We start from the raw sequence: 57,671 nt of genomic DNA, 5'->3' as shown, positions 1-57,671 counted from the left end.
ATCTCGACTACCCGATGGCGGGGCAGAGCGAGCCGGCCTGTTCCTAGCCACCGCAAGCCCCACCCTGGTGCGGTCCAAAAATAAGTTTCGGTGCCAGGCAAAGCCTGACACCGAAACCTAGGGAGATGAAAGGGAGTTTTCCCTAAAAGACTCAGTACTGTCCGAAGTTCTGAACCGTGTACACCCACTGGCGGCCGGTGGCCGTACCAATGCCGGTGCGGTTGAAGCGCCGATCCATCAGGTTGCGGTAGTGACCGGGAGAGGCCACCCAAGCCTTCGTGGAGCCCGCACCGTAAGCGGCTGGGTCAACATTGTAGTAGCCCACCATGTTCTCGCCAGCGAACTTCCAGCCCGCCGGGAACAGATCCGCGTACTTCAAAGCGCCGTTGGAGTGTACAAACACATCCGTGCGGGCGACTTGCTGAGCCCAGGCGCGAGCCGCGTCATCCATCACCGGGTCACGCGTCAAGGACGGAATACCCGCACTGTTGCGCGCCGCGTTGATGGCGTTGAACACCGCTTCTTCACGAGCCTGGTCAGCCGGGGAGGGCTGCATCGAGTACTTGGTGTAAACCTGGGACACACCGGCAACTGGAGCGGAAGAGGGAGTCTTAGCCTGAGTGGGCTGGGATAAACCAGCAGCTACGTTCAACACGCTATCCGGTACCGTGCTGGCGTCCCCGATGGCGGTCACCGCCGGGTTACCGAAAGCTGTCACCAGGCTACGAGTGTTGCCCTGAGGGTTGGCGGGAACCAGCAGCACCGGGCCATCGCTCAACGAGCCGGAAATCAGCGGGTAAACCAGGTCAGAGCCGGAAGCCAAGTAAACGTGGCTGGCGTTGGGGAACACTGTCCGGTTGATAGCCTGAGCGGTCAGGTAACGATCCGCTCCGGCAATACGACCGGTCGCAGCCCCACCTGCCACCTGGCTGAGCCGAGAACTGGGAACCACGCCTTCGCCACCCAAAGCTACGACCTGAGAAGCACCCAGAGCCTTCACCGTGCTGGCAGCGGTGGCAATATCGGCACCATTACCGCTGACGGTGATAATCGGGCCGTCACGCAACACACCCGCCGCAGCCGCGTCTGGGGAGCCTAAACCATTAGAACCAATCGCGTCGGCGACGTAAACCTTGGCGTTGCCGTTGGGGTAAGCATACTTGGCGATGGCGGCCGCGGTAGCCACGCGGTTAGCACCAGCCAGACGGGTCACGTTGGCGACTCCGGTGTAGGTGCTGAGCTGACCGGCCACATCGGCACTAATTGCACCTTCTCCGCCAAGAACTACAACCTTGGAGGGGTGCAAACGCTTAATTTCGTTAAAGACATCGGCCGGGACATTACCCGAAGACGGAACCAGCAAAATCGGGCCGTTGGGTAGGACGGAGGCCGCCAGCGCGTCAACCGGATTATCGTTACGCGCCACATAAACTTCTGAGGCACCGCCGGGGAAAGCCGTGCGGGCAATCGCAATCGCGGTCGCGGTGGGACCGCCACCACCAATACGATTCGGCTGCGTGGGCGCACCAGGAGCCAAAGGCTCGGCTACAGAGGAGTTTCCGGCTTCGGCGTTCGTGGTCTGTTGAGGCTGACCCAAGACGGGGGAACGACTCAAATCGGGGCTACCAGCCAACATGGCGACAGCAACCATCGCCACCAGCGCAGTTCCGCCGACCAGAAAGCGCCCAAAACGCACGCGGCCATGCACCATCGGACGCATCGCTGCGCCGATTTGCGAATCCTCGTTCGCCTTTACATCCATGTTTGGGGTCTTCGGTTTCATAATCCTTATTCACCTGTCCCTGTACGTTATTTGGTATCTCCAAGACACCACTTCTTCCCTCTAATAATAACGTTTTAACCCCCTCGTACGGAAGAGTGTTTGCCCTGGATATCAATGAGAAATGCCTGAAAAACCGCAATTTGTTTGCTGTAGAATTAACTTTCCAAACGAGTTAACCTGCAATTCTTCTAAGATTTAATTACGGGTCATTTCGAACCGCTGAGAGTCGGCAAACACGATTTTGTGATTAAGATTCATGTCATTGTTACGACAATTCAGGAAATAATCACCTTGCGAATAGTGTGCGTTCAGGAAATCGTCCGCCATTTGGGCATAAACCGAGTCCCGATTGTGCGCCTGGGGAATGTTGAACAGACTGCCTCGGTTGCCCCACACGGTGACGTGGTTCGCCGAACCCGGGTTCAGCCCCGCCTCCAGCTTAGGCACCAGGTCGTTGCTGTTTTCAAACGAAATCATGTGAATGTTTTCGGGCACTCGCCCCATCGCCCCCGCCACCGGTGAACCGGCCGTAATCACCGAACGCACGTTATAGCGGCTGGTGAAGGACGGATCGGCCGCTAGGTTCGCCGCCACAATCCCCGCTTGAGAGTGTCCCACCAGTTCCATCGGGGTCGCGGCGTCTACCTGCATACTGTCCAGCGCTGCCACGACCGCCCGCGCCGGACCGGTTTTCATTCCCGCCACCGCTTCCGTGTTCGTCAACATATCTTGGGGCATCCCCGAACCGGCATCCCAGCTCTCGGTACCGCGCAGGATGACCCGCACGCCTTCCTGACCCGCGGCGTTGCGCCACCGTTGAATCTCAAAAGCGCCGTTGTCTCCGTATGGGTCAATCGTGTTGGAGTAGCGGAACACGTCACCAGGGTTTTTCGGAAAAGTTCGAGTAGCCCCAGCCGGACTTCCCTCCAGCGTCCACCCCTGGCCCGCACCTCCGCCTTGTACGCGGGGGTTGTAATCTTGAGTCGCCAACAGTTTGCGTTCCAAACGTTGGGCTCGATCCGTCCCGATGAGCTTGCCGGTAGGAGTGTTGGAAAAGTTCGCCCGGCGGATGTCACGAGTCTCTTGCTGGCTGGCGGCAAACTTGGCATACGCTCTCTGGTCGTAGGTTCGCAGCCACAGCGCGGGAAGCTGTTCGCCGAAAGGCACAGTTTTTCGCGTCACGACACCGGTTTTTTCCAATATGCCCCGGTAGATAAAGAACTGTATCGGTCCAAAAATCAACATCCCGGCCACGGTGAGGGGGTCGTCCCACTCATAGGCATGAATCAACTCTTGGGGGGTGACTTTGTCGAACCAGCCGTCAAAAGCGGTGTTCAGTTCCGGGGAATCCTCAAAGCCGGGGGTGTGCAGGATGACGTTGCTGCCGTTGCCGCTGACCTGCAGCGAGTTCGATGCCCCGTAATACTGAGCTCCCAACTTTGCCTGCATCCACGACAGGAACACCGCGGCCAGCTCCGTATCGCTCATCTGTTTCGTGTGATACACCCGACCATCCACCGTAAAACTGGCCGGGAAGTATTCCCGTAAAGCCAGGTGTTGAGCTACCAGGTGCATCATCATCGTTTCGAAATCAAAAGATGCGAACAGGTTTCTCAGGTCGTCCTCGGTCAGCTTATACATTCCCGTGGCCCGTTCGAGCTGGTGGGACAGCGACTCGATTTTCTGGCTCAGAGCCACGGTACCGCAGCTGCCTTGACACGCCAGCGCCGCCGCGTTCTCAAACCGAACCCACGCCGATTCCAGGGCCTCCAGTTGCGGGCCGTATTCGGCGGCGCCTTCCGGGGTTTCACACAACCTCACCAACCGGGCGTGCACCACATAATATCGGTGCGCCAGGCGGGACTGCTCGGCCGGTATCCAGTGGCTCAACACATCCAGGGCTTGCGCACTGTGCTGCAGGCTCGCCCCCATGCGTTCCATCTCATCGGTGTCCACGCACAGACCAGGCCCTCCGCCTACCAAAAAATCTTGGGGGTGTCCCACCATCGGACTGCGGTCATCCCCGATGGACACATCGTCGAGCCAGCTCACAGCAGTGCCTCCAGACTGGCTTTCGCGTCCTCCAACTCGTTTATATAGTCGCCCAAAATTTCTAAGTCTCGCAGCCGCTCTCGCCACCGCTCGTTATAGCTTTCTGCCGCCAAACCCAGCCACGTTCGGTTTTCGGCTCTGGAAAAATAAGCTACCGCCTGAGCATGTTGCCGACTGAACAATCCCCAGTAACACATCTGGGCCATCATCTTCCCCCTTTTTTCACCGTCACCAGTGAGGCTCCGCACACCCAAGGTAACTGGAGAAACTGCCCTACCGTACTTGTGACAGATTTAAAAGTGGATAACCCCATCTCGCCGCGCCTGTGGAAAACCCGCAACACCCGGACTTTTGCGCGAAAAACCACTAAAAACTCGCCGGCTCGGCCAAGTTTTTACAAAACCTTGACCGAGCCGGGACCCGCAAAACGGGTCTAAATATTTTCGGGAACCATCGAAATCGCCCCGCACGGGCATTCTTCGGCGCAGATGCCGCAGCCCTTGCAGTAGTCGTATTTGAATACGTAATCGGTGGGTCGAATCTTGGTGATGGCGTTGTCCGGACAGACCCCGAAACAGTTGTCGCACCCGAAACAGTTTCCGCAGCTCATGCAGCGGCGAGCCTCGAATACGGCCGATTCTTCGTCCAGGCCCTGCACGACTTCGTCGAAAGTCGAGGCGCGGCGCGGCCCCTCAATCTTGTCGCGAATCCGGCGGGGAGCATCCGCATAGTACCAGGTGTTCATATTTTTGATGGAGGCATCGGGGGCTTTGTCCCCCGCCCGGTATTCCTCGCCGTGGAGATAGGCGTCGATACAGCGGGCGGCCTTCTTGCCGTGGCCAATGGCGATGGTGACGGTACGCTCGGAGGGCACCATGTCGCCCCCGGCGAACACGCCTTTCATCCCGGTCATCATGCGGGAATCGACCTTTACCACGCCTTTTTCAATCTCGATACCGGGAGCGTTCTCGACGATACCCAAATCGGTTTCCTGACCCAGTGCCATAATGACGGAATCGGCGCCCAGCTCCTCATACTCGCCGGTGCCGACCGGGAAACCGTCCTCGTTCAACACCATTTTCTCAATCTTGATAGCCCCGCCGTCCACGTGCTTAATCGTGGACAGCCACTTCATCATGACGCCTTCTTCCTCGGCCTCCATGATTTCCGAATCGTGGGCGGGGGCGCGGTCGCGAGTCCGGCGATACACAATGATCGCTTCCTCGGCGCCCAGGCGTTTCGCGGTACGAGCCGCATCCACGGCCGTGTTTCCGCCGCCGTAAATGACGACCCGGCGTCCCAACATCGGTTTCTCGTCGTTTTCCATGTCCGCCAACATATCCACCGCGTCCATGACCTTCGCGGAATCCCCGGCGGGAATGTCGGCGTGACGCCCCATCTGGGCACCGATAGCCAGGAACACGGCATCAAAATCGCCGGCGACTTCGGCCACGTTCTCCACCTTCGAGTTGAACTCGAAAGTGACCCCCATGTCCGCGATGCGCTTCACTTCCTGGTCCAGGATGCCGCGCGGCAGCCGGTAGGAGGGAATCCCGAACCGCATCATGCCTCCCGCCATCGGACCGGCGTCTCGCACCGTGACGGTGTGACCGATCCGACGCAGATGGTAGGCGGCGGACAGCCCGGAGGGACCCGCCCCCACCACCAGCACTTTCTTGCCGCTTTCCGGGGCGAGCAGGCCGACCGTCCACCCCTCCAGCAGGGCTTTGTCCCCCACGAAGCGTTCAATCGCGTTGATACCCACCGCTTCGTCCACCATGCCGCGGTTGCAGGCGGTCTGACAAGGGTGGTAGCACACGCGTCCCATCACCGCCGGCAGCGGGTTGTCGGCCATCATCTGTTCCCAGGCCTGGCGATACTTGCCTTCTTCGGCATAAAACAGCCACCGTTGGCAGTTTTCGCCGGCCGGGCAAGCCTTGTTGCACGGCGGCAGGTTGCTCACATAGACGGGCCGTTCGGTGCGCCACGAACCGGTTTCGTTCTCAAGGGAAGAACCGACCTCGAGGGTAATCGCAAAAGGAATGGTCTCGTCTTTCTTCAGTTCAGCTTTGGCTTGTGTCATCTTCGTTTTCCTCTAACTTCTTCAATAGGTTCCGGGCGCCCGTTAGTCGGTTTCGGGTTCGTTGCTCACGTCCATTGCCTGCCGTCCGGGCAGCGCCGCGGCAAAACGACCGGCCGGATCGTCGGGGGCGCTCAAGATGCGTTCCCGCACGTCCTCGTCCAGCGAATCCATCTCAATCAAGCCGTACCGTTTAATATTGCGGTCCGCGATGGCTTGAATCCGCGCCAACACTTCGCGCGAATCCGGCCCTTTGAACACGTGAGCAAAACGGCGCTGCGGCTTTAAGTACGCCTCGACCGGGGCGGGACGGCGAATCTTGGTGACGGAAGTAATCTCTCCGTTCTCCGCTTCATACACCGGGAATAACCCGGTCTGAATGGCCAGACGGGCCAAGGTGACCGTCAGGTTCGAGTTGGAGCCCCACCCCAACGGACAGGGCACCAAAACATGCAGGTAGCGCGCCCCACGGTAGGTCATGGCCTTTTGCACCTTGTATTCCAGGTCACGCAAATCCGCGACGGTCGCGGTGGCGACGTAAGGAATCTCGTGGGCCATCGCAATCCGCGGCATGTCTTTACCTTGGGTAAACACGTTACCGGGATGTTCACCGACCGGCTGGGTCGTCGCAGTACGCGCCGCCGGGGGGGTCGCGCCGGAACGCTGTACCCCGGTGTTCATATAGGCTTCGTTGTCGTAACAGACAAACAGGACATCATCGTTACGTTCAAACATCCCGGACAGGCAAGCCATGCCAATATCAACAGTACCGCCGTCCCCGCCTTGGGCGACGACGCGAATATCGTCCTTACCCATCGCTTTCAAACCCGCGGCCGCTCCGGCCGCCACGGCGGCAGCGTTGCCGAACAGGGAGTGCATCCACGGAATCGTCCACGCGGTTTCCGGGTACGGGGTGGAAAACACTTCCAAGCACCCGGTCGCGTTGATAGCCACCATCTTGCCTTTGGCAGCGGTCGAAGCGGTATCGATAGCGTAGCGGGCTCCCAGCGCTTCGCCGCAGCCCTGGCAGGCGCGGTGTCCGGAGGTCAGGGAGTTTTTCCGGTTCGGGTCGGATTGCAGGGAACGCCACTGCAGGTCCGCCAAACGGTTGCCCACCGCGAACGAGCCGACTTGATAGAACTTGACCTGTTCGCGAGCCGGAATTTCGGTCTGTGCAGATTGAGTGATTTCAGTCATTTTTTCTCCTCTGTTCCAGATTATTCAGCCTGATCGGGATCTACCGACACGGCGTTTTGCTTGATGGACGGGGAAGCCACGCGCGGGTTGCCGACCTTGTCCGCCTTGGGTTTCGGCCCGGACTCGGCAATTTTGGCGTTGGCGCGCAGCACCCGTTCGCGTTGCACGTTGGTGGCAAAAGCGCCGGAGCGCCGGGTCGCGGCCTCCCGCTCCAGTTCCCCTCGCACCAGTTCCATATCCAGGTCCATGAAGGTCAGGGGCTCGAGGGTATCCGCTACGGCCTGATCCAGCATGGCGTGCAGTGAATTCTTGGTGATGTTGCGGCCACCCAGCCCGGCGATGACTTCATAACAGGTAAACGGCAGGCCGCGCATCGCCGCGCGCAGCTCGGAGGAAACAATCCCGCCAATCCCCAGCTGGAAAGCCTTTTCGACACACACCACGCGCTTCGCGTTCTGCAACACCTCGCGGATAGCTGCAAACGGGAAGGGCCGGAAGGACACGAGGGACATAATGCCAATCTTTTCGCCGTTCTCGCGCCGCTGGTCCACCACGTCCTTTAGCGTGCCGACCACGGAGCCCAACGCCACGATAATGGTTTCGGCGTCCTCACAACGGTAAGTGTGCAGCAGACCGCCGGAGTCTCGCCCGAAAATACTCTTAAAATCGGACTGGACCTGGGGGATGAGGTCGAGGGCCTGGAGCATCTTGTGGTGGGCGATGTAGCGCACCTCGGTGAAGGCTTCGGGGCCGACCATCGCCCCGATAGACAGCGGGTCGTCGGGATCCAGTACCTGACGCGGTTCGTAGGGCGGCAGGAACTGTTTGACCTGTTCCGGTTCCGGCAGGTCGACCTGTTCGACCGCGTGGGTCAAAATAAAGCCATCCATGCACACCATCACCGGAACGCTGAGTTCCTCCGCGATGCGGAACGCCTGTACGTGCAGGTCCGCGGCCTCCTGATTGTTTTCGGCGAACAGTTGTATCCACCCCGAATCGCGCTGGCTCATCGAGTCGCTGTGATCATTCCAAATGTTGATGGGCGCGCCAATGGCCCGGTTCGCCACGGTCATGACGATGGGAAAACCCAGACCGGCAGCGTTATATACGGCCTCGACCATATAGAGCAACCCTTGTGAAGCGGTGGCGGTGTAGGAACGCGCCCCCACCGCCGAAGAGCCGATACAGGCACTCATGGCCGCAAACTCGCTCTCGACGTTGACATATTCGCAATGTTCCAGCTGCCCGGACTTCACCAGGGCGGATAGGGCCTCGACGATGTGGGTTTGGGGACTGATGGGGTAGGCGGCAACCACGTTGGGCTGGCAAGCCGCGACGGCTCGGGCAATCGCCTGGGAGCCTTCGATTTGTTTCAGCATTTTTCTTCTTCCTTTTACTCTCAAGTCCGGGGCGCACCACACCGTCCCGGTAGCGTTGGCGTCTCTCAGGCCATGTGTGCTTTCACGTATTCGTAGGCCGCGGCGGCGGCCTCCACGTTGGAGTCGCCAACTTTGCCTTTGAACTTGCCGCGGATGGCATCCTCGACCGATTCCAATTTGATAATCCCGGTCAGAGCCGCCAACCCTCCCAGCAAAACTGCGTTCGGCAGGGGACGTCCCAGCTTTTCCAGGGCGATTTCAGAGGCGGGCATCGCCATAAAGTGACCCCGCGGCAGCCTCGCCTCCAGCTCAGGCACGCCCAGTTCAGCGGCAGTCTTTTGGGAGTTAACCAGCGCGTATCCGTCGTCTTTCAGCCCCGAAAACGGATCCATAATGGCCAGCAAGGTCGGGTCTTGGACGATGACTATATCGGGATCCAAGATGGGTTCCCGGGAGCGAATTTCTCTATCTTCAATCCGGCAATAGCTCACGACGGGAGCCCCGGTCCGTTCCGACCCGAAAGACGGGAAGGCTTGGGCGTGGTGGCCGTCAGCAAAAGCCGCGTAAGCCATTAAATCGGAAGCGGTAACCACACCCTGACCACCGCGACCGTGTACTCGAATTTCAACCATGTTTCGAGCCTATGTTGTCCGCCCGGTTTTGTCCTGTTCGCATGAAAAACCGGGCTTTTTCAGGAAACAACTTTGGGCAGCTAGCGAACTTGAATTGCATTTAAAAGCAGTCCTGACTTTTCAAAAACGTTACCACGCCTCGATTTCCCCAATTTTTAGTCAATTAACGCTAAAATTGTGACACGCACGAGCCAATGGGGGCAGCGATGACACAGCATGAAGACACACGTATTCGCGTCGGAGTGGTCGGATTCGGCAACTATGGCAAGGCGGCCGCCAAAGCGGTCAGCAAGTGCCGTGACCTGGAGCTAGTGGCGATTTTTTCCAAACGCGACCCGCAAAAACTCCAAAACGCCTACGCCAAGGTCTACCCCACCGATACCGTAGCCCAGTTCGCCGATCGTATCGACGTCGTCATTATCTGCGACACCGTAGCGACGAACCTACAGCAAGAAACCCCCCAGCTGGCCCAGTATTTCCACACGGTCGACGCCCACCCCTTGCGCGGCAAACCACCCACCGCCGAAGAAGTCGAAGCGAAACGCCAGTTCCGCCTGGAGGAGCTCGAACGGATGGCGAAAGACATCGCCGAACGCCAGGCGGCTCGTGACGCTGCGGCGGGCATAGAACAAGAGGCTGGCACGCCTGAGGCAACTCCAGACGCACCGCCGGACACAAACGCGGCACCCGGCACGACTGAGGAGGAAAACCCTGATGAAGCCATCCACGAAGTTTCGGGCATGATGCTGCCGGCGTTCATCAAAGAACCCGTTTTCCAGCCCGTCTACCAGCCCTTCCCCGACTATTTCGCGGCGGTGGACCAGGCGGGGCAATCCGCCAAACACGTGTCTTTGTGCGCGGTGGGGTGGGAACCCGGCCTGATGTCAATGTTCCGGGTCATCTCTGACTCCCTGTTCCCGAAAACGAAAACCTACACATTTTGGGGGCGCGGGATTTCCATGCAGTGGTCCAACGCGATTCGCGCCTTTGACGGTGTGTTAGATGCGGTGGCGTACCAGGTTCCCAAAGAGGATCCCCTCACGGCAGTATTGAATGGGGAACCGATCTATGATGATTCCCGCAAAGCCCTGCACTATATGGAGTGCTACGTAGTGGCTGACCCGGCCTATGACAAGGAACAGCTACGTGAGGAAATCATCGCCATGCCGGGCTGGTTCGCCGACTACGACACCCAGGTCACGTTCTTAAGCCCCGACGAAATGCGCGAGTATCACTCGCGGCTGACCCACGCCGGGCTGATTTTGTCGCGCGCTTCGACCTCCCAAGGCATCAACGAACAGATTAAGTTGGAAATCGACATGGATGATAACCCCGAGTTCACCGCCTACGTCATGGTGGCAGCAGCCCGGGCGGCTTACCGTGCCGGGCAAGCTGGCTGGTCAGGGGCCCACACGATGATGGAGATTCCCCCCATCTGGCTGCACCCCGACCCGCCGGAAAAGCTCCGTTTCCAGATTTCCGGGTCATAGGTATTCCTTGGTGTCTTGGTGACACCACCCGGCAATACAACGCCGGCGTTCACAGACTAACAGTTCAAGCAGTTTCTGATGCCTCTATAATTGCTGATGAACACCAATTTGAACTGGAATCGAAGCCTAGACAGATGTGTATAAGTGTGCGACCTAATGCTTGTCTTTGCTGGCTAGAAGGTCATAAAGCTTACTGAGCATTTCCTGGGTTTCGATGAACTCGCTGCTTCCAGGTTTACCGTTTTCTTTAAACCAGTTTTTCAGCATATTAAAATCTTTCAAGCCCAGCTCGCCGCTGATGATACCTTTTTCCTTTGACAACGCAACAGTTGTTGCTAACATCCCGATTTGACCGATGCCCATATCTGACCCCTGCGCGGCCTCAATGGTTTGAACTTCGTAACGCGTCAACTGCGCCAAACGCTGCACCGTCCTTCGGTCATCTGCCAAAGTTAAAACACCGTTAGGCAGCAAAACACCTTCCTGCATTTTGTATGCTGCATTGGCCGCCAAACCAGGCCCCTTCAAATCAGAGACCGCCTTATAAATTTGGCTGCGATCAGTAACTTTCTGTGTCAAATAGGCTCGCTCATCCGCACTGATAAACCCGTGCTTTTCAAGCTTGTCAAACATATAGCTCAGATCGACCTTAGTTCCCCAGGCTTCCACCCCACCTGGGGAAACAGTCACTGATGAGGTCGTTTCCATCGATTTCTGAAAGCCCTGCGCGGTCGAAACGTGAGGACTGACATTAGGCATCGACGTCCCTTGGAACGAACCAACATTAATCATTGCAAAGCCCCTCTTTTCACACGAATTTATGGCCGGTTTGACCGTCACCTCCCACACTAGGGCAAAACTGCAGTCATGAAAATATCCCAAAATTGGGGTATTCCACCTCAGAGACGATTCCGATAGAGTGCGTTTAAACGTCTTTACGAGGAAGCTTTGATGCGTATTATTGCTGTTCAAATTGCTTTTCTAGGCACCGTGGGTCTGACTCTCGGAGCCTGTCTGCCGCAAAGCGACTTGATCGCCGAGGAACACTCTGAAATCACAATCTGCGACATCATTCCCCAGCTATGCTGAGTCTAAGCATCATGGGGAGGGAAGTTTGCACCTTACAAAACCTTGTTTATCCTGGATTTCCAGGAATAAGATTCTTTTAGCTGTGCTGTTCCTTGGTGTTGTTCTTGACTTCAGCATTACCCGAATTCGTGACAACCCCTGGAGTGTTTTAGGTGAACTAATCGGATTCGTAGTTTTCCTTGGCTACATATTTTCCCCTCGCGTAGGTGGATGGGTTTTTATTGCTGCAGTCGTTGCTATGAATGTGGTTCCCACGGTTGAATTTGGTCTGGTGGTGTACTTGACGATTCCGGTGATTTTTGACTGGTCTTGGCGCGGCTGGTGGAAGCAAAGCTTGATTGCAACGCTCGTCAGTTCACTTGCGATATTGATTGGTTTTGCTGGTAAATACAATACGATTGCCAGCGTTTTTTACGCCTTGCTCCTGCTTTTTGCTCTCGGGGCAGGTTTTGTGTTGCGCCAGTACATTGAAGAAAATTTGCGACTGAACATACATTCGGTGATGGAACAACACCGTTACGAATTAGCTCAATTACAGACCAAGCAGGAATTGTCAGCAGAGTTGCACAACTATACGGCAGGAACGCTCTCCCGATTGACAACCCTGTCGGCCAAACTATTGGAAGATGCTAAGGGTTCCCCCGAAACAAGTGAGGAAACCAGACTACGCTTGGAGTTGCTGCATGGAGAGTCTGTGCGAGCCCTCAGCGAACTGCGAAGAACATTAAGTGTGCTGGGACAAAACCCTACACTGAAAGCAATCCCCACACCCCTCGCCACCACGCTAGATACGGCTAGAGACGTCGCGACGGGATTTGGCTTCAACGTAGAAATCGACACCTACCCTGAGAACCTGGGCACACTGAGTACCGCCGTCACCAGCTTGTTGCGTGAATGTGTCCGTGAAGCCCTGACGAATTTGATAAAGTACGGCAACCCTGAAAAGCCGTGTCGTGTGTCTATTGAGGTTGACTATACGGAGGGGATAGTAGATTTCACGATGATGAATTCAATTAGTTCTTTCTCTGCCAATCCGGTGTTGAGCAGCGGCAGGGGCTTGAAACTTTTGGGGGAGCAACTTCATATTTCAGGTGGTGTCCTTGAGGCGGGACAGACCGGGGAGCATTGGGTGTTACACATCAACATCCCTCTCGAGATGGAAGTGACAAAGTGAGCGGACAGGAAGTTATTAGGGTCATTTTTGCAGATGATGATGAGCTTTATATGCACGAGATGAGCATCCTCCTGAACAGTTTGGATTACATAACAATCGTCGGCAAGGCCGGGAACGGTCTCGAGGTGATGAATCTCATTGAGAACACAAATCACGATGTGGTGCTATTAGATGTGGCCATGCCGGGGATGAGTGGTATTGAAACGGTTACATCCGCGCTGACACACAATCCGGACGAACGGATTATTATGCTGACCGCTTTTGAACGTCCCGATATGCTACGTGCGGCCTTAACAGCCGGAGCAAAAGGGTTTCTGACCAAAGAGACTGAGTTCCGCGAGATTGGTGAGGCCATTAAACGGGTGTACAGAGGCGGGAACGCCCTGGATAACAAGCCGTTATCGATGGTTATGGACTATTTCGTGTCCACCAATCCTCAACCTGCTAACCTGCAGCTGCAATCCCAAATCGATGCTCTACCCCAGCATTTACGTCAAGTCGTTCAACTCATAGGCAAGGCTTACTCCAACAAAGAAATCGCAGCCGAAACCGGACTTTCCATAAATACTGTGAGTACGTACGTGAAATGTGCCCTCGCAAAACTTGGTATGCGCCGCGGAGAATTGACCATGCAGATAATCCGTCTGGGTCTGGATCAGACACCACCGGTTTAACCAAAAGTGTTACAAATTCCCACCATGCTTTGACAAAATTGTTTTGAATGAAACGTGATTTCCGGCAATATCAGTTCCGCACCGTCTAGTCAGCTAGACTGCCTCTGTGACGGATTTTGCGCAGCGGTTGCTGGGTCGGCCGGCTCTGACCAGTCGGGTCGTCGGCTTGGATATGGCTCGCGGCCTGGCCATTTTGGGCATGTTCACGGCGCATATGTGGGTTTCAGTGCAAGGTCCCGTCTCTAGCGTGATGGCCTTGTCTCACGGACGTTCAGCTCCGCTCTTTGCACTGCTCGCGGGAGTTTCGATGGGCATCATGCAAGACCGGATGACGCGGCGCTTCGCCGACTCCCCCGCACTGTCTCGCCGCTATTACGGTGAAAAAATCCTGGTGCGCGCCGCTGTCCTAATCCTCATCGCCGCCCTGCTCAGTTTCTTTAACACCCGTATCCTGCTGATTCTCGATAACTACGGGATATGGATGATCTGCGCCCTGTTCCTTTCCGGCCTCTCCGTTCCGGGCCTGCTGGGGGTTATCGGACTGTTGCTGGTGGCGGGCATTCCGCTGTGGCACTACCTCAACCTGCTGTTTGTTCCGCCCGAAATCGGCGTGGTCCTGGGGCTCAATGACTATCAGATGCCCACGTTCCTCATCTATGTACTGACCGGGCTGATCCTGTGGCGTTTGGGTTGGGCGGGGGCGAGCCCGCGGTCGCGCCGACTGCAGAAGTTCGGGGCGGGCCTCGGGCTGGGTGTGGCTTTCGTGATTTTCGGGGTCGGCACCGCCATTGATTCGCTACGTCTGGGACGGGTTTCCGGTGTCATTCTCAATCAAGACACCCTGTCCATCGCCAACCCCACCTCGGCCCAGTTTTGGTATCAAACCCTGGTCTATATCGCTCCGCATACGGATTCCGTAGCGGAAACCGTGGCCAATACGGCTTGGTGCGTGGGACTGACTTCCCTGTTGCTGCTGGCAGGGCCTACCTTCAACCGGTTTATGTCCCCGGTGGCGGCGTTGGGTTCGATGGCGCTGAGCACCTATACCCTCCACGTCATCTGGCACGCGATTACGTTTCGCGTATTCGGGTATTTCGGACTCATCCCCTCCCTCGTCATCATGGTGGTGGTTTTCCTGCTGGCCGCGAGCCTGTGGCGGTTACGGTTCGGCAAAGGTCCGCTGGAGGCTTTCCTGGCTCGCCTCAGCGATCCTCCCGCTGTTAACCACACTGCTGAGAATTCTGACGGGCCTGCTCCGACCAATCTGGCTTAGTCCCGAGTCTGTTCAAGACATAGCGATGACTCAAAAATCCCTAAACATTTTTCAATCAAATTTGAAACATAGCGCTATTTCAGCGCTAAGGTGGATTTTGTTGGTTCATTTACAAAGAAAGGGAGCTGAGGATGAAATCCAAAAAAATCTCACTGGTTTCTAATCTAAGACTTTCTCAAAAAATTTGGAGTTTAGTCATCATTTCGACCGTCATTATGGCATTCTTGGCAGTCATCAGCTTGATTATGGGGGTACGCATTGAATCTGACACTACCAGGGAAGCGAAACTGTCCGAGTTTCAGGTTCCACTAACTCAACTCAACACCGAGATCATGCGCAACCGTATGAATATTTCTGATATCTGTTCGGTTCCCAATGAGGTGGCCCCAGAAATTATTCAAGTCATGCATGATACGGACGCGAAAGTGCTTGACCTTTACACTCAGATTCTCAATAAGGGAGGCAAAGAGGCACTACCCCCAATCGAAGGTTTTGACCAGAAATACCAAGACTGGATTTCGTTCCGTGACAAGGAAATCATACCCTTGGTCCAAAACAAAGAGTTGGCGCAATACTTTACCTTGGCCACCGCTAAGGGGCCCGGTTCCAACCAGGAACAGATTGGCAACTATACTGCGATGGTAGACAATTCGCAGCAAATGATGCTTAAGAAAATGGCCCAGGCCCGTAGCGATGTCATTCAATCGCGCACTATTTTGCGAACCTCTATCCTGGGTGCCGGAATTCTGGGCATCATCATTATGTCGCTGTTGGGATGGTCGACCGTACAGTCGATTACACGTCCCCTACGCGAAATCCAGAACTCTCTAAACGCTATGAGCCAGGGTGATTTGACTCAAAATCCGCAGGTGACCTCTCATGATGAAATCGGCCAGATGGCGCAGTCCCTTACTGCCGCACTGGCTTCGTTGCGAGGTCTGATTTCTCATACCGTCGAAACGGTGCACCAAGTGGAGGGCACTGTCAAGGTCGTGAAAGAGACCAGTGACCAGGCGGTAGCGGCTGCGGCCAGTTCGCAGGATGATTCTCAACGCGTTGCCGCCCAAGCTGACGAAGTATCCAGCAGTATTCAAACCGTGGCGGCCGGTTCGGAAGAAATGAACGCGTCTATCCGCGAAATTTCTTCCAACGCGAACGAAGCTGCCCGTTTTGCGGCCGATGCTGCTCAAGCCGCCCAGGAAACCAATGAGGTAGTGTCGCGGCTGGGCGATTCCTCCCAAGAAATTGGGGAAGTCATTAAGTCTATTACCTCCATCGCCGAGCAAACTAACCTGTTAGCTTTGAACGCAACCATTGAGGCCGCGCGAGCCGGGGATGCCGGAAAAGGATTCGCGGTAGTTGCAGGGGAAGTGAAGGACCTGGCTTCTGAGACTGCAAAAGCTACCGAGGACATCGGAACCAAGATTGAAAAAATCAAGTCTGACACTGATGATGCGGTCCAAGCCATCAGCAAGATTGGAGAAATTATTTCTTCCATCAACGACTTCCAGACGACCATCGCGGCGGCGGTAGAGGAACAAACCGCCACTACGAACGAGATGTCTCGTTCGGTATCGGAGGCTGCGGAAGGCTCATCTACAATCGCGGCTTCCATCTCTTCGATAGCGCAAGCAGCATCCGGGGCGGCGCAAACCTTGGGCTCTATCAATCAAAGCACCCAAGAGTTGAGCGAGCACTCGGAATACTTAAAGACCCAGATTGGAAACTTTAAGTTCTGAGACTGACTCCCGTAAAAATGATTTTGGGCTAGCCGCAAGGCTAGCCCAAAATCATATCTAGGTATGACTGCTTATGGCAGAGCCAAACCGAAGATGGGGATAGCCAGGGCAAACACGGTGATGGTAATCAACACCAAGCCCACCAGGGCGATGATGAAACCGCCCTTGATCATATCCGCAATCTTGAGGTACCCAGAACCGTAAGCGATAGCGTTCGGCGGGGTCGCGACCGGCAGCATGAACGCACAGGTCGCAGCCAGAGCAGCCGGAATCGTCAGGATCATCACGTTCGGGCCTTGCAGACCGATACCCATAGCCACGCCACCGATAATCGGCAGGAACGCGGCCGCGGTAGCGGTGTTCGAGGTCAACTCGGTCAGGGCCAGCACCAGGGCGGCCACGGCTAGGACGATAATCACAATGGGCGCACCCGCCAGTCCCTTCACCATCTCACCGATGTAGTTGGACAAGCCGGTGTGCTGGAACTGCTTGGACAGCGACAGACCGCCGCCGAACAGCAGCAAGATGTCCCACGGAATCGTCTTGGCTTCGTTCCAGGTCACCAGACGTTCTCCGTTGGTCTTGCCGGGGATGACGAACAGCAGCACCGCTACGCTCATCGCCACGATAGCGTCGAGCTTCTTCGGGCCTTCGATGCCCGTGGCCTTCAAAATCAGCGGCACGAAAATCCAGCAGAACACTGCCAGGATGAACAGCAACATGACCAGCAGTTCGCCGCCGCGCAGTTTCCCGAGCTTGGCGTACTCCTCGTTGATGAGTTCCTTACCGCCGGGGATTTCATCGATTTCCGGCTTGAACATGACGTAAGTCAAAATCCACCAGGCGAACAGGGTAAAGACAACCACCATCGGGAAGCCCATCAGGAACCACTTGCCAAAGTTGATGTCATACTTCAACGTATCGCTCATGTACGCCTTCAAAAGGGTGTTCGGCGGGGTCCCGATGGGAGTCGCCAGCGAGCCGATAGAGGCCGAATAGGCGATGGCCAGCATCAAACCAATAGCGAAGTTAGACCGCTTGATGCCGTGCTTTTCCGCCGTGGTCGAGGCCACGTCGTCGCCTTCGTTCAACAGACCGGACATGACACCACCGTGGATAGCTCCGCCGTAGGCGGCTTCCACGTCCAGACCTTTACCGACGGCGGCGTTCTTGTCCTGGGCGGATTCAAACAGCTGAACTACGGATAGGCCGATGGGCAGCATCATCACAGCGGTTGCGGTGTTGGACACCCACATCGAAATAAACCCGGTAGCAATCATGAAGCCCAGAATCAGGCGGCGGGGTTTGACCCCCACGATGCGGACGATACCCAATGCCACGCGCCGGTCAAAGTGCCAGCGTTGCATGGCGATAGCCAGGATGAACCCGCCCATGAACAGGTAAATCGTGTCCGATGCGTAGGATCCGGCGGTGCCCGCGTAGTCGTTGACTCCCAGCAGGGGGAATAACACCAGCGGAACCATTGCCGTAGCCGCCAGTGAGATAGCTTCGGTCATCCACCAGATAGCCATCATGACCGCGATACCGGCGACCAGATACACCGCGCCCACATTCATTTCTTCTTCTTTGATTACGTCGGCGCCAACGGACTTCGTAATCACGTCCACAGCGTCACGGGGAATCAAAAAGTAAACGATGGCACCTAGGATGATGCCACCGAAAAGCCCGATTAGCCGGACCTTTGAGATTTTCTTTTCGCCCTCAGATTGCTCCACATCGTGTTTGTCGATCGGAGGGACTTCCTTCACACTCATACTTTCGCGTGCCTTTCGTGTTTAATCGGCTCAGCTTTGAGCTGACTTTGCACATTCTACATGAGAATAAGAAGGGCAAATACCAGGTCGAGGGCTTTTCTTGGGGTTTTCTTGGTAAACGTACAGGTTATCCCCGTGTCACAGATTGGGATTTTATTTTTTCAAACCTTGGTTATTCACGAGTTCGGTGCCACGGTTTTTCGGGTTTTCCGGCGATATTCCGGGGGTGTGGATAACCTGTGGATAAAATTGCGGTTTTTTGAGGCATTTTTTCCCCTCGTTTCTTGCCTAAACCCCACCAAGTGTGCTAGAGAGGCGATTTGCTTTGCCAAAAACCCAGTTCAGACCCTTTTTGGGCGGCGAAACCTTATTTCCTTAGTGAAAGGTTTGGAAAATTTTCCGCGACGATTTTTAATTCACAATGACTGTGGATAACCTGTGGGTTCCCAACCCGCAACATCACACCTAACTTTGACCTAGGGGCTGAAGTAATAAAAACACTTAAAAAACGAATTCACTACCTTACCCACCGGTTATCCACAGACTTGTTCGGGGTTATCCACCTATTTTCCACCAAAATGGTTTGCTAAGTCAGAACCGAAAGCGTAGGTTTGAGCCCGGATATCTATCTTTCAACCCCTTCCTAGCGGGGGTGAAGTGTCGGTGAAAGGAGGCCGCGTGGAGGAACAAAATAATCTGGCTGTCGACCGGATTCCCCCCCACAACATCTTGGCTGAGCAATGTGTGCTCGGCGCCATGATTCTGTCAAAAAATGCCATCGCCGACACCTATAAATTGCTGCTGCCCAGCGACTTCTATGACTCCCGTCACGAGATTATTTTCAACACTATCCTGGACCTCTACGCGGCGGGAGCGGCTTCCGATCCGGTAACGGTGCCGGCTGAACTGGAAAAACGAGGTCAGCTCTCCCGCGTCGGTGGCTTGGATTACATACACACCGTGATTCACTCGGTGCCTACGGCCGCTAACGCCGCCTACTATGCTCAGATTGTGCGCGATCAGGCGACCTTGCGCGGCTTGGTCGAAGCAGGCACCCGCATCACCCAACTCGGTTACGCCATCGACACCACTGACGCAGACGAACTTATCAATACTGCCCACGCCGAACTCGACCGAGTCAGCGAAAAACGCACTTCTGAAGACTATCGACCACTATCCGAACTACTGACCCCAGTCTTGGACGAAATCCAACAGACCGACGACGACCCGCACACGGTCCACACGGGGTTCCTCGATTTTGACCGGGTGACCAACGGTCTGCGCGCCGGTCAGCTCATCATTGTGGCGGCGCGTCCGGCGATGGGTAAGTCGACCTTTGCCCTGGACATTTTGCGTCACGTGACTTTGAAAGAGAAACGTGCGGCGGCGATTTTTTCTCTCGAGATGTCGGCTGCGGACATCATCAAGAGGATGCTGTCAGCGGAGGCCAGCGTGCCGCTGTCCCTCCTGTTTGCGGGGATGCCCAACGACGGCCCCCAGAACCAGGCTAACTGGGACAATATCGCTTCGGCATATAACCGGATGAAGTCCGCGCCTTTCTATATTGACGATTCGCCAAACCTGACCATGCCCGATATTCGAGCCAAGTGCCGGCGCCTCAAGCATTCCACAGATTTGTCCCTCGTTGTCGTGGACTACATTCAGTTGATGAGTTCACACAAACGCATCGAGTCGCGTCAACAGGAAGTTTCCGAGATTTCACGGTCTTTGAAACTGTTAGCCAAAGAGCTGGAAGTGCCGGTGATTGGGGTCGCCCAGCTGAACCGTGGGCCGGAGTCTCGTACCGATAAGAAACCGATGATGAGCGACCTGCGAGAATCGGGTTCGTTGGAGCAGGACGCTGACTTGGTGCTGCTGCTGCACCGCCCCGAGTATTACAACTCGGACGACCGTCCCGGCGAAGCTGACCTCAATATCGCCAAGCACCGCAATGGACGCACCGAAATTATCAACCTGCAGTTCCAAGGCAAGTTTTCGCGTTTCGTCTCGGGGATTCACCGCAATCAAGAGGAGCCCCCGCCCCCGGATTACTAAAAACGCCCGGTGCCGGAAACCCGCAGGTTCCCGGCACCGTTCTCTATTTAGGTTCTACTTTTCCGCCCGCACCGTGACTTCCAGCGGTGAGGTGAGTTCTTCGAACAGGCGCACCGTCAGCTGGTAGGTACCGACTGACTTGATGGGCTTCTCGATAACAATCTTGCGCTTGTCGATTTCAGCGCCCTTTTGCTCCTTCACCGCCGCTGCAATCTGAGCGGTGGTGATAGCCCCGAACAGACGCCCGTTCGCGCCGGCCTTGGCATCAATCAGCACCGGGTCGCCTTCGGCAAGTTTGGCTTGCACCGCCTGAGCTATTTCCATCGAGGCAATCTGTTTCTTTGCCAGGGCGGCCTTCATCCGGTCAATTTCCACCTGGGACCCCTTGGTCCACGGCATCGCCAAGCGGCGCGGCAACAGGTAGTTGCGCGCGTAACCGGGACGGACTTCAACCACGTCGCCAGCGTTACCGAGCTTGTCGACTTCGTGGGTCAAAACAACTTTCGTATTCTGAGTCATTGTTTACTTCCTCCCTCAAATTTAGCGGCCGGAACCGGAGTAGGGCAGCAAAGCCATCTCGCGGGCGTTCTTAACGGCTTTCGCAATCTGACGCTGTTCCTGAACGGTTATACCGGTGACGCGCCGAGCGCGAATCTTGCCGCGGTCCGAAATAAACTTGCGCAGCAAAGCGGTGTCTTTGTAGTCAATGTCGCCAACCTTTTGAGCCTTCAGGGGGTTGGTCTTTTTCTTAATGGGTTTGGTGTTATTGCGCATCTGCTTACCCATATTGATCTCCTTATATATTGTGTTGAAAAACTTATCTGTGCTGTGTCGGAATGCCGCGGGAAAAAGCGGCAACCGGTTTAAAACGGCGGATTTTCGCCAAAGCTGGAATCAGCTGGAGCCCCCGGGGCGCCAAAGCCAGGCGCGGGCGAACCCCACGCGTCCCCATCGGATCCTCCGGCGGGAGCCCCATAAGTGGGCTGCGGCCGAGCTGCGCTAGGAGCGCTGTTGTAGCCGCCGCCATTCGCGTTGGCACCAAAGCCTCCCTCGCCGCGCTGAGTCCGGTTCACCGAGGCGGTAGCAAACCGCAGGGACGGACCAATCTCGTCTACCGTCATCTCTACTGAGGTGCGCCGAGAGCCATCTTGGGCTTCCCAAGAACGCTGCTGCAAACGGCCTTGAGCGATGACGCGCGACCCCTTGTGCAGGGATTCCGCAACGTTTTCCGCCAGTTCCCGCCAAGCGGTACACCGCAAGAACAGGGCTTCGCCGTCTTTCCAGCTGTTGGAGGCCCGGTCAAACGAACGCGGAGTTGACGCAATCGTGAAAGACGCCAACGCCGTGCCAGACTGGCCCCAGCGAAGTTCCGGGTCCGCCGTCAAGTTGCCTATTACCGTGATAATCGTGTCGCCTGCCATTGTTTCTCCTTAGTTGTCATCAATTCGGGGCGTGGTGCCAAAATCCGCTCGCTGTGCGGGGCCGTCACCGGCTCTACTCAACATATCAGGGACCCTGGAGACCAAAATTCGCCTCCGTTTGATTGGAAAAAATTAGGCATCCTTGCGCATCAGTTTGGTGCGCAGAATCGACTCGTTTAGGCCCAGCTGACGATCCAATTCCTTGGCGATTTCCGGGGTGGTTTCCATGTCGACAACCACGTAAATCCCGTCAGTCTTTTTCAATATGGGGTAGGCGAGCTTGCGCTTGCCCCACACATCAAGTTTCTCAATTTTGCCCCCCAGGTCTTCTACCTGGCCAAACAGGGCGCTCATCGAGGGTTCGACAGTGCGCTCATCGACCTCGGGGTCGACAATCACCATCATTTCGTATTTCCGCATATAACTCTCCTTTGGTCTTAACGGCCCCGGTCCCTCCGGAGCAGGAGTCGCCGTCCTGGCGCGGTGCCAAAACAGCCTTACGATTCTAACGTTTTCCGCCCACTTTAGCCAATTCTGGCTTGGTTATGCCATAACCCTGCACTTACCCGCCTCTGGAATCGGAGGACACGCCTCACCTCGCCCGTTATATGCTACTGTAACACCTACTCTAACATTTTAGAGTTACTCTCCCGCCACCCCTCAAAGTGCCAACCACCAGGACATATACCAACCGCCAACCCGCCCTCGTGCCAGCTACTGTAACGTACTGTAACAATGTTAGAGTAGCTGCCCCACCGGGCTTGTGAAATCATTACCGGTTGTTACGAGACGGGCCCGCCCGATTCGGTCGCGCCACCATCCCCACCCGGTGCCGGACTGGGGGGAACGGGCGAATTACTCGGGCTAGGCACAAACCCGGAAGTGCCCGGAATGGTAGGACTGGGTTCGGTTCCTCCCGAACCATTACCCGGCTCATAAGAGGGCTGATTCCCGGGACTTTGCGGCGTCAGGGGAGAAGGCGACAGGGACTGGCCGGGGGACAGGGACTCATCGGGGCTGGGAAGCAGGGAAGGTTCAGTCTCGGTAGGGCTTGGTTCTTCCGACCGGGTCACTGCCACTTTCTTGAGTTTCTGGGCTCTCGCAAACTGCTCGACTTCCAGGCCTTTCACGGCGCCGGACATATATTGTTTCCACAACCACGCCGGCCAGGTAGAGCCGGTAACTTCGCGAATACCACCAAACGGTGAGATGGATTGTTCCTCTCCGTTAGGCCCGGACTGGTACAGACCGACAATAGTCACCACCTGGGGGATGAATCCAGCAAAAACCGCGGACTTGTTGTCGGTCGACGATCCGGTCTTACCGGCGGAGGGCCTGCCGATTTGGGCTTTCACCGCAGTGCCTCCCGCCTGGAAAGGTCCCGTCAAGGCTTGGGTGGCGGTCAGGGCGATATTGCGTTCAATAACCTGATCCGCCGAGAAAGACGGCATATAAACAATGTCCCCGGCAGTGTCCGTGACCTGGCGAATCATGTGGACAGTCTCGCGTTTGCCCTCGTTGGCGATAGTTCCGTAAGCCTCAGCAATATTTGCCGCCGTCGGAGAAGCCGAACCCAGCACGTTCGTCAGGGAGTCGTCCAGGCCGGGGGTATTTTCGGGATAGCCCAGACGAATCGCCACTTCCTTAGTCAATGACGGTCCGACCTTCGCGTTCAAAGCGACATAAGCCGTGTTGACAGATTTCGCGGTAGCTTGCGCCAGGGTGACGGTTCCGTATGAAGCTCCGGCGAAGTTCCTGATGGGCACGCCTTGAATGGTCTGCGGGGAGTTCCCCGGGTAAGTGTCACTCAAGGATCCACCCTGTTCCAGGGAGGCAATCATGCCGAAAGGCTTAAACGTAGACCCAGCCTGGAAGTGTTCCTGGGTGGCGGCGTTAATCTGGACTTTCAGATAGTCCTGCCCCGGATATTCCGCAATAATTTCCCCCGTTTTCGGATCGGTGGAGATCATCGCGACGTGCAGGTTCTCAGAATGCCCCGACGGCAGCTTCGCCACCGTCTGTTCCATCAGTTTGACTTTATCTTTGTCTAAAGTCGTGATGATTTTCAGACCCATCGTGTCGATTTGTTCCTCGGTCAGGCCAGCCAAATCTTTCAGCTCCTGACGCGCCTGGAACATGAAATAGCCGTTCACTCCCCCGAAGTCCTGCACGCTCTGGGTGGGGGGAATCGTGGCCGGGAACTGCGCCGATGCCTGCTGCTCAGGAGTGATATACCCGTCGGCGGCCATGTTCTTAATGACCCGTTTCCACCGTTTTTCCGCCATTTCCTGGTTCACAGCCGGATCGTATGCGGAAGGCGCGGGGATAATGCCGGACAGCAGGGCGGCCTCGGAGTAATCAATATCCTTGGCGTTTTTTCCGAAATATGCCTTCGCGGCAGCCTGGATTCCATAGGATCCGCGGCCGAAATAAATCGTGTTCAAATAGTTGCCCAGGATTTCGTCTTTTTCCTGCTGGCGGTTAATCTTCAGCGCCATAATGGCTTCTCTGGCTTTCGCCCAGTACCGTTGCAACACGTTTCCCTGGTTCGTGTTTTCCGCCATGTAGTAGCGTTCCACGTACTGTTGGCTCAGCGTGGAAGCGCCCTGTGTCGCCCCGCCGCGCGCGTTATTGAGGAAAGCCCGGGCGATGCCGCGCAAATCGACCCCGGAGTTGGTCCAAAAAGTGCGATCCTCCGAGGCGACCACCGCGTTGCCAATCTGTTTGGGCAGGTCTTTCGTTTCGATAATTTCCCGGTTCACCTCAGCGAACTTTCCGATTTCGGTGGTTCCGTCGGAATAGTACACGGAGGTGACTTGGGCACGAGCGAACTCGGCGGGTTTCGGTATTTCGGTCGTGGCGTAAACAACCAGGAAAGTTGCTAGGGCACCCACAATGGACAGGATGATGAGGAACAGCAGGGTCAGGAAAAAATTGCGAACATAGTGGTGTTTGCGCCGTTTGGGGTGCACCTGTCGCACGGATTGCCCAGTTACTGTGCGTGGTCGTGCTGCCTTTGCCATGTTACCTGTCCTCGCCACAGTCTTCCCGATTCACCCTAAGCGGTGAAGCGGTTTTACCGCGCTTCGTCCTGTTCGTTCGTACCATTGTGCCATTTTTCCCACCAGTCACGCAGAACTGTAATGGCATTATCATGTCCGACCGGGCCGTGTTCCATCCGGTAGGTCAGCATAAACCGATAAGCTTTGCCGACCTCCGGGCCGGCGGGAATCCCCAGGATTTCCATGATTTCGTCCCCGTTAAGTTCGGGGCGTACCGCGTCGAGTTCCTCCTGGGCTTTCAGCTCCTTAATCCGGGTTTCCAGGTCATCGTAGGCGGCCGCCAGGCGGTGGGCTTTTTTCACGTTTCGGGTCGTGCAGTCGGCACGAGTCAGGCGGTGCAGGCGTTCCAGTAGGGGACCGGCGTCGGTGATGTAGCGGCGCACGGCGGAATCGGTCCACACTTGTTCTCCGTAGCCGTGAAACCGCTGGTGCAAGGCCACCAGTCGGGATACGTCACGAATCGTCGCCTTGTCATATTTCAAGGCTTTCAGGCGGTTGCGAGTAATCCGGGCTCCCACCACGTCGTGCTGGTGAAAGGTAACGACCCCGCCGGCCTCGAAACGCCGGGTCGCGGGCTTGCCAATGTCGTGTAAAATCGCTGCCAGCCGCAGCACCAAGTCCGGTGCGGGCACCGGCCCGTCCGGCCCGGTCTCCTGAGCGATAGCCTGGTCGAGCACGGTCAGGGAGTGTTCCCACACGTCCTTGTGACGTTTGTGTTCATCTTGCATATCCAGCAAATCCATTAGTTCGGGCAAGACCTGGTCGGCCAGCTGAGTGTAAACCATCAGCTCCAGCCCGCGACGCGGCGCTTTGGCGGTCATCAGGCGGGATAGTTCGGCCTGGACACGTTCGGGGGAAACAATGCTCAGCCGTTCGCGCATCGTTTCCATCGCCTGCATCGTTTCGTAATCCACGTCAAACTCAAGTTGGGCAGCGAATCGTGCCGCGCGCATAATCCGCAGGGGGTCGTCGGAAAATGATTCTTCCGGGTCGATAGGGGTGCGCAAAATCCCGGCCGCTAAATCGTTGAGTCCTCCGGTGGGATCCACCAGCTCCAGGGTAGGCAAGCGCAGCGCGATGGCATTAACCGTGAAATCGCGGCGAAACAGGTCCCCCTCCAGGGTGTCGCCGAACTTGACGGTGGGTTTGCGCGAATCCCGCTGGTAGTCGTCACTGCGATAGGTCGTGATTTCGAACACGTCATCGCCTTTGCGGGCTCCCAAGGTGCCGTAGTTGCGTCCCACGTCCCACACTGCGTCCGCCCACGAGCGCAGTACCGCCTCGGTTTCATCGGGACGCGCCGAAGTGGTCAGGTCCAAGTCATGGGGGGTGATTCCCAGCAAGGCGTCGCGAACCGGCCCTCCGACCAGCGCAATCTCAAAGCCGGCGGCGGCGAACACCTTTCCCAGAGGCACCACTTTCGCCTCCAGCTCACGGCGCACCGCGTCCTGCCGGCTCGCCTTCGTACCGGGCTGTTCCCCTGCCGCGGCCGGGGAAGTTTGGGTCGGGAGTGCGTTTTTCGCGGTCGTTTCGGTCATGACCCTCCTTTCTGGGTACGTTTCCTCGCAATGATTGGCCTATTACCGGGACTTTTTACCGGGTTTTCAACCGGTTAGAAAAACCTCGGCACTATTTTATATAAAATCGACGTATGTCAGCCGCGCCGGAATCGAATCAGCCCGTCCCCGAGGGCTTTTACCGGTCGCGTTCGGGGCGCCTGCTGCCGATAGTGCAAGAGGTCAGCGCGGGCGGGCTGGCGGTGAAACTCATTGAGGGAAAGGTGTGCGCCGCGTTGATTTTGCGTCAAGGTCGCGCCGGTCGTCTGGAATGGCTGCTGCCCAAGGGGCACGTGGAACCGGAGGAAACCATTCCCCAAGCCGCCGCTCGTGAAGTCCAGGAGGAAACCGGCATCGAGTGCCGTCCGGTGCGTTACCTCTCCTCGATGGATTACTGGTTTTCCGGCCCTGACCGGCGGGTTCACAAGGTCGTTCACCACTTTTTGCTGGAGGCTACCGGTGGTGAGATTACGGCGGAGGGCGACCCTGACCACGAGGCCTGCACCGCGCAATGGGTGCCGCTGTCCCTGCTGGACAAACGTTTGGCTTTTCCAGCCGAACGCCGCATTGGAGCGTTGGCTCGAAAAATGTTGGGGGTGCACCGTTGAAGCTGCGCCGGTCGATTCCGTTCATTTCCCGCGTCTTTCTCGGTTTAGCGGCGTTGTCTGTCGTGTCGCTAGCTGGCGGCACGCCCGGCCTAGCACAGGCCCAAACGGAAAAACCTTCCCCCACCCCTTCTGCCAGCCCCTGTAAGTCCGCGACCAGCTCACGCTCCGCTCCCGCCTTTTGCGGATCGGGCTTCAATCACCAGGGCGTTCACCTGGAAATCACCGCGATGACCCCCATCGTGACCCCAGACACCACCGAATTGACTGTAAACGCCCTGTTGGAGGTCAACTCTGACTATGACCAAGCCTCCTCGGGCACGCTGAGGCTCGAAGTTTCGACCCAAACCCCCGTCACGCGCGAAGAACTAAACCAGTGGATGGACGCCCGAGACAATGACGCGCGTTTACAGAGAAACCTCCAAACCGTCTCGACCCAGCAAATTACCCATCTCACCGCGGGTAAACCCCAGCAGGTGACGCTGCACGTGCCGGTGACGGATCTGCCGCTGGCGGGCACGGATCGGTGGGGACCTCGGCCCCTGACCTTGACTTTTGTTCCGGATCCGGCCACGTCCGGGACGAACAAAGCGTCTGGCGCTGATTTGTCCCACATCTCCCAGGACCGGTCTTTCCTGCTGTGGGATTCCGGGGCGGCCTTTAAGCCCAGCGAGCTGCTGGCTTTCGTACCCCTCACCACCACCAAAGCTGACATTTTGGCCTCGACCTGGCCGCTGCCGAACCTGGCTGAGGTGAGCAGTACCCGGATGCAAACCGTGTGCGAACTGGCCACCGCCACCGGACTAACCCCCGTTTTCGACCCGCTCCTCCTGGAACCGGAACTGAACGGCATCAACGACGCGGCGAACCTATTGAACCTTGAAAACGGGCCGACCCAACCAGCTGCCGAAACCCCGCACCCAACCCCGACCCAGCCCAGTGTGGCCAACAGTCTGGCGGGCGGATTGTGTGGAAAACAACCCATTGCTTATCTTCCTCCGGGTGACTTTGCGGCCGCAAACACGTCTTGGTTGGATGATTCCTCCCGTTTACGCCTTGACAAAGCCGCCGCAGACTTGGCCGAAAAAGTCAGCGAAAAACTTCCCGATTACCAGGCAAACCTTTTGTTGTGGCCCGATTTCAGTCAAAAATACTTGCCGTCGGGGGACGTGGCGGGTGAAAACCTGCTGTGGGGTGCGGACCGCCCGATGATTTTGTCCCCCGATTCGGGATTCAGTGATGACCTGCGTCCTCTGTCCCATGACCCGGATGCCCGCCGTCTTATCAACTTCGTCGGCCGACATGAGGAAATGGCGATTCAAAGCCTCGGATGGACTTTGGATGCTCAGCTTTCGCGCCTTTTAAACGGGCTTCCAGCCTCTGATCCGGCCAACCAAACCGGCACTGCCAGCACGAACAAAATCGCTGCTAATACTTCGGGCATAACGCCAGCCGGTGGCGCGGATTCGCCCACCGAGCTTTCCCCGGTGGCTGCCCGTCAGTGGGCTTTGGCGCAAACCGCTGTTTTGACCCGGCAGCGTCCTTTCGCTCCGCGCCTGTTTGCGGCGGGTGCTAAGCGCGATTATAGTGCCGACGCCACTCAAAAGGCCGTCATGGAGGGGCTTTCGCAGGCCCGCTGGTTGACGTTCCCCGCCTGGAACACAGTTCGCCCCGACAGCCCCGAAGTCGCGGGTAAAACCCCAGCTAAGCCGGTAACTGTGACTGTGCCTGACCCTTACCCGGCACCGACTGACCCAAGCATTTTTACTTCCGGCTCAACCAATCCCGACCCAAAACGTAACCTTCCCAGCGTGATTTGGTATTCCAACCCGTCCATAGCTGCGGCCAATAATCTGCAAGCAGCCGAGGCCCTCAGTGCTACCATGGCCGATCCGCAACGTTTCCAGCTCATGTTTGACGCACTTCAAGTCGCTAGCAACTGTGCGTCTTGTGCGGGTTCCGCCCCTGACGGACTGATTTGGGCGACAGGCACCGCGGCAGAAAAACAGACCGCAATTGACCACGCCCGCCATCCGCAAAACCCGGCTGATCTTGACATTGCCCCGAACACGCTTGATCCTGATGTGTCCACTGCTCTACTTGGCCTGGTTCAAGCCCAACCGGCTTCGGTCATCAACCTCATCGATAAGAGCGCTCAACTGCCGATTTCCGTCTCTAACGGCTGGGACCAAGCCGTGAGCGTGCGCCTGAAACTGACCCCAACGGATACACGCCTGCAGTTCGGTCAGGTCGAGACTCTCACGATTGCGCCCCACGCCATTGGCCAGTTCCGCATTCCCGTGAAAGCAATCGGTTCGGGAGACGTGCAGGTCACCGTGCAGCTGACCAACCCGGCGGGGCAAAGCATCGGCACGCCGGAAACTATCCAGGTGCGGGTCAGGGCGGAATGGGAATCCACCGGAACCTATATTGTCGCGGGCTTGCTGGCTGCCGTGTTGGTTTTCGGGATAGTCCGGCGTATCGTGAAAGGCCCAAAGAACCGTAAGCTCAAAACGGGAGACAGGCGTGAGTGAAAACCCGATGAATGAACCGGTGCCGGATTCCAGCCCGAACCCGAAACAGCCCCCGCAGCTGCGCCAAGTCGCTGACGGGGTGGCAAATACGAAAACGGGCAAATCCAGCGCCATTATGGCGGCGGGAACCCTGGTGTCCCGCGTGCTGGGCTTCGTGCGCCAATGGCTGCTGGTGGTGGCCATTGGCGGGTTCGGTATCGCCGACTCTTTCAACACCGCCAATATCCTGCCTAACACGCTGTATAACCTGCTGGCGGGCGGGATTTTGAACGCGATTCTGGTGCCCACCATCGTGCGCGCACTGGCAAACAATAGCGGTAAAGAAGGCGTTGATCGGGTTAACGCCCTGCTCACCCTCGCTTCTATCGCTTTGTTGGGATTGACTGTGCTGTCGGTGGCTCTGGCTTGGCCCCTGGTGATGCTGTTCGCGGGGGGAATGCAGCCGAAACTGTTCAACCTCACCGTCATTTTTGCCCTGTGGTGTCTGCCGCAGATCTTCTTTTATGGCACATACGCCCTGCTGGGACAGGTGTTGAACTCCCTGTCCAGCTTCGGCCCCTACATGTGGTCTCCGGTGGTGAATAACCTGGTGGGGATTGCCGGACTGGGGGTGTTCATCAACCTGTACGGCACCGCCCCGGCCCACGACTTTGATGTGTCGAAGTGGGATGCGGCCCGGATTGCCCTTTTGGCGGGTTCCATGACATTGGGTATCGCTCTGCAAGCGATTATTTTGGTGTTTCCCCTGATGCATCTCGGTTTTCGGCTGCGCGCCAATTTTCACTGGCGCGGTTTGGGTTTTCGTCACACCGGACGGGTCGCAGCCTGGGCGTTCGCGGGTCTGTTAGCCAATACGCTCATGAATTTGATTGTGGCACGTATCGCTTCGGCGGCTAACGGTGCCGGTCAGGTGGACGGTAATTTCTACCCCGGTTTCGCAATCTACCAATACGCCAACACGCTGTATATGCTGCCCCAATCCCTGGTGACAATTTCCGTAACGACCGCGGTCTTTACTTCCATGGCTCTGCACGCCACCAGGGACGACATCCCGGCTTTAGCTGGGGACTACCTGCAGGCTGCCCGGCTGTCCAGCCTGTTCAACTTCCTCTTGGCGGGTATGTTGATTGTGGGAGCACTGCCCTTGGCCAATGTCACCGCCACCGCCCTGCCGCCCCAGCAGGCCCAGGCTTTGGCCGTCATCCTCATCATTTTGAGCTTGGGCATTCCGGGCCAAGTCATTTTTTCCACCACCTCGCGCGCCCTGTATTCCCTGGAGGACACCCGCACTCAGTTTTTCCTGATGCTGCCCTTCCCCTTCCTGACTGCCCTTCTCGGTTTCGTTGCGTATGTGCTGCTCAGTCCCTCTTTCTGGGTTCCGGTTACGGCCGCGGCCGAGCCCTTGTCCCTGAGTTCTTCGGCGCTGGTGGGTCTGGTTATGCTGCGCCGCCAGGGTTTTTCAAAAGCCGTGTTTGCCCAAGTTTTCGGTCATTACCTGCGTTTATTTGTGGCGGTAATCGTGGCAGGGATTCCAGCTTGGGTGTTGTTGACCTTCGTTATTCCTTCTCCCGGCGCGAACTGGACTTACGGTGCCACTTTTGTCTCCGGAGCTTGGCGCTGCCTGGTGGTGGCGCTGGTTATGGCTCCCCTGTACTTTGCGGTGCTGTGGATTTTCCGGGTGCGGGAAGTGCGGGGATTCGCTGGGAAGCTGCGCCGGCGCTAACCCGCGGCCCACTTCAAGCTTTCGTGAGATATCGCGGGAGTCTGTGGATTTATCCCAGTTTTACCGGGTTAGAGGAAATCCTCCATGTTTTGCCGCGGTTTTCAAACACAGGCTAAAATACATAAATAGGCTGAATTTAAGGGGGCGGCGTGGATAACACCAAGTCAAATGGCGCACCGGTGTTCCGTTCTGTCTCGGCCGGCGTTCCTCCCCAGCCCACTCCACTGTTCAATAATTCGCCCTCAGCGGCTGAATCTGAGGAACACGTCATTGACGTGCCTGACGAAGATACCTTGACCGGTGAGGATGTTATTGACGAGGTTACCGGCAAATCCTGGGGCGCTGACCGCACGCGCTTACGCAAAGACTGGAACACTTGGAAAGCGGAAACCACCGAAGTTTTGAACACCAGCCTCACCAATGCGCGCCAGGCTGCCACCGATTACACCCCTAACCATGAGGAAGTTCCCGCTGGCGAATCGGCTCTGACCTTAAAAATCACGTTGCTAGGGGTAGTAGTGGCAGCGGTGTTGGCGCTGTTTGTCTGGTTCTGGCCGCATTCTGGGTCAGTAAAAGCCGATACTTCCCTGGATCTGTCCCCCGTCCCTGACTTGCAGGTGCTTCCCGAAGCCGAGCCGACCCCGCTGCCCATAACCGATGTGGCTTCGGTCTCGGGTTTGCCCGACGGCTACGACCATCCCGAATTGGCGGGCTTAGCGATTGACGGTAAGGCTGAGACGTCTTGGCGCACTGCCGCACTGCGGTCAGAGGTGTTGGCTGGCGGACGCGGTTACGGACTGGTGATAAACCTTGGAGACTCCCCGGTACAGGTGAAAAAGGTGGTGGTGAATTCCGCCTCAACGGGAGGCAATCTGGAGCTGCGCCAGGGCAATGCCGAGAATTTCCGGCAGGCTACCGTCCTGGGATCCCAACCCTTGTCCTCCACAATCACCTACCATCTGGCTCAGCCGGTGGAAACGAACAGCCTGGTTTTGTGGTGTACCGAGATGCCTACCGCTGCCGGCGGCGAGTACCGTTTGAATATTTCCGAGATTCAGGTTCTCGGTTAGCTTTTCTTCGTGGGGTTTTCCCAAGTCAGGTGGCTTCCGTCACAATTCTCGCTCGGCTCTCAGCGAATTCTATCCCCTTGGTAAGGGTTCACAGCTACAATAAATCTCAGCTATTGTTTTCTCACCAAAGGGAGTCCTTTTGTACGACGTCATTATTATCGGTTCAGGTCCGGCCGGTTACACCGCTGGGATTTACGCGGGACGAGCCGCTTTGAAAACACTGCTGGTGGCGGGGTCGATGAACATCGGCGGAATGCTGATGAACACGACCCTGGTGGAAAACTATCCCGGTTTCAAGGACGGGATCCAAGGCCCGGACTTGATGCAGGAAATGCTGGAACAAACTGAGCGTTTCGGGGTTGAGGTTATCTATGAGGATGCCCTGAAGCTGGATTTGCGCGGCGACATTAAGACTGTCGTGACTGATGAGGGTACTCACCAGGGACGCACGGTCATCATCGCGACCGGGTCGGGTTACCGCACTTTGGATGTTCCGGGCGAAGAGGAACACGCCGGTCACGGAGTGTCTTACTGCGCCACTTGTGATGGGTTCTTTTTCCGCGATCAACCCATCATGGTCGTTGGTGGCGGGGACTCCGCGATGGAGGAGGCCGTGTTCCTGACTCACTACGGTTCCTCTGTCACGGTGGTGCACCGCCGCGATGAGCTGCGGGCCAGCGCGGCTATGCAGGCCAAGGCGTTTAACGAAGAAAAGATTTCATTTGAGTTCGACACAGTTGTGGAGTCCATTAACGGCACTGACAAGGTGGACTCGGTCACGTTGCGCAACGTGAAAACCGGGGAAACTAAGACTGTGCCGGTCGGCGGCATCTTTATCGCCGCAGGTCACCTGCCGCGCACCGAACTGGTCAAGGATCAGCTACGGTTGGATGCACAAGGCAACATTTTGGTCGATTCACCCTCCACGCGCACTTCCATGCCGGGCGTGTTCGCCGCGGGAGACGTTACGGACGGAATTTATCGCCAAGCAGTAACTTCGGCGGCCTCCGGCTGCCGCGCGGCCATTGACGCAGACCGCTACATCAAAGACCAAGACGCTCAGATTAAGCTCTGAGCCCGAGGAACAGTGCTTTTCCCTCGGCGCTACAGCCGGGAAACATTACACACAAGAGAAAGGTAAATATTATGTCTAACGCCATCGAAGTGGGCGAAAGCAATTTCACGGCCGAGGTTTTGGAGTCTGACGTGCCGGTGCTGGTGGATTTCTGGGCAGTTTGGTGCGGCCCGTGCCGTCAGATGGCGCCGATTGTGGATCAGATTGCCGCCGACTTTGGGGATCGCCTGAAAGTCGCCAAGTGTGACGTTGACAACAATCCGTCTATTCAGGCTCAATACGGGGTTTCTGCCATTCCGACCTTCAACATATTCAAGGGTGGCAAGGTCGTTCACCAGATTATCGGGGGTCGGCCGCGGTCTCAGTTCAAGGCGGAAATCGAAGCTGCCCTCGCCTAATCGCAGCCAAACTGCGATTACCGCCCTTGACGTGACGCCTTCGCGTTTTTGGCGCTGAATTCGCCTCCACGTTTGCGTTTCAGCCTTTACAATGGAGGGACAAACACTACTCCGCGGTCCTTCGCTGGGGTTTCCGGCTTTACTCCTTTCTCCCGGGCCCAGCGCGGGACCGCTTTCGTATCACGGTGTGTCGCCCCGAAATTTTGGCTCAGTTTCGCGCCAGCGTAAACTTGCAGGTAACTCTCTCTAAGGAACGTGTTATGACTTCAGCTTCTGTAACGAGCCAAACCGACTGGTCGGACCGATTTTCGGTGCGCGCCAGCAACCTGCAAATCAGCGAAACGCGAGCCTTATTTGCCGTCGCCTCTCGCCCGGAGGTGGTCTCTTTGGCAGGAGGGATGCCAAACCTGAAAGACCTGCCCCTGCGTGAGATTGCGCGCTCTTTCCAGCAGATGTTTGAAAAGGACGGTGCTACCGCCATGCAGTACGGCGGTGGTCAGGGTTTGGAAGTGCTGCGCGAGCAAATCACCGACATTATGAGCTTGGAAGGTATCCACGCCTCCGCCGCCAACGTCACCATCACCGCCGGTTCTCAGCACGCATTAGACCTGGTCACGCAGCTTTTTGTGGATCCTGGCGACCCGATTTTGGTCGAAGCGCCCTCCTATGTTGGCGCCCTGTCAGTGTTCCATTCCTATCAATGTGACGTACATCACGTTTTAATGGATCAAGAGGGACTCATTCCCGAAGCCCTGGACGAAGCCGCAACCGAACTGGAAAAGGCCGGCAGGCCCGCAAAGTTCCTTTATACCGTTCCGAACTTTCACAACCCTGGTGGCATGACCCTCACCGAACAGCGCCGTCCGCAAATTGTGAACATTTGCCAACGCCACCACCTGCTGATTTTGGAAGATAACCCCTACGGTTTGCTCGGTTTTGACGGTCACCTCTACCCTGCTCTGCAGCCTTTGAACCCCGAGGGCATTATCTACCTGGGTTCTTTCTCAAAGATGTTTGCTCCGGGGTTCCGTATCGGCTGGGCGCTGGCTCCCACCCAAATTACACAAAAGCTGGTGGTCGCTAACGAAACCGCCATCTTGACCCCTTCTATGGCGGCCGAAATGTCCATCTCGAAATACCTCCACGACTTCGACTGGTACGCCCAAGTCGACAAGTTCCGGGTCATGTACCGCGGCCGGGCTCGCGCCACCTTGGAAGCCCTCAAGAAATACCTTCCGGACTGCACTTGGACGCACCCGGTCGGCGGTTTCTACACCTGGGTTCATTTCCCCGACGGCATCAACACGAATGCTATGCTGCCCCGTGCCGTCCAAAACCTGGTCGCCTACGTCTCGGGCACGGCTTTCTATGCGGACGGGCGCGGCTCTGACTATCTGCGCATCGCCTACTGCTATCCTCCCGAGGAACAAATCCGCGAAGGTATCCGCCGCCTGGCCGTGACCGTGGAACAGGAAAAAGCTCTCATTGCTAACGGCGAGGCAGCATCCGCGGTTTCCACCGCCAAGTCCGCCTAAACTATTTTCCCAGGTCTTTCGACTAGCCGTTCATCTATTTCGCCCCGACTGACTTTCACAAGCTCGGTCACCTCGTTACTCGATAAGTCCATTGACCGGTTTCACAAGGGCGGTCGGGGACGTCCCCGTGTTTCCCAACCTACCGCCCGGGATTGTTTCACGTGAAACAATTGCGCCGTGCTTTACGTCACGCTTTTGGTGTTCTTGTCCCCGGCTCTGTCTGTCACTACTCCCGGCTTGGTCATGCAGACTCTCATTTCCGGGTTGGCCGAACACGCGGAGAGCTTGTTGTGGCTGACGCTGTCTGTACGACTGAGATCGTCCACGTGTCTGACGCACCGCCTGCCTGAAACTCTGAACCAGGCACGTCCGGCGCTTTAGCGACTGGCAATAATTTTGGTAATCCGCGCTAAATCATCGCTGTCGGCGAACTCAATAGTAACTTTGCCTTTGCTTTTTCCGACTTGCAGGTTAACTCGGGTCTGCAAGACGTCTTCTAAATGTGCTTTCATTTCCATCAGGTCTGGACTCAGCGGGGTTGCTTGCCGTTTTTTCTGTGCCGCTTTCTGGGTTTGATCGCCCACCGCTACGATTTCTTCGGTGGCTCGTACCGACAAGCCTTCGGCCACAATCCGCTGGGCCAAATGCGTCATCGCGGCGGCGTCCTCTAATGCCAGCAGGGCGCGGGCGTGACCAGCTGACAACACCCCGGCCGCGACCTGTACCTGTACCTCCGCGGGCAACTTCAGCAGCCGCAAAGTGTTAGCAATCTGGGGGCGGGAACGGGAGAGCCGCTTCGCCAAGGTTTCTTGGGTGACTCCCAGTTCCTCAATCATCTGTTGGTAGGCGGCCGCTTCTTCTAACGGATTGAGGTTCACGCGTTGGATATTTTCCAGCAGGGCGTTGACCCGCATCTCATCATCAGCGGTTTCCCGGATGATGGCCGGAACCGTGGTGCGTCCCGCGAGTTTTGCCGCCCGCAGACGCCGCTCCCCCATGACCAGCTCGTATTTCGGTTTCTTTCCAGTCCCGATTTGCCGCACGGTGACAGGCTGCAAAATGCCGACACTGCGAATCGAGTTCGCCAGTTCCGCCAAAGCGTCTTCATCAAAAACTTCGCGCGGTTGCGCCCGGTTGGCGCTGATCGCGGCGATGGGCAGTTCTTGCACCGTCATGCCCGGGACCGGCACCAGAGCCGTGTCCGCCGCGTTCGCGGTTTTGCGCTGCATCGCATCGGGACTCAACAGCTCGTGTACCTTGTCATTGCCTTTAGTCGCTGTTGCTCCCGGTTTGGGTGGAACCAGCACGTCCACGCCGCGCGGCTGAGACTGCGCACCCGGAATCAAAGCGCCCAGACCACTGCCTAAAGCCCGTTTTTTCGCCATGTGTCAGTTTTCCTTTGTTGCTAATTTACCTAACAGTTCCAATGCAGCCATCTGATAGGCCAGAGAACCCGGCGAATTCTTTTCGTAAGTGATGACGGTCTGTCCCCAGGAGGGTGCTTCCGAGATGGCGACCTGGCGGGGAATATTGGTGCGCAAAGTCTGATCGGGATAGTGTTCGCGCACATCGCTCTCGACTTGAGCAGCCAGATTGGTTCGCTTATCAAACATGGTGATGAGGAACGCCAGCAGTTCCAGCTGAGGATTCAAAGCGTCGCGAATCTTGCTCATGGTATCAGTCAAGAGGGATATTCCCTCCAAAGCGTAGTACTCCGCTTGCACTGGAATTAATACCCAGCGGGCGGCGCAAAAGGCATTCAGGGTCAACAGCCCCAGCGAAGGGGGGCAGTCAATGAGAACCAAACAACCGGACTTGTCCGCCAAGTAGTTATTCACGGCTTCGCGCAAGTAAAAACTGCGGTCAGCCTCATCGGCGAGTTCCATTTCCACGCCGGCCAGGTCTACGGTGGCGGGTACCACCAGTAGAGAATCCTGTTGCGGGCAAGGTTGGGCGACTTCCGCGAGGGTGGATTGCCCGGTGTACACGTCATAAAGCGAAGGGGTGCCTACATGGTGGGCGATGCCCAGGGCGGTCGAGGCGTTGCCTTGCGGATCGGTGTCAATGACCAGGACCTGCACGCCGCGCTGAGCCAAAGTCATAGCGATGTTGACCAGGGTGGTCGTCTTACCGACCCCGCCCTTTTGATTCGCGACCGCGACGACCTGATTGTGGCGCAGCTGGGGAGTTTCCTCGGAGGCAATGGCCTGGCGCACCTCCATAGATTTACGTAGTTCACGAGCGATGGGGGTTTCGTTCTCGGAGGTCGGAACGCGCGGACGTAGGGTCCGATGAATAGAATCCGGACGCTCGCTGTGATGGGGGACTACGACCTTTGGCCGTTCGTTATCTGCCACCATAAAACTCCCTTCTTTCCTCTCCAGTCTACTTCATGGGGGGACGTAAAAAAATTCACCTTCGCCGAAAACTTATCCACACGCTATCCACAAGATAATCCGCGTGGTTGCGCCGGTTGACAATTGTTTACACAGGTCAAGCACGAGGCCAACAATACATTTTTGCGAGGCAAATTTCACAAACCAAAAGTGGTAATAAACTCCTCTCGCGCCGCCGCCCACACATAACTATACTGGCAAACGCCGGCACAAAAATGTTTCACGTGAAACAATTGCTTATTTCTTAACCAGTCGAACCACACGGGTCGGTTCTCCGGTCAAGGGGGTAGACACAGTTAACACCTCGGGCAAAGACACCTTTTGTTTGGCAAAGACATAGTTAGCCTTTGCTTTGTCAATCTCTGCTTCCACCGAAGCTCCCTTTAAGAACAGCATCGTGCCGTGCTTTTTTACCAACGGCGCGGTCCAGCCCAGCAAAGTCGAAAGGTTACCCACCGCCCGCGCTGTCAGGTGCGAAAACGCCTGTTTACCGCGAAACTCCTCTGCACGAGCGTTACAGATCCGCACGTTATCCAGGCCGAGTTCTTCGACACAAAACTGCAGCCACTCACAACGGCGTGCCATAGACTCTATCAACGTCAAGCTCAAATCCGGCCGACCGATGGCCAGCACCAAACCGGGCAGCCCCGCGCCGGAACCGACGTCGGCGACCTGGACGCCCTCGGGAAGGAACTCGCTGAGTACCCAGCAGTTCAAAATGTGTCGGCTCCAGATGCGTCCCGCCTCTCGGGGACCCAGCAACCCCTGTTCTAAACCCTCATGGCTGAGCAAGTCTGCGAAGTAGCGCATCTGGTCAGCGCTGGTATCAAAGACTTCGGCAAGGCCGTGGGGTTCGGGTTCAACCGATACCTCAGCGAGCGCGTCTTCGGCCAGCTCATCCGCAGCTAAATCTGTCACGGTATGTCTTTCCGCCAGACTCTATCGGTTAATCTTCGTCAGCCGAGGTATCAGAGTCCTCGTCCAAGGCTGCCTCATCTGAGTCCAGCGCGTCGTCTGCACTGTCGTCAGCCGCCTCATCAGCGTCGTCAAAGTCGTCCAAAGGTTCGTCCCCGAAGTCCTCTTCGTCGTCGCCCTCATCGAGGGACAGTACGACGTAACGGTTGGGCGCGAGTCCCTCGGATTCGGAATACAGCCCCATTTCGGCGGCTTTGTCGTGACACACCTTGCGTTCAAAAGGATTCATGGGATTGAGCTGGACCGGCTCACCGGTTTCCTGCACTTGCGCACCCAAGCGTTCCACCAGTTCCTGCAGCTCAATGCGACGATTGGAGCGGTAGCCCGCAATATCAAGCATGAGCCGGGACCGTTCCCCGGTCTGGGACTGCACCGCCAGGCGGGTCAGTTCCTGCAAAGCTTCCAGCACTTCGCCGTGCCGACCAATCAGCCGTTTCAAACGACGATCCGGCTCGGCATCGCCTGTAACGATTTCGACCAGGGCGCGCCCGTTCTCAACATCAATCTCGATGTCTCCGTCCAAATCGACGATATCCAGCAGTTCCTCTAAATAATCAGCGGCCAAGTCGCCTTCGTTTTCCAGCCGCTCCATCTTGGATCCGCGATTGGCAACAACTTCGGTGCCTTCTTCGATAATGTCTAAATCATCCATTGTTTCACTCATGTTTATGTTCCCTCGATTCCCTCGGCGACACGCTGCGTCGTGCCGCCTAAAAAATTTCGTGTCTATTTGTTCCCTTGCTTCTTTTTTGACTTCTTTTGCTTAGCTTTGCGTTCAGCTGCACGTCTTTCAGCTTGTTTAGCAGCTCTTTGGCTGGCGGTCAGCCCATCCTTGCCGACCTCATCCGGATCTGGTTCCGTCTCGGCGAGCGCCTCGGCCTTGTCCTGATCGAACTGGGCGCGATATTCCTCCCAGCCTTTCTGGCCGGGCTGCATCCGCTGCTGCCTGCCGCCTTTGCCTTGAGCGTCAACCGAACCGAAGTTAATCTCCTCCAACCCCAGCTCCATCCGACGCTTCTCTAACTTGTGAATATGGGCCAACCGGGCTTCCCGCATAGCCACCTGAACGCCCTTTTGATTGAGCCCCACCTCGTTAAGCTCAATCCTTTCCAGCTCGGCGTTCAGTTGTTTTTCCTGCTCAGAGCGGTATTTTTCAAACTTCTGTTCGTGCGCGTCGGCGCGCCACCGGGCGGCAGCCGAACCACGAGTGGGGTAGGCCCGAATCATAAAGTACTGCTGCACCAAGCTCCACGTGTTGGAAGTCACCCAGTAGATAAGCAGTCCCACCTGCACGACCGGGCCGGTGAACAGATAAACCAGGGGCATAAAGTACATCATGGACTTCGTGGACTTCACCATCGGGTTATCCGAATGCAACTGTTCGTCACTCATATTCTTCATCGAGAGGAGCGCCGTCTGGACAAACATGGTCACGACCAGGTAAGCCACCATAATCCCGATGACAATCTTGGTCTGCATGGTGGAAGTCGGACCGAACATGGTCTGACCCAAAGATTCACCAAAGAACGTGGAATCCCACAACGCTTTGGCTTGCTCCTGACCCATCCCGCCAATGGAATCATGTTCGGGCATGGTTCCTTGCGCGACCGCCGACATATAGTAGAGCAAGCGATACAGCGCAAACAGTACCGGCATCTGCACCAACAGTGGCAGGCACGAGGCCGACATGGAAGCGCCGTACTTCTTTTGCACGGCTTTCATCTCTTCTTGCTGGCGCATCATAGACTGCTGGTCGCGCTTGCCCTTATATTTCTTGGTGATAGCGGTCAGTTCGGGCTGAGCTAGGCTCATAGCGCGCGAAGCCTTAATCTGTTTGATAAACAACGGCACAATAATCAGCCGCACCACGATAGTCATCCCGACAATGGCCAGCACCCAACCAATACCGGCACCTGACTTGACCCCGAACAGTCTCAGCATCTCGTGGACACCGCGCAGAATCCAGCCCACCACCCACATGAAGGGGTACAAAATCTGATCATAGAGAGACAGTTTGGCTTCCCCAGCAGCCGAAACCAGGCTCAGCAGCATGACACCACTCCTTCTTTCGTTTCCATAGTTTCCCCTCTCGCCCCGGCGGTCCACAGTGGGTTCTGACCGGGGAAAAAGCCATAAGTTTGGGCACTGACACTGCCAGGTTCGGTCCACGGATTGGTCCAGGAGCCTTTGACCGGAGGGTAGTCCACGCCTCCGTCAGAGTAGGGGTTGCACCGTAGCAGCCGCCACACGGTCAGCGCTGAGCCTTTCCAAAATCCGTGTACTTGCAAAGCCAGGTCCGCATAGTGCGAACAGCTGGGATAATACTTACAAACCGGCCCGAACGCCTTTGACAAAGTATGTTGATAAATATGTATCAGCAAGCGCGCCAGATTCGCCGGCAGGTGCCATCCCCACCGCCATACTGCCTTGCCTGTTAACACCGCATCTATCCTAACTTTTAGGGTCTACCCTCGCGGGAAACTCGATGAACCGGGCTGAAGGGAATGTAAAAGCGCCTGGTGACGTTTGCGAGCCATCTTTTGCAACACCACCCCGACTTGGTTTTCCAGCTGGGAATAGTCCACCTCAGCGATGCCAGCTTTGGCATAAAACACGTTTACAGAACCCACCGGAAACTGCCGAATGCGGCCGCGCACCAAGTTACGCAAGCGACGTTTAATGAGGTTGCGTCCAGTAGCGTGTTTCACAAACCGCTTGGCCACGACGAAACCGATGCGAGCCGGTTCGTCTCCTGTACCGACAAATTGGTGTAACACCAGGTTAGGGCTGTGAGCGTGGCTTCCCTCGCGCATCGCTAGGCGAAAGTCCTGAGCGCGGGTCAGCCGGTTAGCCTTGGCCAGCATCAGTGTGGGCTTAGACCGCCAGACGCTTCCGGCCGCGACGACGCCGAGCGCTGATTACCGCCCGTCCCCCACGGGTGGCCATACGATTTCGGAAGCCGTGCTTGTGGGCGCGGCGACGATTATGGGGCTGATAAGTCCGCTTAGTCACTTTGTTCTCCTGAAAAATAATCCCGGGCAAACCCGGGCCGCAGTCAAGTCATAAGACGAAGCTCTAATTTATCCCAAATGACAGGTTCCTTGCAAATTAGCGCAAAAGTCCCGCCGCGCGCACCAGCCAGGAAAAAATTGGAAAACTTGCATGTAACTGCACCTCATACCGAAGTTACACCGTTGTAACTTTGTCCACAGGCTGTGGATAACTTTGTGGATTTCACTAAAGAGTGGCAAGATTTATTCAGTTTTATCTGGATGGATTTCGAGCCAAGGAGAGTACTTACCGTGGACGATGCGGCCTGGGAAATCGGCACCAACGCCGACCTTGGACCAGCCGATTTCTGGGTCAGAGCCCTGCAAAACCTCAGTGCTTCAGGCAAAATTGGGGACTTCGACTTGGCGCTCATACGCCAATCTAAAGGGTTGGGGGAATCCGGAGACGCGGCAGTGTTGGCGGTTTCCAGCAATGACGTCAAGACCATGATTGAGTCAAAGTACTACGAGCTGTTTAAAACCACGTTTGGTGAGGTCCTGAACCGTCCCATCAATAACTTGATTGTGACGGTGGACGAAAATTTGGGTAACACGACTCCCGCACCCCAAACTTTTGAACCCGCTCCGCCCCAGCCCGCCCAACCGAGCGCTCACGCGGCTCCCGTGTGGGAACCGGGGGAAAGCCACCAAATGCTGCACATTGACCAAAACACGGGACTGAACCCGACCTACACTTTTGACTCTTTCGTCATCGGTTCCTCGAACTCGTTTACCGCTGCGGCCGCGGAATCTGTCGTGGCCTCACCGGCAAAAGCTTACAACCCGCTGTTTATCTATGGCGGTCCGGGTCTGGGAAAAACCCACCTGTTGCACGCCATCGGTAACTACGCCCTGGAGCTGTACCCCGACTCGAAGGTGAAATACATTTCCTCCGAGGAGTTCACCAACGAGTTCATCAACGCCATCGCCTCTCAGACTTTCGCCGATTTCCAGGCTCGTTACCGGGAAGTCGACTTCCTGCTCATCGACGACATCCAGTTCCTGGCCGGTAAAGAACAAACCCTCGAGGAGTTCTTCCACACCTTTAATACGCTGCACACCGCACAAAAACAGGTCGTCATCACCTCCGATGTGGCTCCCAAAGAGCTGAAAGGCTTCGAGGAAAGGGTTCGTTCGCGCCTGGAGTGGGGTTTGATGGCAGATATTCAACCCCCCAGCCTAGAGACGCGCATCGCTATTTTGCGTCGAAAAGCCCAGGCCGGAAGCCTGCAGATGCCCGACGACGTAGCGGAGTTCATCGCCTCGAACGTCGATTCGGACATTCGCGCCCTAGAAGGTGCTTTGATTCGGGTCACGGCGTATTGGTCGCTCAACCACGTGCCTGCCACCATTGAAACCGCGAAACTGGCGATTCGCGACCTGATGACCGGCAAGGGCACCAAAGAGATCACTCCCGAAATGATTATTGACTGCACCGCCCAATACTTTGCGTTGAAGTCCGAAGACCTGCTCTCCGCGAACCGGTCGCGCACCGTGGTGGGACCGCGCCAAATCGCCATGTACCTGTGCCGAGAACTGACCGACCTGTCACTTCCCCAGGTCGGAGCCGCTTTCGGGGGTCGCGACCACACAACGGTCATGCACGCCAATAAAAAGGTCGCAGCCTCCATGAAGGAAGACACCCAGACGTTCAAGTCGGTTTCCGACATTTCCGACGCGGTACGCCGTGCCACCCGCGAATCCTAGTTTCAGCTGCTTTCCCCAGCAGTTTTTCGTTTCCTTCTGCCTTTGTTGTTCTGTTCACAAGGTCGGTGCGGACAGTATCTCTTGAGTTCACAAGGTGCGTGGGGCGGGTCGCGGTGTACCGCTCAAGGGTCGCGGGGGAGGAACCTAGCGACATCGGGGGAGCACCCTCCCCCATCGCGTCTCCGCTACGCTCTCGCCGCGATAGGGCCCCCTCCCCAGCGTCGTACGGGTTCCTCCCCCGCTCCCATTCCGGTTACCGCAATATTTGGTGACGGGCAATCATCGGCTACTTTAAAAACCCCGCGACCCCGAACGGAACCGCGCACAACCACACCTGCGACCACTCTTGCGACCCCGAACGGAAAACCGCACAAAACCACACGTCATACCTCTTCCGCTGACACGTCCAGGGCACACTCGCGAATGTGGACAAAGCTGGGGAAGAGAGCAGGTTTTTTCGGGGATTGGCTGTGGAAGAAATTGTGGACAGCATTTAATTCACAAGCCCGCCGAGTTTGTCCCAAAAGTTATCAACTGAACTACAGATTTGTGATTCCGAACCGGCGCCTAGGAAAATCGGGTTTTACACAGAATTCACAATGGTGATGAAGGTAATTAATCTTAAAAATTTTGCGACCTCCAACCATCATCAAAAGCCTCGGCTTGGCTCGTGAACCCCGCTCGTTAGTCGGCAAAATCTGCAACCTGCGGGAGTACTCAAGAATGCCGTTTTGGGTTAGAGTTTGTATAACAACATTTAGCATTTAGGAGGAATTTCATGGAACTCGTGTTGAGACGCGACACTTTGGCAGAAGCTGTGGCATGGAGTTCCCGGTCGATTTCCCCTCGTCCGGCGGTGGCGGTGCTCTCCGGGGTACGCATCGAAGCGCGAGAGGACGGGGTCGAGCTTTCCTCCTATGACTACGAAGTTTCCTCGCGGGTGACGGTCGCGGCCGAAGAAGTCACAGAGCCCGGTGTGGCGGTAGTGGACGGCAAACTGCTCAGCGAAACGGCACGAGCCTTGCCGACCAGCGCCGACCTGGTGACGTTCGCGACGGAGGAAAACTACCTGCACATCACTTGTGGTTCTTTCAAACAAAATCTCATCATGATGCATTCTGAGGAATACCCGTCGTTGCCGCAGTTGCCGCCCAGTGCCGGGAAGGTTGATGCCGCCGCTTTTGCTCATTCGGTTTCACAAGTCGCGGTGGCCGCCTCTCGTGACGAAACGTTGCCGCTGCTGACGGGCATTTCTCTGGAGGTTCGCCCGGACAAGCTCTATCTCTTGGCGACTGACCGTTACCGGATGGCGTTGAAGGAGATGCCGTGGGCAGGTGGCCAGGGCGGGGACCAAGACCTGGTGGTGAAAGCCAAGAACTTGAGTGATGCGGCAAAGAACATTGCCACCGCCGGTGATGTCGAAATCGCGGCAGGTTCCGCCGACAGTCCCGCTTCCCTGATTGGTTTGAGTGCGAACGGACGCGTGTTTACCTCCCAGATTAACGACGGAAACTATCCTGACGTGCGCCGTCTGTTCCCCGAACCGATTAATGTTACGGCCGTGGTAAAGGTCGATCAGTTTATTGAGACCGCCAAGCGGGTGGCGATTGTGTCCTCGAATCTATCCAATCAACAAATTTCCCTGCGATTTAGCGCCGGTCAGCTGGAGTTCCTGGCGGGTAATGGCGGGGAAAACAGCGCCAGCGACACGATTCCCGCCCTGCTGAACGGCCCGGACATTGCGGTGTCTTTCAACTCGCGGATGCTGCTGGAGGGCTTGGGCGCTATCGATGAACCCTATGCGCGCCTGTCGTTCAAAGATGAGGCGAAACCTGTGGTCATCACCGGTCAAAAAGACGAAACCGGGGACGACAACCTGACGTTCCGCTACCTGATTATGCCCATCCGCACCAGCATCTAAAGTTTTCTTTATAAGGGGTAGGCCAAGAGAGGTTTTTGGGGGGCGCGTGTTTGTTTCCGACCTTGCTCTGGACTGGTTTCGTTCCTACCGTCAGGTGATTGTGCACTTTCCAACGGGAGCCAACGTCTTTGTCGGCGCCAATGGGCAAGGCAAAACGAACTTGTTAGAGGCGCTAAACTACCTGGCGGTGCTGGCTTCGCACCGGATTGGTACCGATGCGAGCCTGATTTTTCGCGAAACCGGAGACACGGCCGACCCCAGTGCGCCCCCGCGCGCGGGAGTGATTCGGGCCCGGATTCACCCCGGTAGTGACATTGCGAACCCGGACGCTAACGGGGAACTGCTAGAGATTGAACTGTTGGCGGGCCGGGCCAACCGCGCCATGATAAACCGGCACAACGTGCGCCCGCGCTCCCTGCTGGGACACCTCTCGACCGTGCTGTTTGCTCCCGAAGATTTACAGCTGGTGCAAGGCGACCCCGCTGCCCGCCGCACGTTCTTGGACCGTATCGCCATCCAGCTGCGCCCGACCCTGGCCGGGGCGTTGAGCGAATACACGAAGGTCGCCCGCCAGCGCGGAGCTTACCTGAAAGACCTGGCGAAACGCCGTGCCCCTATCGATGAAATTCAGCTGTCTATCTGGGATGATGCCCTAGTGCCGGCGGCGGTGGAAATCATGAGTGAGCGGGCGTGGGTCATCGACAAGTTGGGCGCGCACCTGCCCCAGGTGTATGCCCGAATCGCCGGACACCCTGCCCCGGTGGGGCTAACCTACGCGGACAGTGTCACGAAAACTCTCGACCTGCCCGCCAGCGAACAACAAAAACTGTGGTCAGACCCGGATTCATTGACTGCCGCGTTTCGCCAAGCCCTGGAGCGGCGCCGTGCCGATGAGGCTCGGCGCGGGGTCAACCTGGTCGGTCCGCACCGCGACGAACTGGAACTAGCCTTGAACGGCTTGCCGGTCAAGGGGTTCGCCTCCCACGGCGAGTCCTGGTCCTACGCTTTGAGCCTGCGTTTGGCGGAGTTTTCCCTGCTGCGCGACAACTTTGCTGACGCCCCGGTACTGCTGTTAGATGACGTGTTCGCCGAACTCGATGAACAGCGCCGCGCTGCCCTGCTATGGGCTATCGACCAGGCTGACCAGATGTTTTTGACCTCCGCCACCGGAACCGAAATCCCCGACGCCCTGCACGCCGCGTTCTACCGCGTCACCCTCGACCAGGAAACTCGCGAGAGCAGCGTAGAGACCCTCGGTCAGGGAGCGGCACCGGATTTTTTGCAATAATGGCAGGATAATGGCAGGACAGTTACCGTCAGCAGGGGAGGGCTCGCTCGTGGCTAAAGGCATCGACTATTCCGGGCTGTACCCCACCATGCATTCCCCCCTGCCGCGCCGCGCCTTGAAACGTTACCGGGAACTCATGTTTAGCCAGGGCTTTTACCCCCTCACCGGGAAAGTGCGTGGGTTTTCCACCGCTGCGCCAGAGACCGAGAGTTTGAGCGAACGGGAATGGCTGGATCGCGAAATCGCGAAAAAATATTACGCCGACCTGGCCAAAAGCCTCGGTTCCACACCTCACCAGATAGAGCAGTTGGCTGCCCTGGGACCGGCCACCGCCAGTTTTACGGACCTGTCGCGCCCCTCCCGTAACGACCCGCAGCAGGCCGGGTTCCTGCTGGGGCATCTGGCTCGGCGTCTGGGGTGGCAGACTCCGCTAGAGATAGCGGACGTAAAAAAACATTGGGACGAATATGTCGGTGCCCAGGTCGCGGCCCATTCCACGGTAGAGAGTTTCGAGGGGGGCAAACTCATCGTCCGTACCGACTCCACCGCTTGGGCCACCCAGCTGAAATATTTGCTCTCCGAACTGATTAAACAACTGAATCGGCGGCTCGGGGCGGGAGTGGTGAACCAAGTCATTATCCGCGGTCCCCAGGTGCCGTCCTGGAACCACGGACCGCGCAGTGTTCCGGGGCGTGGACCGCGTGACACCTACGGCTAAAACCGGGCCAACCGGCCTGATGCCAAAACTTGTTGAAACTATAAAGTCGGGATTTACGGCCCGCAGAACCCGCAAACCTAGTTGCTCACGAATTACACATAAAACGTGTTAAATCAGTCTTTACGCGTCTCTAAAGGGCAATCGCCAAAAAATTCGATAGGATTATAGTGGCGAAAAAGCCGAAAAAAGGAGACACAAACGTGAGCGATTTTGAAACGCCCGAGGAGCACTATGACGCTTCTGACATTAAGGTCCTCGAGGGCCTGGAAGCAGTGCGAGTCCGGCCCGGTATGTACATCGGATCCACCGGAGAGCGGGGCTTACACCACTTGGTTTATGAGGTGGTAGACAACTCGGTCGATGAGTCTTTGGCTGGGTACTGTGACCATATTGAGGTGACTTTACAAGCTGACGGCGGGGTGCAGGTGGCTGATAACGGCCGCGGTATTCCGGTGGCGGAACACCCTAGTGAACACCGCCCCACGGTGGAAGTCGTCATGACGATTCTGCACGCGGGAGGCAAGTTCGGCGGCTCGTCTTACGCGGTGTCCGGCGGTTTGCACGGGGTCGGCATTTCGGTGGTAAACGCCCTGTCCACCAGGATTTTGACCACCGTGAAACGTGACGGTTACGAATGGCATATTGAGTTTGGCGACGGGGGCAAAGTCATCCAGCCGCTGCGTCGCGGCGAACCCACCGATGAAACCGGGACTGTTCAGGTGTTTTACCCGGATCCGGATATTTTTGAAACTGTCGATTTTGACTATGAAACCCTGCGGACCCGTTTCCAACAGATGGCTTTCCTGAACAAGGGACTGCGCATCACCCTCACTGATGAACGCCCCAACGTGACTGCGGAAGGCGATTTCGTGACCGGAGACCAGGAAGGGGAGGCGGATACTCCCGAGGTCGGACGTCGCTCGGTGTCTTACTGTTACGAAAACGGGTTGCACGACTACGTGCATTTCATCAACACCACCAAGAAATCTGAGGTTATCCACGAGGAAATCATCGACTTTGAGTCCAGCGTGGAGGACACCGATAACGCAATGGCGCTGGAAATCGCCCTGCAGTGGACCAGCGCGTATTCCGAATCCATCTATACCTACGCCAACACCATCAACACCACCGAAGGCGGCACCCACGAGGAAGGGTTCCGCGCGGCTCTGACCTCACTGATGAACAAGGTCGGGCGGGAAAAAGGCTTCATCAAGGACAAAGACGAGAACCTTTCTGGCGACGACTGCCGCGAGGGCTTAACCGCCGTGATTTCCGTGAAAATCCGCAACCCCCAGTTTGAGGGCCAGACGAAAACGAAACTCGGTAACACCGAGGCCCGGACTTTCGTACAGCAAACCGTATATTCCCAGCTGGGGGACTGGTTCGATGCCCACCCGGCGGAATGCAAGGCGATTATTTCCAAAGCCCAGTCCGCCCAGCAGGCCCGTAACGCGGCGCGGAAAGCCCGGGACGCGACCCGGCGCAAGACCGCCCTGGATTCCTTCTCAATGCCCGGCAAGCTGCGGGATTGCTCCAGCCGGGACGCTTCCGAATGCGAAATTTTCCTGGTCGAGGGCGATTCGGCAGGCGGTTCAGCGGTGGCGGGACGCGACCCGGCTCACCAGGCTATCCTGCCGTTGCGCGGCAAAATCCTCAACGTTGAAAAGGCCCGCCTGGACCGCGCTTTGGACAACAAGGAAATCCAGTCCCTCATCACCGCTTTCGGCACCGGTATCGGCGAAGATTTCGACCTGTCGAAACTGCGCTACTACAAGATTGTGCTGATGGCAGACGCCGACGTGGACGGCCAACACATCACCACCCTGCTGCTGACCCTGCTGTTCCGCTATATGCGTCCGCTCATCGAAAACGGTCACGTGTTCCTGGCCACCCCGCCGCTCTACCGCCTGAAGTGGTCCAACAAACCTCACCAGTTCGTCTATTCCGACAAGGAAAAGGAAAAGCTGGTCACTTTGGGCCTGGACTCTGGGGCGCGAATGCCCAAGGAGGGCGGGATTCAACGCTACAAAGGCCTGGGCGAGATGAGCGCCCAGGAACTGTGGGAAACCACGATGGATCCCAGTGTGCGACTGTTGAAACAGGTCACGATGGACGAGGCCGCCTCCGCTGACGAAGTATTTTCGCTGCTCATGGGCGAGGACGTGAGTTCGCGCCGCGCCTTTATCCAACGCAACGCCCAAGACGTGCGGTTCTTGGATATCTAAGCGAACACTAACCACAAGCCACGGTGAAACTTTCACCAAGCTATTGAAAGACAAGGGAAATGGCTGATAACCAAGACAACAACGATTCCGAAGTGGAAGACATCATTCATCCCGATGCGCCCGTGATTACCGAGGCGGAATCTACCCGCGTCATGCAGGTGGATCTGGAAAAAGAGATGAAAAAGTCCTACATGGACTACGCCATGAGCGTGATTGTGGGCCGCGCCCTGCCCGATGTGCGCGATGGGCTGAAACCGGTACACCGCCGCGTTATCTACACCATGTATGACGGGGGATACCGCCCGAATGGTGGGTATTCCAAGTGTATGCGCGTGGTGGGCGACGTTTTGGGCCACTTCCACCCTCACGGGGATTTTTCGGTCTATGACGCACTAGCCCGGTTGGTGCAGCCCTGGTCGTTGCGTTACCCCTTGGTGGCTGGTCAAGGCAACTTTGGTTCCCCCGGTAACCTCGGACCGGCCGCGCCTCGGTACACGGAATGCAAGATGGCCGCCCTCGCCATGGAAATGGTGCGTGACATCGACGAGGACACTGTCGATTTCATGGACAACTATGACGGGCGCTCCCAAGAGCCGACCGTGCTGCCCAGCCGCATCCCGAACCTGCTGATTAACGGGTCGGAAGGTATCGCGGTGGGCATGGCGACCCGGATTCCGCCCCACAACCTGCGGGAAGTCGCGGACGCCGCGCAATGGTATCTGCAAAACCCCGAGGCGACCCGCGAAGAATTGCTCCAGGCCTGTCTGCAGCGCATCAAAGGCCCGGATTTCCCCACCGGCGCCACGATTCTGGGTCGGCGCGGGATTGAGGAAACCTACCGGACTGGCCGCGGTTCCATCACCCAACGCGCGGTGGTCAACGTGGAGGAACTCAACGGGCGCACCTGCCTGGTGGCGACCGAACTGCCCTACCAGGTCAATCCCGATAACCTGCAGGTTAAGATTGCTCAGCTGGTCAAAGACGGCCAGCTGCAGGGCATTGCGGATATTCGTGACGAAACGTCGGACCGAGCCGGGACTCGGATTGTGGTGGTACTGAAACGCGACGCGGTCCCGAAAGTCGTGCTGAATAACCTGTATAAACGCACCCAGCTGCAAGATTCTTTCCCCGCCAACATGTTGGCGCTGGTTGACGGGGTGCCGCGGACCCTGTCTATTGACGGTTTTGTCCACTATTGGACCGCTCACCAGGTCGATGTCATCAAACGCCGCACCGCTTTCCGGTTAGCGAAAGCCCAGGAACGGCTGCATATCTTGCAAGGCTACCTGGCGGCTTTGGATGCGCTCGATGAGGTTATCGCGTTGATTCGTCGTTCTCCGACCGCAGAAGATGCTCGGGTCGGGTTGATGGAGTTCCTGAAGGTTGACGAGGTTCAGGCTGACGCGATTCTGGCTTTGCAGCTGCGTCGGTTGGCCGCTTTGGAACGCCAAAAGATTTTGGACGAACACGCCGAATTAGAGGCGAAAGTCGCCGACTATGAAGACATTTTGGCTCGCCCCGAACGCCAACGCGCCATAGTGTCTGAGGAGCTCGGCGAAATCACCGAAAAGTGGGGCGACGAACGCAAAACCACCATCGTGCCTTTTGATGGGGAAATGTCGATGGAAGACCTCATTCCCGAAGAAGACGTGGTGGTCACCATCACTCGTGGCGGGTACGCGAAACGAACCCCGGTCGACGCTTACCGGTCCCAGCATCGCGGCGGCAAAGGCATTAAAGGCGCGACGCTGCGCGAGGAGGACCAGGTCGAGCACTTCTTTACCACTTCCTCGCACGACTGGCTGCTGTTCTTTACGAACTTCGGGCGGGTCTATCGCGCGAAAGCCTACGAGATTCCCGAAGGCGGGCGCGACTCGAAGGGTCAGCACGTGGCAAACCTGCTGGCTTTCCAACCCGAGGAACGTATCGCCCAGGTCCTGCAGGTTTCCTCGTTTGAAGACAAAGCCTACCTGGTGTTGGCGACGCGGCTCGGGTTCGTGAAAAAGACTCGGCTGACCGATTACGACACGAACCGAACGGGCGGGTTGATTGCGATCAAACTGCGCGAGGACAGTGACGGTGAGGCGGATCAGCTGGTTTCGGCGTGCCTGGTCGACGCGACCGACGACCTGATTTTGGTGTCTCGCCACGGCCAATCCTTGCGGTTTACCGCCAGCGATGAGCAGCTGCGCCCGATGGGTCGGGCCACATCCGGGGTGACGGGGATGCGGTTTAGGACCAAAGACGAACTCTTGACGATGGACGTGGTGCGCGAGGGCGCGGACCTGTTCGTGGTGACCGAGGGCGGCTACGCGAAACGCACGGCGCTGTCGGAGTACCGAGTCCAGGGTCGCGGTGGCCTGGGGATTAAGGTCGCAAACCTGGTGGAGGCCCGCGGCGACCTGGTTGGCGCGCTGGTCACCGAGGAAGATTCAGAAGTGCTGGTCATCATGGCGGGGGGCAAAATCGTGCGTTCCCGGGTCGATGAAGTCAGCCGGACCGGGCGCAACACTCAGGGCGTGATTTTCTCACGGGCTGATGAAGGCGACGGGGTCATTGCTATCACCCTCAACGTGGACAATGACCCGCAGCTGGAGGAATAACTTTGCGAAAATTCGAGCTTTGTGCGATATATTGCAAAAGTCCTCGAAATCGTCAAAGTGAGAACACGGAAGCATGAATTGAGCCGCCGGTGGCTAGGCTCTAAAATCGAGGAAACATCTGAAGGGGATGGAATATGCGGATAAAAGGAACACCCGACGGGAATAGTCCCGCCCCCAATCCCGATATGGACGCGTCCGGCGAGGATCCCAGCGTATCGTGGGCCAGGCTGGGTCACGCTGACCCCTATTCAGGTGCTTTGCAGTCTGGTGAGACTCAGGTGAAAAGACCGGTTCCGCCCCCACCGCCGGGAACCGGCGCAGAGGCGGGCGCGCGGCAGGGCTCAGCCGAGGCCGAAAATGAACCTGCTGCGGACCAGGAACCCGCAGTCGAGCCGACCCCTACCCCTCGTGAAACGAACGCCGCCGAGCGGGCCGCGGCGCGGGCTGCCAAGAAAGCCGAACGGCAAGCCGCTCGGGAGGCCCGGCGCTTGGAGGCGGCTAAACGCATGCAGGAACGCGAAGAAGCCATGGATTTGCCTGACGTGCGTCGCGTGAAGCTGACTTTGTCCCGCATCAATCCGCTCTCAGCGATGAAGATTGGGTTCCTGGTGGCGGTCGCGCTGTCCATAGTTATGTTGGTTGCGTCCATAGTGTTGTGGATTGTGCTGGATATATTGCACGTGTTTTCCTCCATGCAAGGGTTTTTACAGGCGCTTTCCGCCACGGCGTTGGTTAACCTGGTTGACGCGCTGACGTTTAGCCGGGCCATTGCTCTGGTCGCGATTTTTGGCGTGCTCCAGATTATTATTTTGACTGTACTGAGCTGGCTGTCTGCCGTGATTTACAACTTGATTGCCCGCATGGTGGGCGGGCTGCATGTGGTGATGACCGACGAATGAGACCACCCCGGCTGACGGGGCAAAACTACAGAAATAACAACGAAATCTAGTGAGAGAACCTGATGGCAGAAACGAATAAAACCGCGGAAACCGCAAACACTGAACAGAACGCGGCGGATCGCGACATAACCCTGACTTTTGTCATTCCGTGCTACAACTCCGAGGATTACATGGACGCCTGCATTTCCTCGATGATAGGGGCGGGCGAGGACACTGAAATCATCATTGTTAATGACGGTTCAAAGGATCATACGGGCGCGAAAGCTGATAAGTGGGCGCAGGCCATGCCCGACAAGATTCGGGTCATTCACCAGGAAAACGCCGGTCACGGTGGAGCGGTGATGGCGGGTCTGCGGGCGGCTCGCGGCCACTATTTTAAGGTGGTTGACTCGGACGACTGGCTGGATCGGGTCGGGTTGAACTTGCTGATGTCCAAGCTGAGAACGTTCCTAACACATAATGAACGGGTTGACCTGGTTGTCTGTAATTATGTTTACGAGCACGTGTTGACGGGTTCGCGCAAAGTCATCCGCTACAACCGCGCCCTGCCGCTGAACCGGGTTATCACCTGGAACCAGGTCGGAAACTTCGGGGTGGGGCAAAACATCCTGATGCACTCCACGGTTTATCGCACCCAGGTGCTGCGGGAATCCGGGATGGTGATGCCCAAACACACGTTCTACGTGGACAATATTTTTGTCTACGTTCCCCTCCCTTATGTAAAGAAACTCTACTATTTGCCGGTTGACCTGTATCACTACTTTATCGGGCGTGACGACCAGTCCGTGAACGAGACTGTCATGCTGGGCCGCTTGGATCAACAGATGCGTGTGACCCGGGCGTTGGTCGATGCCTACACTTTGCCCGACGACATTCCCAACCCGCGCTTGGCAAAGTATATGGAGGGTTTCCTGGCGCTGATTGTCACGGCTTCTTCGGCGTTTTCGCTGCTCCGCGGCGATCACGAAGCGATGCGGATGCGCGATGAGATGTGGAAACATATTTATGCCAAGAGCCCGCGCATGGCCCGCAATCTAAAGCGTCACCCGCTGGTTAGGGGTTCGAGCGTGAACAAAGCCCCGCTGAAGTGGGCAGCGGTTAAGACCTACCGCCTGGCTCAGCACCTCTACCGGTTTAACTAACTTCCGGGGGCGTATCTGGCGTCGGCGTGCCGAGCCCGTCCGGCTCGTTCGCTGACTCAGCAGGCTGGTACTGATTTGATTCCGAGTTAATCGGGATCCCGGCGGTGTGTTCCAAAACGATGGGCTGATGGGCCTTCAAGTGGGTCAGCCCCACGATTCCGGCGATGGCGACCAGTCCGCAGGCGATTATCCCCAACGCGACTCCCCAGGTGAAGTTCTTGCCCTCACCCAGTACGGCGATGCCGAAACACACCGCGATGATGGGGGACGTGATGGTCATCGACGCGACGACCAGCTCGGCTTGTCCGGTGGCGTAACCCTGCTGCACCATCCAGCCGGCGGTCATCGAACCAATGACCAAAACCACCAGGACTATCCAGAACATCGGGTTGTCCACCCAGTTATGGTTGCGGACAAAGATGATGAGGGTACGCACCAGCGAGGCTTCCAGACCGTAGAACATAGCCCCACCGCTGCCCCAGAAAAACGAACGCCACACGCGCGGCCCTTTTGCGCCTAACATTCCGAAAGAACCGGCCAGAATATAAATCGTGATGGCGCCGATAAAGACTTTGATGGTCGTCAGGGGCTGATCGGGCGCGGAATAGTAGGACACAAGGAAAGTGAAAACGCCGGTGGCCAGCACCGTCATCGCCACCAAAGCGCCCTCACGCTTGCGAATCCGCTGGTGAGCGACGCGTGCCTGCAAAATCATAGACCACGGGAAAGCCAGCAACCCCACGGGCTGCACCACCGTGACCGGGGCAAAGAACAGGGCGGTAATCTGGCATCCCAAAGACACTCCCATCAGCAATAACCCATGCCACCACCGGCGGTTTTTCAGGCTTGCCATGAGTTGGTCGGACTTCAGGCGCCGCCGACTTTGGTTGTGTTTGACCTCGTGGCGAATAGCGCTGTTTTGATACCGGGCAGCCAGGGCGAAACAGAACGACCCAATCACCTGCAAAGCGATGGCGAGGGGTAGGTTGTGTTCCAAGACTGTCCTCTCGATAGAGGCTGACCTGCGCGGTTGGCGGGTTCGCCGGGGTCGGTGGGCGGAGTTTCCGCAGGGTTCCCGACCCGGTTGGCGGGTGCCGTTACCGGAGATTCGGGTTTGCCTGAGTTAATGGTAGCGAAATATCCGGTTTTTCACCGGATATAGGACACCCGTCTCGGCTATTCGTCCTGTCCGGCCACAAAGGAGAGGGAGGCACGCTCCCCGCGCAGATGCGGTAGCACCACCGCTTCGGCCCGCGACAGGGCAGAACCGATGGCCATGTGCATATCTAAATACTTGTAGGTGCCCAAGCGTCCGCCGAACAGCACGTTTGGTTCGGCCGCGGCCAGTTCGCGATACTTCACAAGGCGTTGGCGGTCGGTTTCCTTGTTGATGGGGTAGTACGGTTCGTCGCCGCGCTGGGCAAAACGGGAATATTCCCGAGCGATGACGGTCTGGTCCGCGGGGTAGCGGGCGGCGCGTTCGGGGTGGAAGTGGCGGAACTCGTGGATACGCGTGTAGGGCACGGAGGGGTCGCCGTAGTTCATCACCGGGCAGCCTTGGAAGTCCCCAGTCGGTTTCACTTCCAGTTCCAGGTCGATGGTGCGCCACCCCAGCTCGCCCTCGCTGTAGGCAAAGTATTCGTCAATCGGCCCGGTGTAGACGACGGGCAGACGGCCGACCGTAGCGGCTTTTGACCAGGGGTTATCGGGGCTTTCGTCGAAAAAGTCCACGCCCAGGTGGACGGTGATGTTTTCGTGGGTGGCCATGTTCGTCAGCCAAGCACCGTATCCGTCAACCGGTAAACCCTCGTAAGTATCGTTGAAATAGCGGTTGTCGTAGTTGTAGCGAACCGGGAGGCGAGACACGATAGAGGCCGGCAGTTCGGTGGGGTCGGTTTGCCACTGTTTCGCGGTGTAACCCTCGAAAAAGGCTTCGAACAGGGGCTTTCCGACCAGGGAGATGCCTTTCGTGCGAAAGTTTTCGTTGGCGTCCTCGCCTTGGATTTCCTCGGCTTGCCGGGCGATGAGTTCGCGAGCCTGGTCGGGAGTGTAGGCGGCGTGGAAGAATTGATTGATGGTGCCGAGGTTCACGGGCATGGGGAAAACCTCGCCGTGTACGGTGGTGTAAACCTTATGAATGTAAGGCGTGAACTTGGTAAAGCGGTTGACGTAGTCCCACACGCGCTGGTTGGAGGTGTGGAAAAGGTGAGCACCGTACTTGTGAACTTCGATACCAGTCTGGGCCTCGGGTTCGGACCAGGCATTGCCGCCCAAGTGAGGGCGGCGATCAATCATGACGACTTTATAGCCGGCTTCGGCGGCTTCGCGGGCAATGGTGAGGCCAAATAAGCCGGTACCAACCACCAACAGGTCCGGCATCTCAAGGGTTTTACTCATGTCTCGAACCTATCAAAAAAAACATGCCGCCCGGAACTCCCGCGCAGTGGTGGGGATGTACTTTGGATAACGTCCGCCGACCAGTGACAAATTATTCACCGAAAGATGTCGTCGTGGCTGCCGGTGCGTTGAAACACGGCGATGCCGTTGCCCGTGCGCCACACCAGGAGCCAATCACCAACATTGGCCACATGGCATTCGTTGTTGCGCGTGTGCTTGGGCACTAGTTGTTGTCGTGTTGAATTCCCAGGTCGTCAAACATTTCTTGGGCATTTTTGAAACGCCCCGTGCCGCCTTGGGCGATGATTTCCTCGGCTTCGTGAATCGATTTTTCCGATTCTTCGTTGGGCTCTGGGTAGGACAGGCTCAGTGGAATGCGCCGTTCCCGCACCATCTGGCGGTAAAAAGCGCGGGTGACAGAAGATAAATCAAAGCCGAAATCCTCTGCGATGGAGGCAGCAGCCTCTTTCGTAGCAGTATCAACGCGGATTGTAACTGAACTCATTTGACACCTTCCAGCGATCAACGTCTTACATTATTAAGATAATGTCTTACAGACCTCTGGTCAATATCTGTTTTGTCAAGGCCTGACTGAGCGTTTTCAACCCGTTCATGTTCCGATTCCGCATTAGGTGCCGACTGGTCGTCTCACCAAAGCAAAAAAATGGGCTGCGGGGTTCGGTTATGTATTAAATTGGCGATTAAATCGGGGTTCGTGGCTATATAGACCAGCAACCTCGATTTAATCGCCAATTTCTAACACGAATCCCCGACACCACTGGAAAAATGCCAAGCGGTGACACAAGCACCATTGTCTATGTGCATTTGATATCCCCACACTCTACGTCGACAACGCCGAACATCTATCTGGCTTGTTTTCGGAGTCCAGTTGAAAGAAGTGATAATGGATGCGATCGGGAAGAGCTCTGCACAGATCCCAGCACTCACTAAGAACTACTCGATTCAATTGTGCTGAGAG

General features: G+C 56.9%; 50 protein-coding genes. 23 read left to right on the top strand and 27 right to left on the bottom strand.

Features of this window, described 5'->3' with window-relative positions:
* Positions 1–151: 151 nt before the first annotated feature.
* The 7 genes from RQ935_RS07455 to RQ935_RS07425 all read right to left on the bottom strand — a co-directional run bounded on the left by RQ935_RS07455 (position 152) and on the right by RQ935_RS07425 (position 9,123).
* The gene (locus tag RQ935_RS07455) at positions 152–1,783 is read right to left on the bottom strand and encodes a cell wall-binding repeat-containing protein (protein ID WP_311497832.1); all 1,632 of its coding nucleotides are present in this window, start codon (positions 1,781–1,783) and stop codon (positions 152–154) included.
* Positions 1,784–1,978: 195 nt separating this feature from the next.
* Positions 1,979–3,835, bottom strand: a complete 1,857-nt coding sequence (locus RQ935_RS07450; RefSeq protein ID WP_311497831.1) for a hypothetical protein — start codon at positions 3,833–3,835, stop codon at positions 1,979–1,981.
* Positions 3,832–4,041, bottom strand: coding sequence for a hypothetical protein (locus tag RQ935_RS07445; RefSeq protein ID WP_311497830.1), 210 nt, complete (start codon positions 4,039–4,041; stop codon positions 3,832–3,834). Before RQ935_RS07445 ends, RQ935_RS07450 begins: the two co-directional genes overlap by 4 nt.
* Before the next feature lie 227 nt (positions 4,042–4,268).
* The gene (locus RQ935_RS07440; protein WP_311497829.1) at positions 4,269–5,918 is read right to left on the bottom strand and encodes an NAD(P)-binding protein; all 1,650 of its coding nucleotides are present in this window, start codon (positions 5,916–5,918) and stop codon (positions 4,269–4,271) included.
* A gap of 42 nt (positions 5,919–5,960) precedes the next feature.
* Entirely contained in the window at positions 5,961–7,112 is a 1,152-nt protein-coding gene (locus tag RQ935_RS07435; protein WP_311497828.1) for a thiamine pyrophosphate-dependent enzyme, read from the bottom strand.
* A 20-nt stretch (positions 7,113–7,132) separates the two neighbouring features.
* The gene (locus RQ935_RS07430) at positions 7,133–8,491 is read right to left on the bottom strand and encodes a transketolase C-terminal domain-containing protein (RefSeq protein WP_311497827.1); all 1,359 of its coding nucleotides are present in this window, start codon (positions 8,489–8,491) and stop codon (positions 7,133–7,135) included.
* 65 nt (positions 8,492–8,556) lie between these two features.
* Positions 8,557–9,123 (bottom strand): 2-oxoacid:acceptor oxidoreductase family protein, encoded by a 567-nt coding sequence (locus tag RQ935_RS07425; RefSeq protein WP_311497826.1) that lies wholly within the window; start codon positions 9,121–9,123, stop codon positions 8,557–8,559.
* Between the two features lie 206 nt (positions 9,124–9,329).
* Between RQ935_RS07425 and RQ935_RS07420 the strand changes: the two genes are divergently transcribed.
* Positions 9,330–10,613: a diaminopimelate dehydrogenase gene (locus RQ935_RS07420; protein WP_311497825.1), complete on the top strand. Its 1,284-nt coding sequence runs from the start codon at positions 9,330–9,332 to the stop codon at positions 10,611–10,613.
* Between the two features lie 153 nt (positions 10,614–10,766).
* Here RQ935_RS07420 and RQ935_RS07415 read toward each other — a convergent pair whose 3' ends face one another.
* Positions 10,767–11,405, bottom strand: a complete 639-nt coding sequence (locus RQ935_RS07415) for an antitoxin (protein ID WP_308534537.1) — start codon at positions 11,403–11,405, stop codon at positions 10,767–10,769.
* Between the two features lie 159 nt (positions 11,406–11,564).
* Here RQ935_RS07415 and RQ935_RS07410 point away from each other — a divergent pair, with 159 nt between their 5' ends.
* The 5 genes from RQ935_RS07410 to RQ935_RS07390 all read left to right on the top strand — a co-directional run bounded on the left by RQ935_RS07410 (position 11,565) and on the right by RQ935_RS07390 (position 16,562).
* On the top strand, positions 11,565–11,702 hold the full coding sequence (locus tag RQ935_RS07410; protein ID WP_311497824.1) for a hypothetical protein: 138 nt from the start codon (positions 11,565–11,567) through the stop codon (positions 11,700–11,702).
* An 82-nt stretch (positions 11,703–11,784) separates the two neighbouring features.
* Positions 11,785–12,876 carry a hypothetical protein gene (locus RQ935_RS07405; RefSeq protein ID WP_311497823.1) on the top strand — a complete coding sequence of 364 codons (1,092 nt, stop codon included), beginning with the start codon at positions 11,785–11,787 and terminating at the stop codon, positions 12,874–12,876.
* Positions 12,873–13,550: a response regulator transcription factor gene (locus tag RQ935_RS07400; protein ID WP_299294831.1), complete on the top strand. Its 678-nt coding sequence runs from the start codon at positions 12,873–12,875 to the stop codon at positions 13,548–13,550. The genes RQ935_RS07405 and RQ935_RS07400 overlap by 4 nt, the downstream gene beginning before the upstream one ends.
* Before the next feature lie 106 nt (positions 13,551–13,656).
* On the top strand, positions 13,657–14,823 hold the full coding sequence (locus tag RQ935_RS07395) for a DUF418 domain-containing protein (protein WP_311497822.1): 1,167 nt from the start codon (positions 13,657–13,659) through the stop codon (positions 14,821–14,823).
* Between the two features lie 131 nt (positions 14,824–14,954).
* Positions 14,955–16,562, top strand: a complete 1,608-nt coding sequence (locus RQ935_RS07390; protein ID WP_311497821.1) for a methyl-accepting chemotaxis protein — start codon at positions 14,955–14,957, stop codon at positions 16,560–16,562.
* A gap of 71 nt (positions 16,563–16,633) precedes the next feature.
* On the opposite strand, the gene RQ935_RS07385 is transcribed toward RQ935_RS07390, so the two are convergent.
* Positions 16,634–18,337 (bottom strand): DASS family sodium-coupled anion symporter, encoded by a 1,704-nt coding sequence (locus tag RQ935_RS07385; protein WP_311497820.1) that lies wholly within the window; start codon positions 18,335–18,337, stop codon positions 16,634–16,636.
* A 678-nt stretch (positions 18,338–19,015) separates the two neighbouring features.
* Here RQ935_RS07385 and dnaB point away from each other — a divergent pair.
* Positions 19,016–20,392, top strand: a complete 1,377-nt coding sequence (gene dnaB / locus RQ935_RS07380; RefSeq protein WP_311497819.1) for a replicative DNA helicase — start codon at positions 19,016–19,018, stop codon at positions 20,390–20,392.
* Between the two features lie 54 nt (positions 20,393–20,446).
* Here the strand turns inward: dnaB and rplI are convergent, their stop codons facing one another.
* The 6 genes from rplI to RQ935_RS07350 all read right to left on the bottom strand — a co-directional run bounded on the left by rplI (position 20,447) and on the right by RQ935_RS07350 (position 26,413).
* Positions 20,447–20,911 (bottom strand): 50S ribosomal protein L9, encoded by a 465-nt coding sequence (gene rplI / locus RQ935_RS07375; protein WP_311497818.1) that lies wholly within the window; start codon positions 20,909–20,911, stop codon positions 20,447–20,449.
* A 21-nt stretch (positions 20,912–20,932) separates the two neighbouring features.
* Positions 20,933–21,178, bottom strand: a complete 246-nt coding sequence (rpsR, locus tag RQ935_RS07370) for a 30S ribosomal protein S18 (RefSeq protein ID WP_311497817.1) — start codon at positions 21,176–21,178, stop codon at positions 20,933–20,935.
* Positions 21,179–21,255: 77 nt separating this feature from the next.
* Positions 21,256–21,813, bottom strand: a complete 558-nt coding sequence (locus RQ935_RS07365; RefSeq protein WP_311497816.1) for a single-stranded DNA-binding protein — start codon at positions 21,811–21,813, stop codon at positions 21,256–21,258.
* Positions 21,814–21,945: 132 nt separating this feature from the next.
* On the bottom strand, positions 21,946–22,233 hold the full coding sequence (gene rpsF, locus RQ935_RS07360) for a 30S ribosomal protein S6 (protein WP_297723768.1): 288 nt from the start codon (positions 22,231–22,233) through the stop codon (positions 21,946–21,948).
* Between the two features lie 362 nt (positions 22,234–22,595).
* Complete coding sequence (locus RQ935_RS07355; protein WP_311497815.1) at positions 22,596–24,836, bottom strand: transglycosylase domain-containing protein; 2,241 nt, start codon at positions 24,834–24,836, stop codon at positions 22,596–22,598.
* Between the two features lie 53 nt (positions 24,837–24,889).
* Positions 24,890–26,413: a CCA tRNA nucleotidyltransferase gene (locus RQ935_RS07350; protein ID WP_311497814.1), complete on the bottom strand. Its 1,524-nt coding sequence runs from the start codon at positions 26,411–26,413 to the stop codon at positions 24,890–24,892.
* Between the two features lie 113 nt (positions 26,414–26,526).
* Here RQ935_RS07350 and RQ935_RS07345 point away from each other — a divergent pair, with 113 nt between their 5' ends.
* The 8 genes from RQ935_RS07345 to RQ935_RS07310 all read left to right on the top strand — a co-directional run bounded on the left by RQ935_RS07345 (position 26,527) and on the right by RQ935_RS07310 (position 35,752).
* Positions 26,527–27,039 (top strand): NUDIX hydrolase, encoded by a 513-nt coding sequence (locus RQ935_RS07345; RefSeq protein ID WP_311497813.1) that lies wholly within the window; start codon positions 26,527–26,529, stop codon positions 27,037–27,039.
* Complete coding sequence (locus tag RQ935_RS07340) at positions 27,036–29,570, top strand: DUF6049 family protein (RefSeq protein WP_311497812.1); 2,535 nt, start codon at positions 27,036–27,038, stop codon at positions 29,568–29,570. The genes RQ935_RS07345 and RQ935_RS07340 overlap by 4 nt, the downstream gene beginning before the upstream one ends.
* Complete coding sequence (gene murJ / locus RQ935_RS07335) at positions 29,563–31,293, top strand: lipid II flippase MurJ (RefSeq protein WP_311497811.1); 1,731 nt, start codon at positions 29,563–29,565, stop codon at positions 31,291–31,293. Before RQ935_RS07340 ends, murJ begins: the two co-directional genes overlap by 8 nt.
* A 149-nt stretch (positions 31,294–31,442) precedes the next feature.
* Entirely contained in the window at positions 31,443–32,363 is a 921-nt protein-coding gene (locus tag RQ935_RS07330; protein WP_311497810.1) for a hypothetical protein, read from the top strand.
* Between the two features lie 139 nt (positions 32,364–32,502).
* Positions 32,503–33,438: a thioredoxin-disulfide reductase gene (gene trxB / locus RQ935_RS07325; protein ID WP_311497809.1), complete on the top strand. Its 936-nt coding sequence runs from the start codon at positions 32,503–32,505 to the stop codon at positions 33,436–33,438.
* A 71-nt stretch (positions 33,439–33,509) separates the two neighbouring features.
* Entirely contained in the window at positions 33,510–33,836 is a 327-nt protein-coding gene (gene trxA, locus RQ935_RS07320; protein ID WP_311497808.1) for a thioredoxin, read from the top strand.
* Positions 33,837–34,096: 260 nt separating this feature from the next.
* The gene (locus RQ935_RS07315) at positions 34,097–35,371 is read left to right on the top strand and encodes a PLP-dependent aminotransferase family protein (protein ID WP_311497807.1); all 1,275 of its coding nucleotides are present in this window, start codon (positions 34,097–34,099) and stop codon (positions 35,369–35,371) included.
* Between the two features lie 177 nt (positions 35,372–35,548).
* Complete coding sequence (locus RQ935_RS07310) at positions 35,549–35,752, top strand: hypothetical protein (protein WP_311497806.1); 204 nt, start codon at positions 35,549–35,551, stop codon at positions 35,750–35,752.
* Here the strand turns inward: RQ935_RS07310 and RQ935_RS07305 are convergent.
* From RQ935_RS07305 to rpmH, 8 genes are all read right to left on the bottom strand, one after another.
* Positions 35,749–36,756: a ParB/RepB/Spo0J family partition protein gene (locus RQ935_RS07305; RefSeq protein WP_311497805.1), complete on the bottom strand. Its 1,008-nt coding sequence runs from the start codon at positions 36,754–36,756 to the stop codon at positions 35,749–35,751. The two genes, RQ935_RS07310 and RQ935_RS07305, sit on opposite strands and share 4 nt — an antisense overlap.
* A 3-nt stretch (positions 36,757–36,759) precedes the next feature.
* The gene (locus RQ935_RS07300; RefSeq protein WP_311497804.1) at positions 36,760–37,731 is read right to left on the bottom strand and encodes a ParA family protein; all 972 of its coding nucleotides are present in this window, start codon (positions 37,729–37,731) and stop codon (positions 36,760–36,762) included.
* Positions 37,732–38,004: 273 nt separating this feature from the next.
* Positions 38,005–38,685, bottom strand: a complete 681-nt coding sequence (gene rsmG / locus RQ935_RS07295; RefSeq protein ID WP_399532223.1) for a 16S rRNA (guanine(527)-N(7))-methyltransferase RsmG — start codon at positions 38,683–38,685, stop codon at positions 38,005–38,007.
* 28 nt (positions 38,686–38,713) lie between these two features.
* Positions 38,714–39,406, bottom strand: coding sequence for a R3H domain-containing nucleic acid-binding protein (locus RQ935_RS07290; protein ID WP_311497803.1), 693 nt, complete (start codon positions 39,404–39,406; stop codon positions 38,714–38,716).
* A gap of 62 nt (positions 39,407–39,468) precedes the next feature.
* Positions 39,469–40,794 carry a membrane protein insertase YidC gene (gene yidC, locus RQ935_RS07285; RefSeq protein WP_311497802.1) on the bottom strand — a complete coding sequence of 442 codons (1,326 nt, stop codon included), beginning with the start codon at positions 40,792–40,794 and terminating at the stop codon, positions 39,469–39,471.
* A complete protein-coding gene (gene yidD / locus RQ935_RS07280) occupies positions 40,785–41,183 on the bottom strand; it encodes a membrane protein insertion efficiency factor YidD (RefSeq protein ID WP_311497801.1) in 399 nt (132 codons plus the stop codon). The genes yidC and yidD overlap by 10 nt, the downstream gene beginning before the upstream one ends.
* Before the next feature lie 24 nt (positions 41,184–41,207).
* Complete coding sequence (rnpA, locus tag RQ935_RS07275; protein ID WP_311497800.1) at positions 41,208–41,606, bottom strand: ribonuclease P protein component; 399 nt, start codon at positions 41,604–41,606, stop codon at positions 41,208–41,210.
* Positions 41,607–41,616: 10 nt separating this feature from the next.
* A complete protein-coding gene (gene rpmH / locus RQ935_RS07270; RefSeq protein WP_004007802.1) occupies positions 41,617–41,754 on the bottom strand; it encodes a 50S ribosomal protein L34 in 138 nt (45 codons plus the stop codon).
* Positions 41,755–42,044: 290 nt separating this feature from the next.
* On the opposite strand from rpmH, the gene dnaA reads away from it, so the two are divergent.
* The 8 genes from dnaA to RQ935_RS07230 all read left to right on the top strand — a co-directional run bounded on the left by dnaA (position 42,045) and on the right by RQ935_RS07230 (position 54,295).
* Entirely contained in the window at positions 42,045–43,499 is a 1,455-nt protein-coding gene (gene dnaA, locus RQ935_RS07265; protein WP_399532245.1) for a chromosomal replication initiator protein DnaA, read from the top strand.
* A gap of 778 nt (positions 43,500–44,277) precedes the next feature.
* Positions 44,278–45,420 (top strand): DNA polymerase III subunit beta, encoded by a 1,143-nt coding sequence (gene dnaN / locus RQ935_RS07260; RefSeq protein WP_311497798.1) that lies wholly within the window; start codon positions 44,278–44,280, stop codon positions 45,418–45,420.
* 46 nt (positions 45,421–45,466) lie between these two features.
* Positions 45,467–46,708 carry a DNA replication/repair protein RecF gene (recF, locus tag RQ935_RS07255; protein WP_311497797.1) on the top strand — a complete coding sequence of 414 codons (1,242 nt, stop codon included), beginning with the start codon at positions 45,467–45,469 and terminating at the stop codon, positions 46,706–46,708.
* Between the two features lie 10 nt (positions 46,709–46,718).
* Positions 46,719–47,426, top strand: coding sequence for a DciA family protein (locus RQ935_RS07250; RefSeq protein WP_311497796.1), 708 nt, complete (start codon positions 46,719–46,721; stop codon positions 47,424–47,426).
* Positions 47,427–47,626: 200 nt separating this feature from the next.
* Entirely contained in the window at positions 47,627–49,651 is a 2,025-nt protein-coding gene (gyrB, locus tag RQ935_RS07245; RefSeq protein ID WP_311497795.1) for a DNA topoisomerase (ATP-hydrolyzing) subunit B, read from the top strand.
* A gap of 59 nt (positions 49,652–49,710) precedes the next feature.
* Positions 49,711–52,254: a DNA gyrase subunit A gene (gyrA, locus tag RQ935_RS07240; RefSeq protein WP_311497794.1), complete on the top strand. Its 2,544-nt coding sequence runs from the start codon at positions 49,711–49,713 to the stop codon at positions 52,252–52,254.
* Between the two features lie 134 nt (positions 52,255–52,388).
* Positions 52,389–53,153 carry a DUF3566 domain-containing protein gene (locus RQ935_RS07235; protein ID WP_311497793.1) on the top strand — a complete coding sequence of 255 codons (765 nt, stop codon included), beginning with the start codon at positions 52,389–52,391 and terminating at the stop codon, positions 53,151–53,153.
* A 62-nt stretch (positions 53,154–53,215) separates the two neighbouring features.
* Complete coding sequence (locus RQ935_RS07230; protein ID WP_311497792.1) at positions 53,216–54,295, top strand: glycosyltransferase family A protein; 1,080 nt, start codon at positions 53,216–53,218, stop codon at positions 54,293–54,295.
* Here the strand turns inward: RQ935_RS07230 and RQ935_RS07225 are convergent.
* The 4 genes from RQ935_RS07225 to RQ935_RS07210 all read right to left on the bottom strand — a co-directional run bounded on the left by RQ935_RS07225 (position 54,288) and on the right by RQ935_RS07210 (position 57,197).
* Positions 54,288–55,292: a DMT family transporter gene (locus RQ935_RS07225; RefSeq protein ID WP_311497791.1), complete on the bottom strand. Its 1,005-nt coding sequence runs from the start codon at positions 55,290–55,292 to the stop codon at positions 54,288–54,290. The genes RQ935_RS07230 and RQ935_RS07225 overlap by 8 nt on opposite strands.
* Before the next feature lie 179 nt (positions 55,293–55,471).
* A complete protein-coding gene (gene glf / locus RQ935_RS07220; protein ID WP_311497790.1) occupies positions 55,472–56,692 on the bottom strand; it encodes a UDP-galactopyranose mutase in 1,221 nt (406 codons plus the stop codon).
* A gap of 95 nt (positions 56,693–56,787) precedes the next feature.
* The gene (locus RQ935_RS07215) at positions 56,788–56,916 is read right to left on the bottom strand and encodes a type II toxin-antitoxin system YafQ family toxin (RefSeq protein ID WP_311497789.1); all 129 of its coding nucleotides are present in this window, start codon (positions 56,914–56,916) and stop codon (positions 56,788–56,790) included.
* Positions 56,916–57,197 (bottom strand): type II toxin-antitoxin system RelB/DinJ family antitoxin, encoded by a 282-nt coding sequence (locus RQ935_RS07210; protein WP_311497788.1) that lies wholly within the window; start codon positions 57,195–57,197, stop codon positions 56,916–56,918. Before RQ935_RS07210 ends, RQ935_RS07215 begins: the two co-directional genes overlap by 1 nt.
* Between the last annotated feature and the right edge of the window lie 474 nt (positions 57,198–57,671).

This window comes from uncultured Mobiluncus sp., from assembly GCF_963511525.1.
In the GTDB taxonomy this organism is placed as follows: domain Bacteria; phylum Actinomycetota; class Actinomycetes; order Actinomycetales; family Actinomycetaceae; genus Mobiluncus.
The sequence above is the reverse complement of the archived record's forward strand: the minus strand, read 5'-3'. Positions and strand labels throughout refer to the sequence as shown.

What these genes read in the sequence shown, in the direction of transcription:
- RQ935_RS07455 (WP_311497832.1), bottom strand. Translation starts at nt 1,783, where the DNA reads ATGAAACCGAAGACCCCAAACATGGATGTAAAGGCGAACGAGGATTCG.
- RQ935_RS07445 (WP_311497830.1), bottom strand. Translation starts at nt 4,041, where the DNA reads ATGGCCCAGATGTGTTACTGGGGATTGTTCAGTCGGCAACATGCTCAG.
- RQ935_RS07440 (WP_311497829.1), bottom strand. Translation starts at nt 5,918, where the DNA reads ATGACACAAGCCAAAGCTGAACTGAAGAAAGACGAGACCATTCCTTTT.
- RQ935_RS07435 (WP_311497828.1), bottom strand. Translation starts at nt 7,112, where the DNA reads ATGACTGAAATCACTCAATCTGCACAGACCGAAATTCCGGCTCGCGAA.
- RQ935_RS07430 (WP_311497827.1), bottom strand. Translation starts at nt 8,491, where the DNA reads ATGCTGAAACAAATCGAAGGCTCCCAGGCGATTGCCCGAGCCGTCGCG.
- RQ935_RS07425 (WP_311497826.1), bottom strand. Translation starts at nt 9,123, where the DNA reads ATGGTTGAAATTCGAGTACACGGTCGCGGTGGTCAGGGTGTGGTTACC.
- RQ935_RS07420 (WP_311497825.1), top strand. Translation starts at nt 9,330, where the DNA reads ATGACACAGCATGAAGACACACGTATTCGCGTCGGAGTGGTCGGATTC.
- RQ935_RS07415 (WP_308534537.1), bottom strand. Translation starts at nt 11,405, where the DNA reads ATGATTAATGTTGGTTCGTTCCAAGGGACGTCGATGCCTAATGTCAGT.
- RQ935_RS07410 (WP_311497824.1), top strand. Translation starts at nt 11,565, where the DNA reads ATGCGTATTATTGCTGTTCAAATTGCTTTTCTAGGCACCGTGGGTCTG.
- RQ935_RS07390 (WP_311497821.1), top strand. Translation starts at nt 14,955, where the DNA reads ATGAAATCCAAAAAAATCTCACTGGTTTCTAATCTAAGACTTTCTCAA.
- RQ935_RS07385 (WP_311497820.1), bottom strand. Translation starts at nt 18,337, where the DNA reads ATGAGTGTGAAGGAAGTCCCTCCGATCGACAAACACGATGTGGAGCAA.
- rplI (WP_311497818.1), bottom strand. Translation starts at nt 20,911, where the DNA reads ATGACTCAGAATACGAAAGTTGTTTTGACCCACGAAGTCGACAAGCTC.
- rpsR (WP_311497817.1), bottom strand. Translation starts at nt 21,178, where the DNA reads ATGGGTAAGCAGATGCGCAATAACACCAAACCCATTAAGAAAAAGACC.
- RQ935_RS07365 (WP_311497816.1), bottom strand. Translation starts at nt 21,813, where the DNA reads ATGGCAGGCGACACGATTATCACGGTAATAGGCAACTTGACGGCGGAC.
- rpsF (WP_297723768.1), bottom strand. Translation starts at nt 22,233, where the DNA reads ATGCGGAAATACGAAATGATGGTGATTGTCGACCCCGAGGTCGATGAG.
- RQ935_RS07355 (WP_311497815.1), bottom strand. Translation starts at nt 24,836, where the DNA reads ATGGCAAAGGCAGCACGACCACGCACAGTAACTGGGCAATCCGTGCGA.
- RQ935_RS07350 (WP_311497814.1), bottom strand. Translation starts at nt 26,413, where the DNA reads ATGACCGAAACGACCGCGAAAAACGCACTCCCGACCCAAACTTCCCCG.
- RQ935_RS07345 (WP_311497813.1), top strand. Translation starts at nt 26,527, where the DNA reads ATGTCAGCCGCGCCGGAATCGAATCAGCCCGTCCCCGAGGGCTTTTAC.
- trxA (WP_311497808.1), top strand. Translation starts at nt 33,510, where the DNA reads ATGTCTAACGCCATCGAAGTGGGCGAAAGCAATTTCACGGCCGAGGTT.
- RQ935_RS07315 (WP_311497807.1), top strand. Translation starts at nt 34,097, where the DNA reads ATGACTTCAGCTTCTGTAACGAGCCAAACCGACTGGTCGGACCGATTT.
- RQ935_RS07305 (WP_311497805.1), bottom strand. Translation starts at nt 36,756, where the DNA reads ATGGCGAAAAAACGGGCTTTAGGCAGTGGTCTGGGCGCTTTGATTCCG.
- RQ935_RS07300 (WP_311497804.1), bottom strand. Translation starts at nt 37,731, where the DNA reads ATGGTGGCAGATAACGAACGGCCAAAGGTCGTAGTCCCCCATCACAGC.
- RQ935_RS07290 (WP_311497803.1), bottom strand. Translation starts at nt 39,406, where the DNA reads ATGAGTGAAACAATGGATGATTTAGACATTATCGAAGAAGGCACCGAA.
- yidC (WP_311497802.1), bottom strand. Translation starts at nt 40,794, where the DNA reads ATGCTGCTGAGCCTGGTTTCGGCTGCTGGGGAAGCCAAACTGTCTCTC.
- rnpA (WP_311497800.1), bottom strand. Translation starts at nt 41,606, where the DNA reads ATGCTGGCCAAGGCTAACCGGCTGACCCGCGCTCAGGACTTTCGCCTA.
- dnaN (WP_311497798.1), top strand. Translation starts at nt 44,278, where the DNA reads ATGGAACTCGTGTTGAGACGCGACACTTTGGCAGAAGCTGTGGCATGG.
- RQ935_RS07250 (WP_311497796.1), top strand. Translation starts at nt 46,719, where the DNA reads ATGGCAGGACAGTTACCGTCAGCAGGGGAGGGCTCGCTCGTGGCTAAA.
- gyrA (WP_311497794.1), top strand. Translation starts at nt 49,711, where the DNA reads ATGGCTGATAACCAAGACAACAACGATTCCGAAGTGGAAGACATCATT.
- RQ935_RS07235 (WP_311497793.1), top strand. Translation starts at nt 52,389, where the DNA reads ATGCGGATAAAAGGAACACCCGACGGGAATAGTCCCGCCCCCAATCCC.
- RQ935_RS07230 (WP_311497792.1), top strand. Translation starts at nt 53,216, where the DNA reads ATGGCAGAAACGAATAAAACCGCGGAAACCGCAAACACTGAACAGAAC.
- glf (WP_311497790.1), bottom strand. Translation starts at nt 56,692, where the DNA reads ATGAGTAAAACCCTTGAGATGCCGGACCTGTTGGTGGTTGGTACCGGC.
- RQ935_RS07210 (WP_311497788.1), bottom strand. Translation starts at nt 57,197, where the DNA reads ATGAGTTCAGTTACAATCCGCGTTGATACTGCTACGAAAGAGGCTGCT.